Raw genomic sequence first — 57,671 nt, 5'->3', positions numbered from 1 at the left:
GTGTCCGGCTTCGATGTGGCGAGCCAGGAGGTGGTATTTGCGGTGCCAGTCGGGGCTGTAGGGGAGCTGCCACTGGGGGTCGAGGGCGGCCAAGGCGGCTCCGCGGGCAGGGTCGAGACGGCCTTTGCGGGCGGCGGTGCGCTGGTCGGCGAGGAACTGGCCACCGGGCTGGTGAGCGGGGATGGCGAGGTGGCCGTGCTCGGCGTGGAAGGCCTCGACGGTGGCCATGTGACCCTGCCAGAGGGCCTCGTGCTCGTCCCAAACCATGCCGAGCGCCTCCAGCTCGGCGATCCACGCCGCATCGAGTGCGCCCGCGCGGCAGGCGGTGCGCTGGCCGGTGATGAAGGAGCCCAGCCGGTAGCCGTAGGCGTCCTCGTAGTCGGCCGGCACCCGCAGATGGCCGTGCTCGGCGTGGTAGCGCACGGCGGCCGCCAGACCGGCGCGGCGGGGGGCGGACAGGACGGCGCCGCTGGAGGGCCACACCAGCAGGTCGAGGGCGCGGGCGATCGCCGAAGGGTCGAGGGTGTGGTCGAAGCGGAAGCGGCGGGTGATGTAGGTGTGGGAGTCGCGGGCGGGGTGCTGGTTCTTGGCCCGTGGGGCGCGGGCGGCGATGGTCTGGTCGTGGTGGCGCAGGGCGGCGGTGACCAGCCAGAGAGCCTCGTAGGGGGTGCCGAGGAGGTCGGTGGGGTCCGCGCCGGGCGGGATGTAGGCGGGGATGACGAGGCTGGCCGTCTTCGTCTTGAGGGTGGGGGGTTTGCGCAGGGCGCGCCCCAGGGCTTGGACGATGCGACGGACGCTGGCGGTGCGGTCGGCGAAGACGACTCCGTCGACGGCCGGCAGGTCGACGCCTTCGCCGAGGATCTTGGCGTTGGCCAATACTCCCCGCTCGGCGTCGGTGAAGCGGGCGATGATGTCGGCGCGCCGGTGGGGGCTGTGGGTGCCGTCGATGGACTGCACGACGGTCTCGCCCGCCCAGTCGGGGCGCAGTTCGTCGGGGAGGGTGCGCAGGGTGTGGGCGAACTGGCGGGCGAAGTCGGCGGCGTCGGCGATCTGCTGGAAGTAGACGAACACGTGCCGCAGGTCCTGCTCGCGCATGGCCTTGATGATGGCCAGGTGCAGAGCGGTGGTGCGGCGCGCGGTGGGCCCGGCCTCGGAGTCGGTGAGGGCGGTGCGCAGTTCGGTGTCGGTGACGGTGGGCACGACGAGCTGGTAGTCGGCCAGGACGCCGTCGTCAATGGCGTCGGCGTGGGAATAGGTGTGCAGGCGGGGGCCGAAGACCCTCGGCTGATCCATCGTCGCCAGCAGGGACGGGTCGTCCCAGGCCGGTGCGGTGGCGGCGGTGCGCTTGGGCTGCGCCCTGGTGGTGGGCGGTTCGGTCAGGCGGGGGGCTTCCCATACATACGGGGTGGCGGTGAGGTAGAGGCGGCGCTCGGCAGGGATGCGCTCGTTGTCGTGCAGCGCGGTCCAGTTCTTCTCCCAGGTCCCGGCCGTGGCGTGTGCTTCGTCCACGATCAGCAGGCCGAAGACGGGGGCAGGAAAGATTGCGGAGTGCTGGGCTTCTTCGATCTTGGACAGCGAGTCGTAGGTGAAGAACACGGTCGCTTTGGGGTGGCGGCCCAGCCAGTAGGCCAGGTACTCCCCCGCGTTGGCCGAGTCGACCTTGGCGTCGGCGAGGAGCGGGTGGGACTCGGCGCGCAGCGAGGAGACGGTGATCATCGGCTCACGGCGGCCGTCCGCTCGGGCGGCCGCAGCCCACTGCGCGACCAGGTCCAGGCTGGGCACCGCCACCGCCAGGTGGCGCACGCCGAGTTCCTCGGCGACGCGCAGTGCGAAGAGAGTCTTGCCGGTGCCGCAGGCCGAGACGGCATGTCCGCGGGTGCGCGGGCGGCGCAGGTGGCGAACCGTACTGACGAGGCCCTTTTGCTGGTCCGTGCGCAGGACCAGACGTCCGGTGTGTTCTGTGGCAGGAGGGCTGGCGGTCATCGCACGGTTCCTCGGCATACGTGAGGGGCTGGCTCGCGTTCATTCTCGCGTACAGCGGGGATTCGTTGCAGCAGGTCTCTGTCGACTGGAGCCCAGGGCCTTGGTGTCATGAGCGCCAGCCGACGAGTGGCCGGTACGTGCACCGTGTCCTGTTGTGCGGTCATTCAGCCGCTTCGGTCAGGTGCGTGAGGGTGGAGCCGTCGATGTGCTTGGCGATGTGCAGGCGCTGGGTGATGCGGCGGCGCAGTTCGGGGACGTGGCTGATGAGTCCGACGGTGCGGTTGTAGGCGCGCAGGGAGTCCAGGACGTCGAGGACTTGGTGGAGGGTGTCTTCGTCGAGGGTGCCGAAGCCTTCGTCGATGAAGAGGGTGTCCAGTGCCTGGCCGCCTGCTTCGGCGGTGACGATGTCGGCCAGACCCAGGGCGAGGGCCAGGGAGACGTAGAAGGATTCGCCGCCGGAGAGGGTGTCGGTGTGGCGTTTGTGTCCGCTCCAGGCGTCGAGGACCTTGAGGTCCAGGCCTGATTTGGCGCCTCGGGCTGCTCTGTCGTCGGAGTGGACGAGGGTGAAACGGTGGTGGGACATGCATGACAGGCGGGTGTTGGCGGCGTCGACGACGTCTTCGAGACGGGCTGCCAGGACGTAGGACTCCAGTTGCATGCGGAGCTGGTTGCTGGGTGAGCCGCCGCTGATGAGGCCGTGGAGGTGATCGACGGTGCGGTAGGCGTCCTCGAGGGGTTCCAGGCGCTGGATCTGGGTGTCCAGCTGAGCGGTGAGGGTGGCCAGGGTGGTTGTCCGGTCGGCGGCCTGGGTGGCGAGGGCTGCCGTGCGGGTGTGGGTTGTGGTGGCGGTGTTCAGTTCGGTGACGGCGTGCTCGAGGTCGGCGGGTGGCTGGGTGATGGCTGCCTGCAGTTCGGGTTCGGCGAGCCGGACGGTCAGTACGAGGCGCTGTTCACGCCAGTGGGTGATCTCTTTGTCGATCGCGGTGAGTTCGTCGTCGGGCAGGCGGGCGGCCGAGGCTTCGGCCGGGGAGGTGAAGCCTGCCGCGTGTGCTGCCTGCTCTGCGAGAGCGGTGGCGCTGTGGCGGTCTGTGGCGGTTGTTGTCACGGTGGCCGCGCACGCGGCGGCGGTCTCGAGTCGGCCGGCGTGCTGGGTGAGGTGGGTGATGCGGTCGGCGAGTGTGGCGTGTCCGTTGAGGGTGGTTGCCAGGCGGTGGGTGAGCTCTTCGCGCTGGGTGTGCAGGCTGTCGTAGGTGGCATCGGCGGCGCCCAGGCGTGCCGTTGCGGTGTTGCGGGTGTGTTCGGTGTCGGCCTGTTCTTTTTCCAGGAGGGTGAGTTGTTCGCCGGCTGGTCCGGCGTCGGCTGCCTGGGAGAGGGCGTCGGCGAGGTGTTGTTCGAGGTCAGTGCGGTGGGCGGTGAGGTCGGTGAGGAGGGTGTTGCCGCCGGCTTCACCGCGTGCTGTGGCGGCCTGTTCGTTCAGCTGGGCCAGGGCTTCTTTGGCGTTGTTCTGCGTCTTCTGAGCGTGGTTGTGGGCGGCTTCGGCGGCCTGTTCGTCGGCGGCGGTGGGCTGACCGGGCTGGGCGGTGGCGGGTGTGGGGTGGGTGGGGGAACCGCATACGGGGCAGTCTTCGCCGTCGACGAGCCGGCCGGCGAGCTCGGCGACGATGCCGTCCGTGCGGCGGCGCCGGATGTCGACGTACGTTTTCGCGGCTTGCTCTGAGTCCTTCTCGGCCTGGCTGAGGACCTTGTGGGCGGCGTTGATCTGCTGGTCGAGAGCGTCACGGCGCCTGGCGGCTTCCAGCTGCTTTTCGGCGAGGTTGAGGGTGGGGGTGAGTTCGCGACTGGTTTCCTGCGCGCTGCGACTGGTTTCCAGGCGCGTGGCAAGGTCAGCGCGGCGTTGCGGAAGGGTGTTGAGCCATTGCTGGGCGTCGGTGAGGGTTTCGGTGAGCTGCTGGCGCTCGCGGTCGAGTGCGGCCAGATCTGCCGTGTGGCGCTGGAGGGTGGCCTCGTCGGGCAGCAGTGCCTGGACGGCACCGGTTTCGGCGTGCAGCTGCTGGCCGGCGTGAGTGAGGCCGGCCGTGTCGAGGGATGCGTGTTCGGGCGGCAGCAGGGCGCGGGCGCGGCTGTCGTCGTCCAGGGCACGGGTGTGCTCGCGGTCGGCGGTGTGTGCGGTCTCCAGGACGGATTGCAGTTGTTGGGCTTTCACGGCGCGGTCGCGGCGTTCGGCGAGGTGGTCGTGGTGGGTGGTCTGCTCGTGGAGCAGGCCGAGGTCGTGTGCGGTGGTGCGGTGGGCCTGCTGGAGACGGTGGAGGTCGCGGACGGCCTGTTCCGCCCGGCGGGCTTCGGTCAGCTGCTGCTCGGCGGTCTCGGTGGCAGCGCCGGCGGCGTCTTGGCGGGTGAGGGCCTGGCGGTGCAGGGCGGTGGCCCAGGCGCGGGCGGGTGCGGTGAGGGTGGCGGGGTCGTCGGCCCGGGGGGCGTCCTGGGCCGGTTCGAGGTCGTCGCCGGATGCCTGCTGGATGCGTTCGGCCAGGCGCAGGACGTCGGCGCGGGCCTCGTCGCGCGTCTTGGCGGTGAGGGTTTTGCGGTTGGCGAGGAATTCTTCGATGAGGCCGAAACGGCGGGTGCCGAAGAGGGTGCCGAGCAGGACCCGGCGTTCGGATGCGTCGGCGCGCAGGAACTTGGTGAACTCGTTCTGTGGGAGCAGGACGACCTGGCAGAACTGCTGGCGGGTCAGGCGCAGGAGGGACTTGATCTCTTCTCCGGCTTCCTTGTGGGACTTGATGATGCCTTCCCACTGGCCGTGTCCGTGTTCGTCGAGGACCCACTGGTGCAGGTAGGTTTCGGCTTTCTGGTCGACGAGCTCTGCGCTGTTGCGCAGGTGGGGTCGCTTCTGGGCGGGAATTCTGCGGATCTGCAGACGCTTGCCGGCGAGGGTTACTTCCAGGGTCACTTCGGTGAGCAGATCCGCGGGAGCGTGATCGCTGCGCAGCCGCATGTTGCGTTCGTGGGGCGGCAGGCCATAGAGGGCAAAGCAGATGGCGGCGAACAGGGTGCTCTTGCCGGCGCCGGTGTCGCCGTGCAGAAGGAACAGGCCGTCGGCGGACAGGGCGTCGAAGTCGACGGTGTGGCGGCGGGCGAAGGGGCCGAAGGCCTGCAGGTGTAGGGAGTGCAGACGCATGTCAGACGGTTTCCTTCTCCTGGGCGTGCACGCGCATGTCGTCGACGGCCTCTTGCAGGAGGTCTGCCTCTGCGGTGGTGGGTGGGGTGCCGCGCACGGCGGTGATGAAGTCGTGGGCGATGTCGAGGTCGCCGCGGCCGCGTACCCGTTCGCGGTAGGTGGGGCTGTCGGTGGCCTGTGCCGGGATGCCGGCGGGCACGTGCCGCATGTCCAGCGTCTTGGAGAAGCGCTGTCTGAGGCGTGCCATCGCCTCGTACGGCAGGGCGGTGTCGGTGAGGGTGACCTGCAGCCAGGCTTCGCTGAGCGGTTCGTGTGCGGGGTCGGTCAGCAGGTCTTCGATGCGGCCGGTCAGCCGGGCCAGCGGCAGGTGGAGGTCGGCCGGGATGTCGTGGTGTGTGATCGTGGGGGCGCCGTCGGCCGGCAGGTCGGTGAGGGTGAGGGACTTGGTGTGGTTGGTCTCGGAGAAGGAGTAGGCCAGCGGGGAGCCGCTGTAGTGGATGCGGTCGTTGACGCGCTGCGGGCGGTGGAGATGGCCCAGGGCGGTGTAGTCGATGCCGTCGAAGAGGTCGGCGCCGGCGTGGGCGACGCCGCCGACGCTGATGTCGCGTTCGCTTTTGCTGCTGGTGGCGCCGGTGATGAAGGCGTGGGCTAGGACGACGGAGCGGGTGCCCGGGCGGGTGGCGAGGTCGGCTCGGATGCGGTCCAGTGCCGAGGTGAGCACGGCCTGGTGGGAGGCTGTCTCGGCGTCCAGCTGGGTGCGTACCAGGGCGGGCTCGAGGTAGGGCACTCCGTAGACGGCGACGGGGCCGTGTTCGTCGTCGAGGAGGACGGGGCGGGCGGCGTCGGCGGGGTTGGTGCGCAGGTGGACGCCGGCTTTGGCGTACAGGCCGGAGCCGGTGCCGAGGCGGTGGGCCGAGTCGTGGTTGCCGCTGATCATGACGGTGGGGATGCCGAGGTCGGCGAGCTGGTGCAGAGCCCGGTCGAACAGGCGTACCGCGTCCAGGCTCGGGATGGCACGGTCGTAGATGTCGCCCGCGATCAGGAGGGCGTCCACCTTGTGGGTGCGGGCGGTGGCGCAGATGTGGTCCAGGACCGTGCGCTGGCAGTCGATCAGATCTTCCCCGTGGAACCGGCGGCCAAGATGCCAGTCCGAGGTGTGCAGGAACCTCATGGGCACAGACCGTAACCAGTGCGGTGGGAGCTACGGATGGTTTTCCCGATAAACGGTCTTGTTTCAGGGGCTTGGGGACACGCGAGGGAAAGGTTTCTTCGTCTGCGCTGCCGGGTGGCGGAGCCGGACGCGGCTCGCGGGGTGATTGTCAGTGGCAGGAGGCAAGATAAGCAGTGGGGGAAGGAGGATGTGATGTCGTTATCGCGTTCTGCCAGGACCGAGCACACTGTGGCGCCCGGGGGCTGCCGGTGGTGCGGAATCGAAGCCCGCGCTCACGCGCGGCAATGGACTGCGGAGGCCGGATGGCACGCCTGGGCGGCGCCGACCAATGAGCAGCGCAAGGAGCGCATGCTGCAGCGGCGGGCGCAGCAGCAGGTCAGCAGGCGAGGGCCTGCACCTCGGTGAAGATGTCCCGTAGCTGCTGTGGGACCTCTTCGGGGGTGGTGAGCATGGACACCAGTGCGTAGAGCATGTCGGCCTTGCCGTTGGGGCTGCTCTCCTCGGCCTGCTGTTTGATCATGTAGAGGATGCGCTCGCTGAACTTGCCGCCCCGGTGCTCGGTGAAGTCGTCGGCGCTCCAGGGGCGGCCCTTGGGGCGGGGCCAGTGGGCGTTGGCGGCGGCCGCCCACTGGAGGTCGCTGAAGAGCTCCTCCAGCTCGTTGTAGCCGTCGCTCTCTCCGACGTAGGAGACCTGCTTGGTGAGGTCGAGGCCGGCTTTGATGAGTTTCTCGGTCTTGAAGTGCTTGTTGGCGCGGCTGTCGGCGTCGACCATCAGCATGACGGTGCGGTGGTGCTTGACGAGGTAGCCCGCGAGGTGGAGTGCTCCTTCGTTGTTGTCGCAGGCCCACAGGGCGATGCCGGCCGCCTGCAGGGGCAGCCCCTGCGAGAGGCGGAAGAGCAGGGGCACGCACTGCTGCTCGGTGGGGCCTTCGACTGCCAGGAAGCAGCGTTCGTGCAGCAGGACGGAGTTGCGCAGTCCCACCGCGGCGGCGATCTGTCCGAGGTGGAAGTCGATGCCGTCGTGGGTGTCGTCGTCGAGGCGCTCGACGAGGGTGCGGCCGCTGTCGCTGAGTTTGAGGTGGATGACGTCGGCGATGTCGACGCCGTCGATGAGGTTCATCGAGTGGGTGGCGACGATGACGCTGACGTGGGGCAGGGCGCACTGCTTGCGGATGATGTCCATGACGGTGCGCTGGTGGCGGTAGTCGAGGTGAGTGTCGGGCTCGTCGTAGACGACGATGGTCTGCGTGGGCTGCGGCTCGCCCTGCTCCCCCGCCGCGGCGAGTTCACTGCTTTCGAGGAGGCTGCTGGTCCACTCCCACACGGCGAGGGCGATGCGCCGGGTGCTGCCCTGGCCCGAGCGGGTCAGGTCCACGGGCTCGCCGTCGGCCTTTGAGACCTCCAGCGGCGCCCTTTTGAAGCCGCCCTTGAAGGAGACCTCGGGCTTGACCTCCACGCCGACGAACTCGTGGCAGTGCTGGCGGATGTGCCGGCACAGGGAGTCCGCTTCCTTCTCCAGCCGCTGCGTGATCTCCTTCTCGATCTCCCGGACCTGCCCCTGGAGGGTCTCGTCCTCCAGGTGGGTCTCGTAGCAGCTACTCAAAGCGGTGCGCACCGCGTCGTCCGGGCTCTCGTCCTTGCCGCCGAACGCCAGCAGCCGCGGCAGCCGGGTCTCGAGGTCTTTGGGCAGCGGCTGCCACTGGTCGGTCTGCGGGACGGTCGCGGCGTGTGCGGTGAGCGCGGCCAGCAGGTCGTCCTTCAGCGTGCCCGACGGGACGAGGCCGAACTCGGTGACGAGTTCGGTCAGGTCCTTCTTCATCAGCCGGCCCAGGCCCTGCAGGCGGCTGTCAGCGGGCTGTGATCCGAAGAACTCCCAGCACGCCGCCTCACCGGCCCGTGAGCGGCGCCGGATACGGAGCTCGGCCGGTAAGAGGGCTGCTGCTGTCTGCTCGGCGGTGTCCAGGCGGAAGACGCCCTCCACCCATGTCTCCGCGCAGCGCTGTCCCTTGACGCCCTCGTCCTGCTGGTAGGTGCGGTCCTCGTCCGTCAGACGGTGTTCGCCCAGGAGGAAGGCCAGCGCGGCCAGGACCGCGCTCTTGCCGCCGTCGTTGCGGCCGGCCAGGATCGTCGGGCTGCTGACCGGGATGTCCTGCACGTGGGTCAGCGAGCGGAACCCGCACGCGGAGAAGCGGATGAGGTGCACGGTCGAGCTGCTCCGTATCTCCCCCGCTCCGCCGGGCGACGGACAGGGGTGTGGCGTGCGGGCGTTACGCGTGCGGATGAGGCGCTTGAGGCCCCGGCGCAGGCAGTCATCCTAGAGGCACGTACAGCAACCGTGCCCCGTATTGCGCCAGTTAGCGTCTGGGCGAGGAGAGGCTGAGCCTCTCCTCCTGAGCGCGGAACGCCGCATCCCGCAGGAGCCGGGAGCTGCACCGGCACAGTCTCAGGGAACGTGTTTGACCAGCGTGAACCCAGAATGCTCGGTTCCACACCTCGGGCAGGCAGCAAGGGCGGCCGGGCCTCCTGCTGGGCAGGAGGCAGACATGGGCTTGCGCCGGGAACGCAAAAGAGCCCGGATCGTGTAGATCCGGGCCTCTTCGGCAGTAGCGGGGACAGGATTTGAACCTGCGACCTCTGGGTTATGAGCCCAGCGAGCTACCGAGCTGCTCCACCCCGCGTCGGTGATCCCCACCGTACGCCATCCCAGCAGGCGCCGAAGACCACCTTCCGGCGCAGGGCTCTACGCGGCGAAGCCGACGTTGGTGACGTACTCGTACTGGCCCCACTGCGAGCCGAGGTCGACGATCGTGTCCTGCCACGCGGCGTCGAGGCTCTGGTGGTCGCCGGCCGCCCAGGAGCCGACGATTCGGTCCCAGCGGCGCACGTTCATCGTCCGGTACTCCACCACGCGCTGCAGCGGCTGCGGCACCTGGGACTGGTTGAGCGGGTGGATCTCCACTCGCGTACCACGTCCGTCGCGGTTGAGGCGCCTGAGGAGATGGCGGGCGACGTTGTGACGGCGCACCGCCCGGTACACCTGGTCGATACGTTTCAGGTTGGCCTTGGAGGGGCGGCGTTCGCCCTCAAGCCAGGCCTTCAGCGTCCGGTGGGTCACTGTGAGTCCGGCGTCCTGCGCTGTTTTCAGGGTCTGGGTCGACTTCGTCAGATAGTGCAGGCGCGCCGTCCATCCACGCTTGGCGGTCACAGGAGTGGCGATGCCGCCCGCGAGTTCGTCGAGCTTGCGAGCGACGGCGTCGCTGCCCTTGATGCCCTGGGCGCCGAACCTCCCGAAGTCGATGTTCTTCTCCGGCACTACTCCCCCTCTCCTGTGTGCTCACCGGCGTCAGTTCCGGCGGTGTACGTGTCCTTGACCTTGACCTCGGTAACACTGCGACCTTCGGCGAAGACACGGTGCCAGTCACCGATGACGTGGAGTTCGTCGGTGCCCATCGCCCGGACGACGGCCAGGCCTTCGTCATGGGCCTTGAGCGCCTTGAGCCACAGATTGGCGAAGGCCTGGCTGCGGATGAGGTGCATCCAGTCCGGGCGGTAGAGCTCCCGGTTGTAGTTCGACTCCCCCATCGTGGAGACAAACTTCGAGTACATCGCCTTCACGTACTCCAGCGTCACCGTATCGCCCTGCTCGATCGCCGTGTCGCGGGCGTCCTTCAACGCGATGCGGAACTTTTCCAGCAGGTTCTCCGTGGCCCCGGAGGTGTACGACTCGTGGATCTGAGGAGGCGCGCACAGCTGGCGCTTCGGGCCGGACAGGCGCAGCAGGAGGCGCAGCGTCGGCTCGGTGACCCACAGGGGGCCGGGCTCGTCCCTCTGGCCGATCGGGTTGGGCAGCACCGCCTCGTGCTCCCACTCGGGCGGGGTGATCAGGTGGACTCCGGAGCGGCGGCGGTCGTGGGCCAGGCCGGTGGAGTGCTCGAGCTGGCCTAGGGGGAGGTGCGTCTTGAGGGCGGAGAGGTAGGCGCCGTTGACGTCGAGCGCGGTCACCTCATGCTGGCCGGGCGGGAGTTCGTGACGGGTCCACTTGGGGCGGGCCTCCCAGATCTGGTCGGCGCCGCGCGCGGTCTGCTTCTTGAGGATGTCGGGGATCCAGGGGTGCGCGATCACGTCGTAGCGGGCGCCCTTGCGGGTCTCGTCCAGCAGTCGCATCGCGTCCGGGATCGCCCGCTTCAACAGCGCCGCCGTGGCTGCGTCGACGTCGCCCCGGTGCTCGGCGAGCGCGCCCTGCACCGCATCGCGGATCAGGTCGACCGGGCCGGACGGCTCCTGGAACGCGTGGCGGGCCGGGCCCTTGGAACGCTCCGTCGCACGCGCCGGACGTGTCGTGCGCGGCGGCACTTTCGGGGTTTGCGCAGTGGGCTGTTCGGCTGGCGGGGCAGGCGCGGTGGCGGGGGCTCCGGTGGCGATGGGCTGGCAGTCGGCCGGGGCTAGGTGCTGAGCGAACCCCGCCACGCGTTGTCCGGCCGGACGGCCGCACAGCACGCACGGCTCGGGTACGACGAGCAGTTCTACGTCGTCCCCGTCCTCGTCCTGCGCGGGATCCGGCGAAGACGAGGGGGTGACGGTCGCGGCCGTGTCTGACGTAAGGGGCTGCTCCGCAGCCGGCGCCGCCTCGGCCTCGGTGGCGAGCTTGGTGTTCAGCCCGTCCAGCAGGTACGCGTATTTCGTGCGGATCTCGCCGGCCGGGTCCCGGCCGCTCTCCCATCCGCTGAGGGTTGACGGGCTCACGCCGAGCGCGCGTGCCACCTGCGCCTTGGACAACCGAGCCCACTCCCGCAGCTCGCGGCGCACCTGACAGGGCGGGAGTTCGGCCTCCGGGCCGACAGCATCGAGCAGCGAGTCGATCGCATCGAAGTCGCTCACCGGCTCGTCCCCTTCGCTTCGGTCCGGACAGAACGGCGCCTGTCGGCGGGCAGCACCTCGCACGCTCTGGTCGGACCCGCCAGCAAGTCCAGCGCGCCGATGCCGTAGTGCTCGGCCAGGAGGTCGACGTCGCGCAGGCTCCACGAGATGGCGCCCGACTGCCGGCGCGACACCTGCGTCTGCGTCAGCCCCAGCACCCCCGCAACCGACCGCTGCGAGCCACCCGTCACCTGCATCAACGCGGCCATTGTCAGCCGCAGCGACTCCTCCAAGCTCAATCCCATGCCGCCATCTTACCTGGATCTATGCAACTCTCGCATGTGAATCAGCCTTTTACTATCAGCGATGTAGGAAAGCTTTCATCGTCACGCAGGAGCTGAAGATCCTGGGCAAGCGGGTATCAGTGATCCGGGCCGCCCTGATCACGCGGGATCCGTCGGGCCGCGCGCCGGGCTTCCCGTTTCGCCTGGCGCGCCGCTTCCACCGCACGATCGGACAGGCACCGCGGGCACACGAGGTCCACGACACGGCGGCGCAGAGCCCGGCGCAGCCGGAGCCCGGGCGGTGGCGGCCACCCACGGCAGTGGCGGCGCACCGTACGCACTCCGGTGCCCAAGAGCGCCCCGACCACGGAGGTGTTGTCGGCGTAGTTGGCCAGGAGGAACGCCATCTGCGCCCGGTGGCCGGCCGGGAACCGGGCCGCGAACTCGGTCCGCTCTTCCGGCTGGAGGAGCGCGTCGTGGCGTTCGCAGCGCGGCGTCGTCTTGTTGTTCCGGGTGATGCCCGGGGAGCTGATGTTCATAGCTCAAGAAGCCTGCCGGGGGCCGTCTGTGGACAGCGGGCGACCATTGAGGGCTTCTCGGATGTGCCGTCACCGGTAGGGTCGGCGCCCGTCACACTCAATGCTGCACCGTCCCGGATCATTGCGATCTGTACCGCCGCTCCTCCGTGGGCTCCTTCCAGACGGAGGCACCGAACGCCCATACCCCGCCCCGTGTATCACTGCGGTGGCTGGGGACTGGCCGATGCTCCTTCCGGGTGCTCGTTGATCCAGGACAGGCCGCCGATGTCGAGGCGGTGCCGGGTGCGGGTGACGGCCACATAGGCCAGGCATGCCTCTTTGTCGTCGATCCGGCGGGCAGTCCCTTGCCCCGTGTCGCGCGGCGGGCCGTCGGAGGGCGGGGTGAAGTCGTCGGCGATCTTCACCTGTGCCCATTCCCGGCCTTTGGCCTTGTGCGCGGTGGAGACGGTTACCTCGGACTGGTCTTCGGGGGCGAGATGGGCGACTGTCTGTAAGCACTTCTTTGGGCTCCACTGCACGGACTGAAAGTGGCTCCAGGACGTAAGAAGTTGATCTGGCTCCACTCGGTGGTTTACAAGTGGACGGTCGAACCCACCATGTGGGCGGTGTCCGGCGCCGGCAACGGTGCTACGAGCGCATGCCGGAATGCTTTCTCGCCTTCGCCAGGGCTGCTGTCGCTCTCGTCTGCTTCCGCCAGCTCGCAGGAACGTTGTGCGGCCATAATCACGGCATGTCGCTTCAGGGAACCGATGCGTACCAGGACAACAACATCCCCGCCTTGGTCCAGCGGGCCGTGCAGGCAGCGCGCCATCACGGTTTCGCGTTCTCCTGCAGGCCCGAACAAGGACGTCTGCTACAGGTGTTGGCTGCAGGGGCTTCACGCCGCATAGGCGAGACCGGGACTGGATGCGGTGTCGGCCTGGCCTGGCTGGCCTCCGGCGCGGTCAACGGAGCCCGGCTCATCAGCGTCGAACGTGATCTGGAACGGGCCCGCATTGCGGCGGGTGTCTTCCAAGACTGCGATCACGTTGACGTCCTCCACGGCGACTGGCGACGCATTGCAGATCACGGCCCATACGACCTGCTCGTGCTCGACGGTGGAGGGCAGGCCAAAGGCGACGGCACCGCTGATCCCGCCCGCCTGCTCACCGCCGGCGGAACAGTAGTGATCGATGACTTCACCCCCGCCACCACATGGCCACCCCACTTCAATGGCGCACCCGACCGGTCCCGCCTGCACTGGCTGGAACACCCCGAACTCCGGGCCACGGAACTTCGCCTCGCGGCAGACCTCAGTGTGGTCGTCGGAACCCGTCTCCCCACCTGCTGACAGCACCGCAGCAGCCAAATACAACGCCCGGGGACTGTAAAACGTTCGGTGTAACTCCCGATCATGGAAGATGCATCGATGACCAGCAACAACGTGACTGAGCCCGAGGCCGTCGAGCCGTCTGAGGCGCCGGCGAAGTCTGTGGACAACCGACTGATTGACGAGCTGGTGGGCCGGGCTCAGGCCGAGGGCCTTCAGCTGACCGGCGAGGGCGGGCTGCTCCAGCAGCTGACCAAGCGGCTCCTGGAGTCCGCTCTCGAGGGTGAGATCACCGACCATCTCGGCTATGACAAACACGATCCGGCCGGGAAGAACGGCGGCAACTCACGGAACGGCACCCGGGCCAAGACCGTGTTGACCGATGTCGGCCCGGTGGAGATAGCCGTGCCCCGCGACCGGGAAGGCAGCTTCGAGCCGAAGATCGTCAAGAAGCGGCAGAAGCGTCTGTCCGGCGTGGACGAGATGGTCATCTCGCTCGCGGCGAAGGGCCTGACGACCGGTGAGGTCCAGGCCCACCTGGCCGAAGTCTATGGGGCCGAGGTGTCCCGGCAGACGATCTCAACGATCACCGACAAGGTTCTCGACGGGATGGCCGAATGGCAGAACCGGCCCCTCGACGCCGTCTATCCCGTGATCTTCATTGACGCCATCCACGTGAAGATCCGTGACGGGGCGGTTGCCAACAGGCCCATTTACGTGGCCCTGGCGGTCACTGTCGAGGGTCGGCGGGACATCCTCGGGCTGTGGGCGGGCGACGGCGGCGAGGGCGCCAAGCACTGGATGCACATCCTCACCGAGATCAAGAATCGCGGTGTGAACGACGTCCTCATGCTGGTCTGCGACGGGCTCAAGGGCCTGCCTGACGCGGTCGAGGCCGTCTGGCCCCGCACCACGGTCCAGACCTGCGTGGTGCACCTGCTGCGGAACTCATTCCGTTATGCCGCCCGCCAGGACTGGGACAAGATCGCCCGCGTCCTCAAGCCCGTCTACACCGCGGCGACCGAGGAGGCCGCACTCGAGCGGTTCGCCGAGTTCGCCGATGCCTGGGGCCGGAAGTATCCGGCGATCGTGCGGCTCTGGGAGAACGCGTGGGAGGAGTTCACCCCGTTCCTCCGCTTCGACACCGAGATCCGGCGCATCGTCTGCACCACCAACGCGATCGAGTCCGTCAACGCCAGGATCCGGCGGGCGGTCAAAGCCCGCGGACATTTCCCCACCGAGCAGGCCGCATTGAAGTGCGTCTACATGGCCATCACGTCCCTGGACCCCACCGGCAAGGGACAAGCCCGCTGGACCATGCGCTGGAAGACCGCACTCAACGCCTTCGACATCACCTTCGACGGCCGCCTCTCGGCAGCCCGTCAGTAACTCCAACAACCCCAGTTACACCGCTCGTTTGACAGACCCAACGCCCGCTAAAGGCTGGCGACGTCATCGAGTTCGCCGACAGGCAGGTCCGCGACGTGCCCTCTTTGGAGTGAATGCGCTGCTCCGTCCGCCCGGCGACGGCAGGGTGTGTGCGTCGATCACGGTCTTGTCGGAGGCCGTGAGTGTTGATCGCGGTCATGTCGGGAGGCCGGGTGAGTTTGTCGCGCGCTGAGCTGTTCGCCGCGATCCGGAGGGACAAGCGTCTCGATCCGGAGCTGTCACAGCGGACTCTCGCGGAGAAGTACGGGGTGCACCGGCGGACGGTGCGCCAGGCTCTGAACTCGGCGGTTCCGCCGCAGAGGAAGAAACCGGTGCCGCGGGCGTCTGTTTTGGACCCGGCGAAGGGCTGGGTCGACGCGATGCTGCGGGAGGACCTCACCGCGCCGCGCAAGCAGAAGCACACCGCCCGGCGGATCTGGCAGCGTCTCGCGCAGGAGTACGGCTTCGAGCAGGCGTCGTACTCCACGGTCTGCGACTACGTCGTGGTCCGGCGCAAGGAGATCGAAGCGGAAGCCCGGGAGGGGCACCGGCACATGGACGGGATGGTTCCGCAGGTGCATCTTCCCGGTGAGGAAGCGGAGGTCGACTTCGCGGATGTGTGGGTCCGGCTGGCGGGTGAGGTGGTCAAGTGCCACCTGTTCACGCTGCGGATGTCGTACTCGGGCAAGGCCGTCCACCGGGTCTATGCCTCGCAGGCACAGGAGTCCTTCATGGAGGGGCATGTCGAGGCGTTCAACGTCCTGGGCGGGGTGCCGGCCCGGCACATCCGTTACGACAACCTGAAGCCGGCGGTCAACCGGGTCTGCACCGGCCGCAGCCGGGTGGAGTCGGAGCGGTGGCTCACCTTCCGCGCGCACTACGGCTTCGACGCCTTCTACTGCATCCCGGGCCAGGAGGGCGCTCATGAGAAGGGCGGGGTCGAGCACGAGGGCGGACGGTTTCGGCGCACGCACCTGGTCCCGGTCCCGGACGTCGCCTCGCTGGAAGAGCTGAACGAGAAGATCACCGAGATCGACGCGGCCGAGGACGCCCGGATCCTGTCGGGCAGGCTGACCACGATCGGCTTCAACTTCATCACCGAGACCGATCAGTTGTTGCCCCTGCCGTTCGAGGAGTTCGAGTGCGGCATCACCCTGACTCCGAAGGCCGACCGCAGCAGCCGGATCACGGTCCGTCAGTGCCACTACTCGGTGCCCGCCCGTTTCATCGGGCAGAACGTGCGCGTGCTGCTGCGGGGCAATGAACTGCTGGTCTTCGAACGGCGGAAGATCGTGGCCCGTCACCCGCGCCTGACCCGGCGGGGCGAGTTCCGCGACGAACTCGATCACTACCTGGAGATCCTGCTGGCCAAGCCCGGCGCCATGGCCGGCTCGACCGCGCTGGCCACGGCCCGCCAGAACGGGTCGTTCACCGAAGCCCACGAGGCGTTCTGGGCCGCGGCCCGCACCGCGCACGGAGACGCGGCGGGGACCAGAGCGTTGATCGAGGTCCTGCTGCTGCACCGGCGCATGCCGGCCGACGCGGTCCAGCTGGGCATGGCGACCGCGATCCGGGCCGGCGCCACCACCGCGGACGTGGTGGCCATCGAGGCCCGCAAGGCCGCCGCGCAGGCGCCGGCCCCGCCCGAGGACCTGGACGACGCGGGCGACCCGCCTCCGTGGGCCGAGCCCAGCGGGGTCGTGTCACTGACCGCCCGCAGAGCCCAGCTGCCCGAGGACAAGCGCCCGCTGCCGACGGTGACGCACTACGACCAGCTCCTGACCCGCCAACCGAAAGGCACTGCATGAGCACGACCGCCGCACCCGCCCGCCAGCACGTTCCTGGACCCCGCCGGGATGCCGGACCGGAGGAGGCCGTGGACACGGTCATCGACGAGGCATGCCGCAGCCTGCATCTGCCCACCATCCGCGGCCGGGTCTCGGAGATGGCCGAGGAGGCGATGCGCCAGCGGTCCAGCTACAAGGACTTCCTGGCGGACCTGCTGGAAGCCGAGTGCGCCGAACGCGAGGAACGCCGCAAACAGCGGCTGGTCAGAGAAGCCAACTTCCCCCGGCCCAAGCGCCTGGAGGACTTCGACTTCACCGAGAACCCGAACGTCACGCCGGAACTGGTCGGCACCCTGGCGGACCCGGCCTGGGTCAAGGCCGGGCAGCCGCTCTGCCTGATCGGCGACTCCGGCACCGGCAAGTCCCACCTGCTCATCGGGATCGGCACCGCCATGGCCGAGGCCGGCCTCAAGGTCCGCTACACGACCACGGTCAACCTGGTCAACGAGCTCGCGGAAGCCGCCGACGAGAAGAAGCTGGCCCGCACCATCGCCCGCTACGGCCGCGTCGACCTGCTCTGTCTGGACGAGTTCGGCTATCTCGATCTGGACAAGGCCGGAGCGAAACTGCTGTTCCAGATCTTCACCGAGCGTGAAGAACGCAGGGCTATCGCCATCGCGTCGAACGCTCCGTTCTCCGAGTGGAAGCAGACCTTCACCGACCCCCGCCTCTGCACAGCGATCGTCGACCGCGTCACCTTCAACGCGCACATCGTGGAGACCGGCACCGACTCCTACCGCTTCGCACAGAGCCAGAAGAAGCAACGACGCCGCTGACAGCAACCGACAACTGCGGCCGGCCTCCCTCACGGGAGGCCGGCCGCAGCCTTGTTGGACCCGGCCGCCAAGTCCCAGTGCCGACCGGACCATCGCCCGTTCTCGTCCAGCCATCGCGGACACTGGGCGGTCCGCGACCTCAGCCGAGTCGGGTCGGCAGCCTCCACGCACCTGTCGGGGGCACGCTGACAGAGGTCTGACCGAGACCCCAAAAATACCGCGCCGACCCCCCGTCCCGGCCAGCGGAACCACCCGATCGAAGTGGGGCCAAATCACCTTGCTACAGCGGCGCGAACACCCTCCCCGCACGCCCCCACCAGCCTGCCCATGGAGCCAAAAGAACTCGGTGCAGTGGAGCCCAAAGAAGTGCTTACAGACAGACCCGGTGTCCGCCGGACAGCAGGTCCATGACCTGGGCCATGGCGCCGACGTTGGTACGGCACAGCACCGCGTCGGGCCGGGTGACGGGGCCGAGTTCGGTGGGCACGGTGTCGGCCCCGGTGAGACGGATGGGAGCGTCGGCCAGGTGCAGCCAGCGGTTGGCTTCTTCGGCGAGGCGGGGGCCGAAGCGGAAGGACCGGGACAGGGCGAGCTGGGTGCCGTCGAAGCCGGTCATGACGTCTTTGGCGCCGCGCCAGTGGTAGATGGCCTGGGCGGAGTCGCCGACCATGACCAGCTGGGCGTGGTCGCGTTGGGCGAGGAAGATCTGCTCGACGACGGGGTTGGTGTCCTGGGCTTCGTCGAGGAGCAGGAAGTCGGCGTCGATTTTCGGCTGGGTGAGGGCCCAGATTTTCAGGTAGTGGTCGTGATCGAAGCGGACGGCGCCGTCGTCGGGATGCTGCAGGTCCATCCAGGCTTTGCGGGCGAACGGGACGACGTGCGCGGCGAGTTGCGCGTGCAGGCTGGGCTCTTCCAGGCCGCGAAGGTGCGGGATGTGGTGGCTGGTGATCGTCGTGTCTGCGGTGTGGCAGAAACGGGCCACAGTGCGCAAAGTGACGTAGGAGAGGGTCTTTTGGGAGAGGTCGCGTTCGCCGATGCGGAGGGCTTTGGTGATGCCGAGGGCCTGCCCGGTCTGCCAGGCGGGACGGCGGGGGGCGCCCAGGCGGCGGGTGTAGCGGTGGCCGACGGCAGCGTAGGCCAGGGCGTGGGCTGTCTTGCACAGGACGCTCTTGGGGAAGCGCGCAGTGGCGTCCTGGGCGATGGCCCGGTTGTAGGCGAGGTAGCGGCCGCGGCGCTGGGTGGCGTGGGCGAGCTGGGCCAAGGTGGTGGTCTTGCCGGTGCCCGCACCGGCCTGCAGGGCCAAGTGTTCGCCGGTGCGGAAGGCGTCGGCCGCGGCGGCCTGTTCGTCGGTCGGTTTCAGCACGGCGCGGCTCCGGAAGTGCGGTTCAGGGCGTGCCCGACGGCCGCGATGAGATGGGCGGGCGTGGTGTGGGCGAGCAGTTGCTGCAGGGCCCGGTCGAGGCGGTCGGCCTCGTCGCTGGCGTGCTGGGCCAGGGCCCGGTGAAGGGCCAGTTCCACGAAGCGTTGGGGTGTCTGTGCTGCGCGGTCGGCCGCTGCCGCGAGGGCGGTGTGTGCGGCGGGCGGGAAGGCGACGTTGAGGAGGATCTTGCCGCTTCGGTCGGGGTAGTGCGTGGTGATGACGTCGATGGGCAGCCGTGTGCCGATCTGGCGGCGCAGTCGGGTGAGGGCCTTTCCCGGGGTTTTGGCGCGTACGACGGTCATGAGCCGGGTGGCGTCGGAGTTGGCGGCGAGCGGCATCGTGCGGCCGGCGTGATGGAGTTCGGCCGCGGTGAGGGATCGGGTCAGGGTGATTTCCAGGGCGTGGTGCGCCATCGTCATGCCTCGCCGCCGGGGCGGTGCGGGAGGCGGGTGCGGATGTGTGCTGCGTGCAGGAGGGGGTCGAAGACCTGCCATCCGGCCAGGGCAAGGTCGGCGGCGTTCGGAGCGGCGGCATGGGCGGGGCAGCGCTGGGTGCGCCAGCGCAGCTGCTCCCCGTACGGCAGGCGGCTGAGGTCGTAGAGGGCCATCAGCCCGGCGGGCAGGGTGAGTTGGCCGCGCTGCGGGCTGGCGGGCAGGAGTGCCCAGACCCCTTTGGGGGCGTCGGGGGCGAGGACGGGCAGCGGGCAGCGGCGGCGGTGCCGGGTCTGGGCCACACACTGGATGTCCTCGACCGGCCGGTCGGCGAGATAGCGGCCCAGCAGCAGCTGCGCGACGGGACGGGCGGGCCAGGCGCTGGCGGTCGCCGGCTCACGTTTGAGCGCGGGTGGTGTGGACAGGGCGAAGGCACCGGAGTCGATCAGGCGCCGGGAGCGGACGCCGAGTTGGCGGCGCATCTCCTCGACGTGGGTGGTCAGGCGGGCAGTCGGGGTGCGGCTCGGGCAGAGCACGGCGTGCGGGATGCGGCACCAGGCGCTGCCGTCGCCGTGCGGGTGGGCGATGCCGCAGCTCAGATGCCAGCGGCAGGAAGCGGGGACGTGAGCGACGGCGAGTTCGGCGGGGTGCAGGGCGATGGGGCGCCGATCGGTGCGCTGGTAGAAGTCAATGTGGTTGCCGCAGGTGCGGCAGCGGCCGCTCTGACCGGTGCGCAGCAGGCGGCTGGGGCTGGTGGCGGCCACCCGCAGCGGCCGTCGGGGCCGGGGGGCGGGCGGGCTGCCGTCCCAGTGGCAGGAGGCGGAGGCGGAGTTGGGGCACATGGCGGTGAAGCTTCCAGACGACGCGCCGCTGCACCGGGACAGCACCTCAGAGTGTCCTACGGATGGCGCAATCCGGGGGAACGCCCGCACGACTGAGCGAACGCGTGCTCGATGACGGGTCGCCTGTTCAGGTGATGTCGCGCCGGGGTGACGGAGGGGCCTGACGGGCGGTTCAGAGTTGCGGCGTGCCGGGTGGGGTGTGGTCTGCACAGAGGGAGCCGAGGAGCTCGTCGAGGGAGACGTCGAGGGCATGGGCGAGAGCATGCCAGGTGGTGACGCTGCCGGTGGTGTGGCCGTGTTCCAGGTCGATGAGGGTGCGCCGGGCCAGGCCGCTGCGGCGGGCGAGTTCGTCGAAGGTCCAGCCGCGCTCGCCCCTCAGCCTCGCCAGCGTCACGCGCAACGCGAGGAGGTCGGGATCGGGCGGCAAGATCGTCACTCCACCATCCGACGGTGCAGGACCCTGCCCTGTCAGTGCAGACCTCTGCACTATTTGCTAGGGAAGGGGTGACACTCGGCGGTGCTGGAGTAAGTGCTGCAGCGTGCCCTGTTCCCGCCCCGGACGACGCCTGGGGCACGCCCGTTCGACGGCACCGATCAGATCGGAGGAAAGCGAGCCCGATGAGGCTCTCCACGCACGAGACGGTGCAGCGCATCTGGACGGTGCGGCTGCACCCGCAGCCGGGCGGGCCACTGCTGAGCTGCCCTCAATGCACGCTGCACGGCTACCGACTACCGGCCGCCTCGGCCCGCTCCGTTGCCCTGACGCACCTGGCCCGTCACGCCCGACGGGACGTGCTGCCCAGGCATTTGCGGACCTGCCAGTGCCGGGCTCGAAGCTGCTCCTGGCACCCGCGCCACCGCGGCTGCGCCGGCCCCGTGCTCCTGGCGCTGACCTGCGACCGCAGCGGCCGCGTGTGGCGCCTCGCGGATGCATGCGCCGCCTGCGCGGCCGCCACCACCAACACCGCCGTCGTACCCGACACCCTGCTCGCCTCTACACGCGCGCGGCAGGCCGGTCCGGTAATCAGGCCCTCGCACGGACCGGGCGAGCGGCTGCGCGTGCGGGAAATGCTCACCTACCTCGGGGTGGCGCTGCCCTGCTACTCCTCCCCCGCCGCCCGGCTGCTGGCCCTGCAATGCGCCCTGCGCGCCGACGGCCGAGGCCGCGTCCGGCTCCCCAACGGTCTTCTGCGCAGCATGCGGCTGCACGGCCGTGCCGAACTCTGGAGCGAACTGGAGCATGCCGGGTGGCTCCGCTGTTCCCTCCCGCTGCGTCCTCACGTGGAAGCGCGTCTGCTCGATGCGGACATGCAGACCCAGACGTCCGGTCGCGGCGCCCGCGCGGCGCACTGGGCCTTGCGCCCTGTTCCGCTGGTCGCGCCGCGCGGGGTGTCTCCCGCGGTGCAGCTCACCGCTCTGGTCCTGGCAGCCCATACGTCCGACGGCGTCGGAAGTGCGGAACTCGACGTCCTTGCCCGGCTGGGCGGTCAGTCCCCGCAGCAGGTGGAGGATCTCCTCGACCAGTTGGTCCGCTGCCGTCTCCTGGCCGCCTGGCAGCACCTCAGGGAGCATGACGAGATCTCCTGGCGCCTCCCCGAACACAGCACACCGAGCAGCGCCCCACCAGGAAGGTGACCTCGCGGCGGGCCTGTTGTCCCGCTCCGCCCACACTGTCGGGACTGCCCTGCGTGGTAGCGCTCCCGGCGCCACTTTTCGGTGTTGGGAGGTGCGCCAGGAGGACGGGCCGGGGAAAGGACTGCCGGTTCAGGTCGGGTTGGGGAGGAGAAGGCCGTCGAGGTACAGCTGCAGGATGCGCGCGCTGAGCTGGTCGGTGGCCGACCAGCTGATGCCCGGCAGCGGGCGGCTGAGCTGGGTGACGGCCGTCATGAGCTCCTCCAGGGACACGTCCGTGCGTACCTGTCCCGTCTGCTGCGCACGGGTCAGCAGCAGCTGCGCGGCGTGCACCAGGCGGATCCTTCTGGCGCACCAGTTCCGGGCGCACACCGGCGAGTTCGGCGGACAGGCAGCACAGGGAGGCAAGCCGCTGGCGGGCCGCAGCCTGCACGAAACGGCCGAGCGCGGCGAACGGGTCGTCTTCCTCAGCCGCATCAGCGCCGGCCGTGGCAGCCCGCTCGAGTACGTCCGCCAGGAGGGCCTCTCGCCCGGAGAAGTGGCGGTAGAGGGTGGCGTTACCGACTCCTGCGCGGCGTGCGATCTCGTCCAGGGGTGCTTGCGGCCCCTGCTCCACGAACATCTCCTGGGCTGCGTCCAGGATCCTGGTCCGGTTGCGCACCGCGTCGGTCCGCAGCCCTCTGCATCGTCGGCCTTCGGTGTCCGCGTCCGACCCGCAGGCCCGCACGCTCGCCCCTCTCTCGGCACTCCGCGCTTTCTACGGTGCAGTATCTCCGCTGCGGGCCAAGTACCCTCTGGGCGGCCGAGGTTGCAAAGATCCGGGCGGTCCGCTTCGCAGACGCGACAGGCTGGTCCCGACTGCTGCCGCACACGTGGCACCAGTCCACCAGCTCATGGCTCGCGTGCTCATGAAGGTGCGAATCCGGTCGGACAATGGCTGTAACTGATCATGTATGTGCACGCTCGGACAGGGAGCGGTCATGATTCGTTCTTGCGGCCGAGCATGGCGGTGCGGGCGCTAGCGTCCCCCAGAGTTCGTACTTCTGCGGGAGGCTGGACGTCATAGTGGAAGCGGTCTCGGATCTTCTCACTCTCAGAACGGGCTACACGGCCAAGATCGATGCCGACCTGGAGCTCGTCGAGAAGGATCGCGAGCGCGTCCGTGCGGAGATCACCGCGCTGCAGGATCAACTGCACACCCTGGAGGGCAATCACGCGCTGCTGCTGAGCCTGCGGGAGGCCCTTTCGGATCACTCCGCCACCGCCTGCCCGGAGGCGGGCGCAGACGGTGCTGCCACGACCGCCGGCAGTCCTGCCGCTCCGCCCGTGTCCGACGGCGTGCCGCACACGGACGGCAGTGCCGCTGCTGGTTCTGGCCAGGCGGCCGTGGCAGCAGAAGAATCACCGGAGCCCGCGAAGAAGGCGCCGACGCTGCGGGATCTGGTGACCGGTGAGCTGAAACGACGTGGCGAGCCCTGCTCGTCGAACGATGTCGCCACCTCACTGGCCCGGGCGCACCCCCGCAGGAGGATCAAGGAGCCCGCGATGCGTCACGCGCTGGAGGCGCTGGTCGCGCAGGGGCGGGTACGGCGGGCCAAGCGCGGCTCGCGCGTCTTCTACCTCTCGGTCGGCACACCTTCCGCGGCCGGACCGGCTGGAAACGACGGCACGGGTACGGGCTAAAGTCCGGCCGCCCGGCGAAGCGTGCTGGCTGGTTCAGGCAGCCGCATCACGGAGCGGCGGTGCGGGCGGCAGGAAGACCGGCATCGTCTCGAAGCCGAGAGCCTCCAGGCCGGCTTGCTGGCGGGGCGTCATCTGGGCGCTGTCCCTGCGCCGTCGGGCCAGCCAGGCACCCAGGTGGACCTGGTCGCCGAGGATCTCTTCGGTGTGGTCCTTGGGCATGTCGAGGTGCCCGTAGCGCTGGTGGTACTGGCGTGCCGCGCGCAGGCCGCGGTTGAAGGCGCGCTCGCGGAGGCTGATGGGACGGGTCAGCAGCATGCTGTGGGGGTGGGCGTCAGGGCAGGCGCGCGCCAGGGCGGCCAGGAGGTGTTTTTGCTGGGAATCGAGCAGGTCGGAGTGGGTGATCTGCCGGTCCAGCCAACTGTCCCAGGCGGAGTCACGGCTGGCGTGGCGGTGGTAGGTGCACCGCCAGGTGCTGGTGGTCAGGCGGCGTCTGATCTGCGTGTAGGTGTACTGCCAGCGCAGGCTCCAGGGCGGGTTCCAAAACGGGTCGATGGCGTTGAGGGAGGCGATGCGGGCGGGGGCGAGCTGGCCGGTGTCGGCACGGCAGCGCATGGTCTCCAGCCAGGCGGCCAGGCGGCGGTCGCCGCCGTGGGCGTTCTTGCCCAGGGCGAGGGTGCCGTGGCGGGCGGCACAGGCGGTGATCCGGGCCAGGTGGTGTTCGAAACTTTCGGGGGGATGCGGCCAGGCCAGTCCCATGCTGGTGAGGGCGGCGATGCGCTCGGCGGGCAGGGCGCCTGCCGCGTACAGAGAGCGTTGCTGGCCGATCCACTGGCCCAGGGCCAGGCCGTCGCTGGTGACGTGTTCGCTGGGGACGTTCAGGTGACCGTGGCTGGTCCAGAAGGCCTGGGCGGCCTGCAAACCGTCGTTCCAGAAGGCGTTGTTGGGGGCTTTGTGGGTGCGCAGCTTCAGGGTGCGGGTGACCTCGTCGGCGCGGTGCGGGCGAGGTGCAAGGGGCTGTGGTCGCGCCTTTACTCGGGAGCCGAAGCGCTGGTACGCCCTGGTGTCGTAGACGGCAAGGCCGTTGAAGAAGCGCCAGAAGTCCGAGAACGAGGAGGAGTCCATGGCTTCCTGAGTGGACTGGCCGGGCGCGATGTAGACGGGGATGAAGATGGAGGCGCACTTGGCCTGGCCGGGAGGTTTACGCAGGGCCCGACCGATGCTCTGGGCGATGTTGCTCGGGCTGCGGCGCGGGTCGGCGATCAGGATTCCGTCGGTGTCGGGGGCATCGACGCCTTCGCTCAGTACACGGACGCTGGCGAGCACGGCGCAGTCATGGCTGGCGGCGGTGCTGCCCGGGGTGTGGGCGGAGAAGTGCTCGAACTCACGGAAGATCTGCTGGCGTCGCCAGGTCGGCTGGTTGCAGTACAGGGCGTTCGCCCAGGGGTTGCGGATGCCGGTGCGCTCCGCGAGCAGGTCGGCGGTTTCGGGCAGAGAGGCGACGAAGCCGCGGGCGGCGGCGATCCGGCCGTGGAAGGACAGCACCCGGCGCACGTCGTGTTCGGCCATGGACATCAGCAGGGCTGCCTGCATCGCGGCCAGACGGAGGCCGTCCTGGTGCGGGGTGGGCAGGGGTGCGTGGAGGATGTCGCGCAGCATGCTGTCGTGGACTTCCGGCACGATGAGCTGGTAGTCGGCGAGGATGCCGCGTGCGATGGCCTCGGCCAGGTCCAGGCGGTAGACGACGGGGCCGTAGATGGTGGGGTCGTCCATCGAGGCGAGCCGTTCGATCCGGGTGCGCGCCTTTGGATTTGATGTGGTGCGCCAGTTGCGGGGCGTGGCGGTCATGTAGAGGCGGTGCGCGGCCGGGATGGCGCGGTCGTCGTGGATGAGCGCCCATCGTTTGTCCCAGTCGCCGCTGGTGCGGTGGGCTTCGTCGGCCAGCGCGAAGACCCAGGGCGGCAGCCGCTGGTCACGGTGGGCCTCGGCAATGGTGGGCAGGGAGGCGTAGGTGGCGAAGACGGCGATGCGTCCTCCCTCGGCGACCCGGCGGGCCAGCACCCCGGCGTCTCCGGTGAGCAGCAGGTGGCCGCGCAGGCTGCGGTCGTGGACGCCGGGCAGTGAACACACGCCGATGAGCTGGTCGAAGCCACCGTCGGCCAGCCAGCGGGCCGCGGTCTGCGTCAGGAGTTCGAGGGTCGGGACGAGGACGAGAACGGGGCCCCGCGCGGCGAAGTGCTCGGCGACGCGCTTGCCGATGAGGGTCTTGCCGGTGCCGCAGGCGGCGATGATGGTCACGGCCGCGTGCCCCGTCCCGCTCAGGGCGTCAACGCCCGCGCCGACGGCTTCTCGTTGGTGGGGGCGCAGCTGAACACGGCCGGACATGTGACGCGCTGACTCCCTCGTCGCGGAACTCCGTGCCCGCGGGGGCACCTTCACCAGCCTGTTTGCAGTACAAGAGCGTGGCACTCTTCCTGCAGGTTCCGGTCGGCACTGATCGAATCTGCTCTTTCTTTTCTTCACATGTGCGTAAGAAGTCGACTCTGGGACCGGATGCGCGCCAGGTCGGACCGTTTCGTCGGCCTGAGCTGCCTGCCGAGGGGCGGCGGGAGTTAGATGAAGCCGCAGCCAGACATCCCGGAAGGAGGACGCCGCCATGGCGCAGAAGCGGGACGAATGGCTCGGGCGGCGCCGGATGCACCTGCGGCTGCGGTTTTTGCAGGGCGAGTCCACCGGCTCGTACGTGACGCGGCTGGCTGCCCGTAACAACCGCCCCCGGGAAGAGGTGCTGAGGAGTATGGGCACCGGCCCGGTGCCGGTCGATCCCCAGTACACCGAGATGTACGTCAGCCGCTACGCGCGCGAGCGGCTGGCCACGCTGGCCGGCCACACCGTGGCCGAGATGCAGGAGCGTCTGGTCGGCCTGCGTGACGAATTCCTCATGCCCAAGGACGCCAAGGACGACTGGGAGTGGCCCTGGGATGCGCGGGCCGGCTACATCGTGCAGGCCTGCTCCCTGTGTGCGGCGCGCCGCGGCACCCGCTCGCCTGCCTGGCTGATCCTGCCCGACCCCTGGCAGGTATGCCTGCGCCATCAGCGCTGGACGGACAACTCCCGCAGCACCAGGCACCCCTACGTCGATCTCAGCGAGCTCGCGGAGGTCGTCCGCGCGCAGCAGCGCCTGAACCGGATGCGCAAACGCCTGGGACCTGCCGGGCGGTGGGTGTTCGCGGACGCCTGTTCCGTCCTCGTCCGCTCCGGGTATCTCGAGGACCCGGCACAGACGGAGGAGTGGGCTGTTCTCGCGGCGAAGCTGGGCGAACAGCGGGTGCGGCCGCTGGCGCAATTCAGCCGATTGTCGCTGCTGACCCGGGATCTGGCCTGGCTCGAGGTGCGCCGCCTGAACGGCGTACTGGACAAGACCGAATACCAGGACTGGCTGCCGCGGACAGCGCTTCGGCACGGCTACCGGTTTATCGAGCCGCTGACCCTCTGGCACCACCAGCACCGGCCTCTCAAGCAGGGAATTCCACAGCTCTCCGGTGAGGAAGTGCCCTCACGCGCGGAGGCACAAAGGGTGACAGGTCACGCCCTGCCCTCCCCTTTGGCGCCGGTGGAGGAGCTGACATGCCTGCCGTGGGTACGCATGCCCAACTCGATGGACCGGCTGTTCCTGTAGTCGTCCGCGCCGCATACGTCTCCCCCGACGAGCGGGGCTGCCAGCCGTCAACTCCCAAAAAACTCCGCAAATTCGAACAGAATATCCAGTACCGATAAGTAGTCGTACCGGAAAGCGAATTGTGACTTTGTCATTTTTCGCTCGATCAATGAATAACTTTCCGTCAGAATAGTGAATATCCGGTTACCTCCTGGCCAAAGACGGCCCCAGACGACGGGACGTTCGGTGGCCGAAAGAATCCCTTTCCCAGTCTCCAGGCGGCGCTTCAACGGAGCCGAGCGCACTGCCCTGTACCTGGCCGCGGATGGCATCTGCCAGCGCTGCGATACGCCGCTCCAGCCCGGCTGGCACGGAGATCACATCGAGCCCTATTCCGTCGGCGGCCCCACCGACGTCGTCAACGGGCAGGCCCTCTGCCCCTGCTGCAACCTTCAGAAAGGCACGACCTACATGAGACTTCGCAGGTGGCAGGAAGACGGCCTCCGTAAATTCCTCGGCGCGCGGGGGGACTTCCTGGCGGTTGCGACCCCCGGGGCCGGCAAAACGACCTTTGCCCTCCAGGCGGCCAGGGCGATGATCGACAGGAGCGAAATCTCCAACATCATCGTCATCGTTCCGACCGCTCACCTGCGCGGGCAGTGGGCCAAGGCGGCCAACAGGGAGGGCATCAAGCTCGACTCCGATTTCGTCAACCGGAACCAGCAGGTCGCACGGGACTTCGACGGTGTCGTTGCCACTTATCAGTCAGTCGCCGCGAGCCCTCTGCTGTGGAAGAAGCTCGCCTGCGACCGTCGCAGGCCCACGCTCGTCATCCTGGATGAAGTCCACCACGCAGGAGACTCCGAGCACCTCGCCTGGGGTGCCGCGCTCGCCGAGGCATTCGGTGAGGCTTACCGCCGCCTGTCGCTGTCCGGAACGCCTTTCCGCAGTGACAGCAAGCCCATCCCCTTCCTCAACTACGACGCCGCCCGGCGTGTCGTGCCCGACGTCAACTACGACTACGGCATGGCCTTGCAGGACCAGGAGGTCGTCCGCCCGGTCGCCTTTCCCGCCATGGACGGTGAGGCCCGATGGCGGTTCGCCTCGCAACACCCCATGGCGCAGAAGCTGTCGGAGACGGATCCGACCACTCTGGCCGCAGCGCTGAAGGCCGCTCTCGATCCGACGCACGACTGGATCCCCTCGGTGCTGCTGCGGGCGCACGAGGAACTGGAGCTCATACGCATGGACAAACCGGACTGCGGCGGCCTGGTCGTCGCGACGGACCAGGCCTCGGCCCATGCCTACGCCGAGATTCTCCGTCGCCAGACGGGCGATCAGGTGGATGTTGCGGTATCGGATGATCCTGCTGCCTCCAAAGTCATCGAGCGCTACGGCGCCGGTGATTCCCGCTGGCTGGTTGCCGTGCAGATGGTGTCCGAAGGCGTCGACATCCCCCGCATCGGAGTGATCGTCTACGCCACCCGCATCCGTACAGAGATGTTCTTCCGCCAGGTCGTCGGCCGCTGTGTGCGCAAGCAGGGCGACGAAGACGACATGTGCGCCCGCGTCTTCATTCCCTCCATCACCCAGCTCCTCGGGTACGCGGCCGCGATCGAGCGCACGGTGGATGCTGTTCTCGCGGACGAGGAGAGCCGGGTCCGCCGTTCCACTGCGGAAGGCGAGGGGACGGACCGGGCGCTGCCCAGGACGCCGGAGGTGATCGGGTCGTCGACGGCCGCCCACGCTTTCACGATCAGCAGCGGCGACGCGTTCGAGGAAGCGGAACTGCTGCACGCGCGACGTCTTGGGCAACAGGCGGGTCTGCCGCCGGGGACCGAGCCATCGGCCATCGCACGGCTTCTGCGGCTCACCGGGACCTCGGCGAAACCCGGCGTGGCGCCGGAGCCCGAGGTCGAGCTGACGATGTCGCAACGCAAGAAGGAAGTCCGGGACCTGATCAAGCGCAAGGTCGGCCGGCTCAGCCGGATGACGCGCAAGCCTCACAGCCACCTCCATAACGAACTCAACCGGTCATTCAGCGAGCGATCGATCGATCAGGCCACCCTCGAGACCCTCAGCCAGCGGCTCGTCATCCTCGACCGGTGGATTGAGAACACGTGACCCCGCGCTCGCCGAAGGCCAATGCCGTCCTGGTGCAGGCTCTGGGCAGCGGCATCCGTTCCACGGGCAATGGCCTGACGGATCTTCCGGTGCTGCTTCGGCGGGTCGTGGAGGAAGAAGCGTGGCGGGCTTTCATCACCCCGTTGGGCAGGCTGGTTGAGCACGAGCGGTTCGTCGACTTCGTGGCGGCACCGCCCACCGAAGGCCTCGGGGCGACCATGGAACTGATCCGGAAGATCGTTGCCGATGATCCCGTCGCCTGCGATCTGCTCGATCAGGCCGTCGCGGGGCGGCAGGGCAGACGGAGAGACCTCTTGGATGACATACAAAAGGTTGCTGAGGCGGCCGCTCCGTCCGGGACCTCCAGAGCGGCCGGCCTTCGCCGGCTGCGCAAGAACCGCCCCGACCTGCATGCCGAAGTCCTCGCGGGACGCATGTCGACGCACGCCGCCATGATCAGGGCGGGCTTTCGCCAGCGGAAGCTAAGCATCCCCGTCAGCAGCACGGAGGACGCCGCGATGGCCCTGCGACGGCATCTGGAGCCCGACCAGCTCACGGAACTCGTAAGGCTCCTGACGGTCGACAACCGAGAGCAGCGCCTGGGGTAGAGCTGCAGCCGGCTCGGCCTGCTCCTGCTCCCACGCGCCGGCCTGCGAAGTCACGGGTTGCCGCACGATGCACCGACGGCACATGGCGGACACACACGTAGGCATCGTCCGGCTGAACAGGCACACGGAGCGCATCCGCACCAGGGGACATCGTCAAGACCGCAAGCCCACCTGAATCCTTTCGGGTGAACTCCAGCAGCTGGGTCCTACGGGAGTGGGCGGGACCCGGATCCTGTTGAACGTCTGCCGCGCAGCACAGCGGCCGCGGCACGAGAGGAGCAGCTCGTGGACTTACAGGTGCGCTACCGCGACGACTTGGGCCGCGAGTGCGTCAGTACGCCGCGGGCAGTGCACGGGCTTCCGGTGGAGGAGTGGCCGGTGCTGCACGAGCAGCGCGCTTACCGGGGGCGGAAGTCGAAGGTGCGGCAGTGGTGGTCGTCGACCACCAAGAAGGGCGTCAGCTGCAGGTCGCAGGAGCATGCGTACGCGGCCATGTTCCTCGACCGCGATCCGCGCATCGTCTGCCTGGCTGCGCCGTCGCTGCAGGTCGAGTGGCGGGAGGGTGAGCGTGCGGGAGTGGTGAACCCGGCGTTCATGGCACGCACCGCCGAGGGGCAGCAGATGTTGTATCTTCACTCCCCCGCCGGGAGGGAGCCGGACGATCAGGAATGGTCGGTGGCCCGGGCAGTTGCCGAGGAGGCGGGATGGCAGGTGGATGTCGCCCGCGCCCCGGGCGGCCAGCTGCGCCGCAATGTGTACATCGTCTCGCAGTTCCGTCACGACGAGTTCGCCGACGAGAGGTCCAAGACGGTCTTGCTGGAGACATTCGCCCGGCCCCTGCCCCTGGGCGAGGGCGCCGACGCTGTGGATCTTCCCCCGGGACAGGGCCGCGCGCGCAGCTGGCACTTGCTGTGGACGTACGACCTGACGACGCACTGGGATGAGCCCCTGACCCCCGACAGCCTGGTGTGGGCGGCCGGAGCGGCAGCATGAGCGCCGTGCTTGCCCTGCCGGTCGATGCCCCGGACGAGCCTGCAGGGACGCTGCGGCCGGGGATGACGGTCCGGTGGAAGGCCGACCGCTATCTGGTGGGCGCCCTGCAGGGCGCCACCGTGCACCTGGCGGCGATGGACGACGCCGGCCAGGACGCGCTGGTGCTGGTCTGCGTCCTGGTGTCCACCCCGGACTTCGCCGTGCTGAAGGCCGACGGGACGCCACAGGAGCCGGAAGCGGTGCCGGACCTGTCCGTGCTGGACCGCCTGGAGGAGGACCAGCTCAAGGAGGCGCGCCAATGGGAGAAGCACGTCCGTGAGGTGCTGACCGGCCGTCCTGTCGGCGCCCGGGACGGCGCCTTCACTCCGCGGCACGGCTATGATCCCGCGACCACCACCCGCACCGCCCGCTACGCCCTGAAGGCTACCGAACTGCAGGCGGCCGGTCTCACCGGGTCGGTCGCCACCGTGCAGCGCAAATGCCTGGCCTACGAAGCACACGGGCTGCTCGGTCTGGTCGACAAGCGGTGGCTGCGCACCGGCACCGTCTACGGAAACGTCGACGAGCGTGTGGTGAAGCTGATCCGCCAGGAGGACAAAGCCCAGGGCGGCGCGTCGGCGGGCACCTTCTCCCGGCTGTACAAACGAGTGCGCGCGGCGCTGCGCCGCGCGTACCCGGATGAGTACCGCGCCCTGATGCCGGCGCGCACCACCTTCTACGACCTGCTCAAGCGGCTGGGGATCTCGAAGGAGTCGCTGGAGGCCGCGCCCGGGCAGGGCGAGGATGCCACCGCCCCTCCCGAGCCTCCCTACCATCGGGCGCCGGTGTCGTTGTTGGGCGAACGCGTGGAGATCGACGGCACCGGGCTGGACGTCCTGGCGCTCGGCGACGACGGGCGTCCCGTGGCAGTGGAGTTGACCTATGCCTTCGACATCCTGTGCCGCAGCTTCATCGCCGGAATGATCGTTCCCAAGTCTTCGGGACGCAAGAAGGGGCCGGGCAGCCGACGCCGCGGCGGCCGCGGCACCAAGTCGCTGGATGCCGCGTTGCTGCTGGGCCAGGCGATGGCGCCGCTCGCCGTGCGCCCCGGCTGGTCGCCGCAGGCCCTGGCCGCCAACTCGGACCTGCCCTACGCGCAGATGCTGGCCGGCGATCCGCGGATGGCCGGCGCCGCGGCCCGGCCGGTCATCCGCCCGAAGACGGTGGTCGTCGACAACGCCAAGATCTTCAAGGCCCGGCACTTTAGAGACGTGTGCAGCATGCTGGGCATCGAGGTGGAGTCCGCCCGGGAGCGCACGCCCACCGACAAGGCGGTCATCGAACGTACCAATGCCTCGGTCAAGAGCATGTTCTCCCAGTTCGTCGCCGGCTACACCGGCAACACACTGGCCACACGCGGCAAGGACGTCGAAAAGGAACGCCTGTGGACGCTGAACAAGCTGCAGGACCTGTGGCACGAGTGGGTGGTCACCGAGTGGCAGCGGCGGCCGCACGAAGGACTGCGCTCCCCCTTCCTTCCCTCTCTGGTGCTCACGCCGAACCAGATGTATGCGGCGGCGGTGGCCGTGGAAGGCGGCGTGCCGCGGCCGGTCACACCGGATGAGAGCCGCAAGCTGCTCCTCCATGTGAAACGGACCGTCACCCGTGACGGCATCAAGATCGACAACCGTACGTATGTCAGCCACCGCATCCGGGAGTTCAAGAACCGCCACACCGGCATCAAGGGACAGGGCCAAAGCTGGTCGGTCCACTACAACCCCTACGAGCCCAGCCGGGTGTGGCTGTACGACCACACGGTCGAGAAGGACCCCACCCGCAGTCCGTGGGTGCCCTTCGACTTCAAGTACCAGCACCTGATCTACGACTCCTGGACCCAGTACCTGTGGGAGAAGGCCGCCGACCTCGTCGCCGGCCTCACCGGCAGGGAAGGCAGCGAGGAAGAAATCGCCCGGGCCGTGGACGATCTCCTGGCCCGCGCACGGCGCGGCCCCTCCCCCTCCGCCAAGCCGGTGGCCGCGTTCGTTCCGCAGCCCCTGGAGATCGCCGAAACACCGGTCAACCCGTACGCGGGGATCACCCGGGCCGAACCCGGCAGCGTCACGCCCGCACCGTCTCTCAACGTCGATGCCAAGGACCTCTTCCCCGGCAGACGCGCCGCGCTGCCGCCCGCTGCGCCCGAACCTGCCGCCCCGCCTGCGTCGCCGGTCCAGGCGCGGCCGCCGCGGCGTCGTCCCGCCCCTGCGGGAGGGCACAGCCTGGGCGGATCAGCCGGCGACATTTTCCGGGAACTGGCCCCGGATCCGTCCGAGCCGCCTGCGCCGTGGCCCGGCCAGGACTCGCCACCGCCCAGCCAAGACCCCCAGGAGACGTGATGGACACTGCGCGCACCGCCCCGAAATCAGCCGCCTCCGCAGCTCTCGCTGCACGGTGGGCGCCGATGGATCCCGAACTGCTCACGGTGCGGGAGGGGTTCATGGACTTCGTGCACCGCACTCTCAAACCCCCGGATTTGCAGGACTGCGCCCCCCAGGGCACGAAGGTCACCGACACCGATCCGCGGATGATCTACCACGGGGAGATGATCGCCGTCAGCACCCCCGACGTGACCCAGGGGCTGAAGGACGCGCGGCGCACCCTGCGCACCAACAGGTTCCGCCCCACCGGCAAACGCATGAGCATGATCATCGACGGATGTGCCGGCAAGACCACGCTGCTGCTCCAGATCGGACGCGCCTACCAGGGAGTGCTGGAGACCGAACGTCGGCCGGACAGTGAGTGGACCCCCGTCGTCTACATCAACGTCCCGCCACGCCATGAAAGCAACATGGACTGGTCCCTGCCCTTCGCGGACTTCTTCGGCATGGACCACACCATCAACATCGACAAGCGGACCTACCGCAGCACCGACATGACCGAACCGGTCGTGCACGCCATGTGGGAAAGCCGTACCTCCCTGATCCTCATCGACGGCGTCGACCGCATCCACGACAGCGACCTGGCCACCGCCTTCGACTACTTCGACTGCCTCCAGGGCCGCCTGCGCGTCTCCGTCGTCTACAGCGGTCGCGGCGCCACCGACATCGTCAACGAAGGCCTGCACAACCGCCGCCGCAGCGAACGCCCCCGCACCTCCGAGCAGTTCAACAGCAGTCTGCCCGTCATGCGGATCAACCCCATCCCCCTGCATGCAGGGCAGGAAGGGGGATGGCGGGGCGTGGTGCAGCGCTACGACGACAACCTCCGGCTCTACAACCACAGGCCCGGCGCGCTGCTGGACCTCGAGGAAGAACTCCACGCACGCACCGGCGGCTACATGGACACCCTCGACCAACTCATCTGCCAGACCGCCCAGGAAGCCATCGAATACGGAACAGAAGCCATTACCGAAGAAGCCCTCAACAACATGATCGTCGGCCGCCACGACCCCGGCAACGACTGGGATTAGGGAATCCCGGCGCCGGAAACGACCGCCGCAGCACGGCGGGAAGCCGCCGACCGGTTCTTCACTCCGCAGAAGGCTGCAGGCACAAGCCGCCCTCGGGAGAGGGGCCGGCCCCGACACAGAGAGGTGATCATCGTGCAGGAATCGGACGTCATCACCGTACCGACCGGCGACGGCCCCCAGCTGGCGCTGGCTGTTCAGCGTGGACAGCGATCCGTTGCGCATCTCCGCGGCACGTCTTGTCGCCTACGCTGACGTGCCGCGGCGACAGTCCACGGTCCGGTGCGCACGGCCGCAGGACAAGCCGCTCGTGGAGCGGGTCGGGAGCCTGCTGCGCAGCGGGCTGGCCGGCCTCGCCCCGCGAACCCGCCAGGATGCCGAGCAGCGCCTGGCAGATCTCGTCGCCACCGCGAACGGGGACCTCGCCGGGCGCCAGCGGTCCGGGGCGGGCTGACTCTGCCGAGCCGGCCTGCCGTACCGCTCGCTTGGAGGTCATGGTCCGTCAAAGGGCAGGCCGTGTGAGGGACGATGCCCGCATGGACAACGAAGGGAACCGGTCCGCTGCGGCCGGAGCTCAGATCCCCGCACGGCTGCGTGCCGTCGGACCGGGCTGGCATCCCCTTCTGGAACGCCTCCACGCGCAGCTCACCGTGGACATGCCCGGTTACCGGGTCACCGACGTGACGGAGAAGCTCGGCGGCTTGCGCATCCATGTCACCGCCGGCGAGCAGGCTGTGCCCGAGAAGGTAAGTACGTTGGTGGCGGCATCTGTCGCGGAGGCGGCTGCTACATGCGAATTCTGTGGGGCAGTCGGCCGACCGCGCTCACGCAACGACGCCCCCGGAGGATGGATCAAAACGGTCTGCGACACCTGCCACGCCGACTGGTCCGCCCACAAGATCCTGATCGTGCGGGGTGACGTACTGCGCCGCCCGGTTTAACGGCGTGGCCCCTCATGGCGTCATCCGACGGGTCCGTCCAGCCGTAACTCCACCGGCGTGATCCGACCGTGCCGGGCTGCCCAGGCCGCGCCGACCCAGTGGTGTTCGCGGGGAGCGAGGATCACCGCGATGACGCTGTGGAAGCCCAGTTCCGGGTCGCCGAGAAGTTGCCTGTAGGTGGCGGCGTCACGAGCGCTGGGGACGGGGCGGCTGGTGGGGTGGGTGTGCCACTCACCGACCCAGACACTGGCGTCGCTCGCGAACGCCTCGTCGGCCAGTGCCTGGGCGTGTGCCAGGTCGCGGAGGAAGTAGGTGGGTGTACGTACGGCGGCGGGACCGGGGGTTCCGGCGTGGTGGACGGTGACGGTGTTGTGGGTGTGGTGTCCCAGCAGGATGCCTCCGGTCTCGGTGGTGTGGTCAGCCGTACGCAGTTCGGTGGTGATGATCCGGGCGGCCGGGGCGGTGAGGTGCACGGTGGTGACGGGCTGCTGGGTCATGGTGCTTCGCAGGTGGGGCAGCCGGATCTCGGTGGTGTGGCGGGAAGCCAGCGCAGCTCGGCGGTGTGACCGAGGTTGAAGGGCGGGGCCCAGTCGGGCTGTCGGCGCAGGCCGAGCAGGGCGTGCTCTCCCGGCAGTCGCTGGTCGGGGTGCCCGGCGCGTTCGAGGACGGTGGCGACGGCGGTTTTGGCCGCGAGCTGGGCGACCAGGTGAAGGTCGGAGCCGACGGCGGTCATCGGCCGGTGGCGGGTGCCGGTGCCGTACCCGGCGTCCAGGGCGGGCTCGGGGTCAAGGCCGCCTGCCTCGGCGAGGCTCTGGCGCCGGCAGGTGAGGCAGCCGTGCCGGGGCCAGGGGTGCAACCGCAGAATCTCGCCGAGGGCACCGTCCTGCAGGACGCACGCGAGGACTGCGGTGAGGCCGGCGCGGCGGGCCAGGTGTCCGGTGACACGGCGCGGGGCCACCCCGTCTGCCGTGCACACGACGAGGTGAGTGTCCGCGAGGAGGGCCCGGACGTGGTCGGCGTGTTCGATGACGTCCAGGGGCAGGGGGGTGACCGCGGTGTCAGGGCGCAGGGAGGCGAGTTCCTCGGCGAGGGCGGTGACTTTGTGTCGGCCGATGTGTTTGCGGGCGCTGGTGTGCCGGACGAGGTTGTGCCAGTCGAGCCGGTCGGGGTCGATGAGGGTGAGATGGCCGACGCCGTAGCCGGCGAGTGCGTGCGCGGTGGCCGAGCCGATGCTCCCCGCTCCGATCAGCATGATCCGCGTGTTCTGCAGTTCCTTTACGGGCCAGTGACCGCTGAGTTGCCCAATCCCGGTGGTTTCGGGCTCGGCCGACGCCTCGAGGGGCTGGAAGCCCGCACGGGTGACGTGCCAGGCGACGAGGTCCGGCAGACCGCTTTCGGGAAAGGCGTCCTTCACTTCGGGGGCGTGGGTGATGGCCACGTAGCCGCCGTCGCCCGGCGTCTTGAAACCGCTGGGCACGGCGTCCTTGAACACGTCCAACTTCATGGACGTGCCACGCCGTACCCGCAGGAGGTACCAGAGCGCGTGGAGTTCACTCTTGGCCTGGTACCAGTAGCCGGTAGGACGGGAGTCGCAGCTGGCGAGCAGGCGGGGGACGGGCGGCGGCGGGTCGACAGAAATGATGGAGCCGCCGCCATCGGAGATGCCGCCCACCACAGCTAGGTCGTCCGGCTGGCTGATACGCAACGACAGTCGGCCCCACGCGCCCGAGGTGCGGAGTGTGGTCGCGGCGTCCTGTGGGATGAGGATCAGCACGCGGGACCGTCCTGCCCGCCGGTGTCCAGTTCAGGGTGGCCAGTGGTGTCCTCGGGTGGCAGGGGCTGGGCCAGGAAGTGGTCGAGGCTGTGGTCGGTGACGATGCCGCTGCCGGTCATCTGCTCGATCATCTGGTGTTTCATCAGTGCGTACTCGATCCGCCAGCCGGCGGCCTTCAGCAGCAGATCGACAACGGACTCGCGGCCCGTCCATACGTCGTCGCGCAGGAGGCACAGGCTGGCGTCGCCGTTGACGTGCCAGCGGTGCTGGGTCCATTCAAACGGTTCGGGCAGCGGATCGAGGGGGACGAGGCGGGGCGCCACCATGGGGTACGCCTGGCTGTACTCCAGGCGCAGAAGGAGTCCTTCGTCGCCGATCCAGGTGGTGAGGTGCTCGGGCTCGGGCCGGTCGAAAGGCCAGCGGGGCAGCCTGCCTTCCCAGGTTCCTGCTCCGGCGTCGTTCCAGACGAGGCCGGGGAACTGAGCGGTGATCTCGTCGTGGTCGCAGCGAAGCCGGCGTGCTTCGCACGCCCACCAGGTGATGGGCGTGCGGTCATTGGGCGTGTGTGCGGTGGTCATCCCTGGGGTGCGTCCTTGATGGGCCGCGGGGTGATGAGCGCGGGCGTCCCGGTGATCAGCGAGGCAGGCTTGGCCGGTGCAGCGGGTGCCGGGAAGTCGTCTCCGAAGATCTCCTGCCACAGTCGCAGAGCGTCGTCGGTGTCGCCCTCGGTCGCGGCCGCGCAGGCCCGCTCGGCGATGTCCGCCGCGTTGGTGAACGCGGCGGACAGCCCCGCACGGTCGAGGTCCGGCTGGATCTCACCGCACAGGCCGGCCGGGTCCCAGACACCCTCGTTGACGCGGACCGCAGCCGCGGTGAAGAACGTCCTGAGCGCCTGGGACCGGTTGCCGGTCCTGGGCATGCAATTGAGAGCGAGGACTTCCATGACGAGAGACTTGATGCGTCCCTCGACCGGGGCGTCGAGCCGCCACTGCTTGAGGACTCGGACCAGGGGCCGGAAGTGCGACCAGTCACGCTGGTGATCGGCGACCTGCTCGATGAGGTACTCCGGGTTGGCGGGCACCCAACGAGTGCTGAGCTTCTCGGGGATGAGCAGCGTGCCGTCGGGCTGGCGCAGCGCGGGCATCACGTCGACCGTGAAGGCATCGGGATCCTCGGGGTCGTCAAGGAAGCACTTGACCGCGTGGTTACGCAGGAGAGTATGCCGGACCTGGTTGGCGTGAGTGCCGTCGCTCTGGCTCAGCAGTTGGTTTACCCGGGTGCGGACGTGCTCGAGAGCATCCTCTGCGCTTGAGCCCTCGCTCCCCCACTCGGGCTGTTCAGCCTGGTCGTAGACGGCGATGATGTCGACGTCGTGGATGGGCTTGAGCTGCGTGCTGCGGCTCAAGGAGCCCGAGCCGAAGGTCTCCAGGACATCGGGCTCGCTCAGCAGCGCGGTCTTGAACAGGTCCCGGCGCTCACGAGCCAGTCCGGTCTTGCCGATGTCCTCGTTGACGGCCTTCTGCAGCGCGTCGAATGCCTCGTTGATTCCCATGGGGTGTGCCTCCTCGGGCGCGTCGTCCAGCCCGGGTGCACGCCGTGGCCGCTGGCTCCCGGGTGGGGGTGCGGCGGCCGCAAACAGGCATCGGTGGCTGCTCGTTCACCACAGTAAGACCCGCCACTGACAAACCCTCCTGCACCAGGACTAGCTGATTGTTCGCGGTGGCGTTCGCACATATCGGATCCGCGCGCTTTGTGCAGGTGGGAGGCACCTCGGGGCTGCGGCCTCACGCTGAGGAGCCCGCCAGGGCCGGGCCAGTGGCCCCGGGGCCCGATGCGGGCTCGTCCGACGACAGAAGGACGAGGCGGACGGCCGGGCAAAACACACCTTTCACATCTTCGGCGTCAGCGGGCACACAGCGGGACACTGCAGAGGAGACTTCGACCGGAGGATGGGGGGGACGTGTGAGGTGGCATGGGCAACTGAGGCGGCTGCTGTTCTCCCGGGAAGGCGCCGGCACGGTGCTGATGGCGGCCTCCACGGCCGTCGCGCTCGGTGTCGTACCGAGCATCCTGGAGCAGTGGACCAAGCGGCAGTGGGTGTTTGTCGTGGTCTTCGCCGGCGCTCTCGTCCTGATGCTGGCGGGGTGGGTGCTGCAGCGCCCCCGTGGACTCGGCGTAGTGGTCAGCCTGTACCCGGCGGACCGCACGCAGGCCTCGCGGGTCGTGGCGCTGAAGAACGCTTCCCGCACCGCGCACAGCGCGACGCTGGTCATCGATCGCGCGGTCCTGTGGCCCGGCGAGCGCTCTGTGCAAGGCCGTTCGGACGTCGCCGACTTCGTGGCCAGGCTCATCGACGCGCAGATTGAGGAGTTGCGAGCGGGCGGCAGAGCGGAGCCCGAGGTCGCGCTGTACGTGCTCGCTCATCTGCAGGACGGGTTCCTTCTGGGCCGGCGCCTGGCCGACGATGCACAGCTGTCGTTGGCCGTGATGCATCTGTCTCAGCAGGCCGGGCGCTCTGTGGTCCCCGGCGTCGAGCTCGGCAGCTCGCTGCGTGCTGCGCTCACTCCCCCACAGCGCGCGCAGGTCACCGGGCTTCTGGTGGCCCCGACGCGCGGCCGTCCGCAGCTCGTGGAGATCCCCGCCGCAGCCGGAGCGCAACGTCACCGGATCGCGCTGATCGTGCGTCTGGCATCGGCCGGCTCCATGGTTGATGACGCACGCCACGTGGCGGTGACCGGGCAGGATTCCTACGGGCCGGGACACCACACCGGCTACCGTCTCCCGCCCGCGGGCCCCGGCGGCACGGACGGTCCGTGCGGCGCCTATCTCGTCATCGACACCGGCAACGCCTACCTGCCCGACGATCCCGGTGTCTACGCCGCGGTGACGACGTATGTCTGGGAGTGCTGGCAGGCTGCGCGGCAGGAGTGGGCGCAGCGGCTCGGCGTCGCCACCGCGGTGGAGGGGCTGCTGTTCTTCCACGGCCCGCTGCCGATCGCTGTCGCGCTGGGCTGGCTGACGGCCCGTGACCGGATATCTCTGGTCCACCACGACCTGCGGCTGGCGCAGGGCGCGACTCCGCCGTAGGCAGCGGGATCGTAGTGGTTGTGGCGGGTCCTCATGCGTCGATGACGAACGCCTTCTCGTACACCTGCTGCGCGTTGACGTCCTCGTACACGGTGGTCGGGCGCAGCCGGTTCCACCGGTTGCCCAGCAGCAGGGACAGGCCCATGGGGCCGGCCTGGAAAAGGTGGATCGCGGGGTGGGCGCGGCAGGCACGGCGGAGGTGTTCCCGGATGCCGACGGCGAGTGCGTTGGCCGTTGCGGCGTCCGGGATGGAGTTGTCCTTCGCCCCGCCGGGCGGGCGCAGTACCAGCAGCCGGGAGACAGGGATCTGCTGCTCGGTCAGGAAGTCCAGCACATCCTGAGCAGGGTCGGTGGCGACCGCGATGGCGACGGCGAGGTCGGGCCCGAGATCGAGGACGTGCTCGTCGACGGCCGGCTGCAGCGGAGTCTCGTAAGGCTCGGCGGATGACCACAACTGGCCGCGCTGGACCACAGCCAGGTCGGCGCCGGTCACCATGCGGAAGGCCGCACCGACCACGAACGCGGGTGCCAGACGCAGGCTGCCGGTGACGGCAACCGCTGTGGTGCCGGGCGGCATCCGATACGGTGCGGCTTCGATGTCCTCCTGCAGCTGAGCCCAGGTTGCCGGGGCCAGCGGGCGCCGTTTCAGATAGGCCGAGGCGCCCTCGAAGCGCTCCGCCCAGTCCACCCCGTAGTCGGCGTCCTCGGCCATCGGGTCCGGCTTCAGGGTGGCGATGGACACCACCGCACGTGACGAACCCTCAGTAGCTGTTGTCGTTCCGATCTTGAGGGGTGTGAGTCGAACGGGAGTCTCGATCGGGTGGTTGGCGCCGGCTGCGGGCATGAAGGCAGGGCCTCTTGGTAGCTCGGGGTTGCGAAGCCAACCGAGATCCAGGAGACCCTGTTGCCGCAGTTGTACGTGCACACGCCGGTGGAGTTCAACTCGGCTGCACCGACGTGTGATTGTGTCGCCCACCGGTTCGGAAACGCAGCCGATCACCCGGAACGTGTTCGGCGGTATCCCTCGGACATGACGGACGCGGAGTGGACCGTGGCCCGGCCGCTGCTGCCCGTGCCGGGCTGGCTGCGCGGCCGGGGCGGACAGCCGGAGGCGTACTGCCACCGGGCAATACTCGACGCGATCCGCTACCTGGTCGACAACGGCATCAAGTGGCGGGCCATGCCCGCCGACTTCCCGCCGTGGGACCGGGTCTACGCGTTCTTCCGCCGCTGGCGCGACCACTGGCTGGTCAAGGAGTTCCACGACCGGCTGCGCGCAAGGATCCGCGAAAGGGACGGGCGCGACACGGAGCCGACGGCTGGCGTGATCGACTCGCAGTCCGTCAAGGCGGACGCCGTCGTCGGTGCGGACAGCCGCGGCTTCGACGGCGGAAAGCTGGTCAACGGGCGCAAGCGGCACGTCGTGGTCGACACGCTCGGCCTGCTGCTGGGCGTGATGGTCACCGCCGCGGACACCGGCGACCGCGCCGCCGCCCAGGTCCTGCTGCGGCAGGTCGCCGACGCCCACCACCGGCTGGAGCTGGTCTGGGCCGACGGCGGCTACACCGGCAGCCTCGTCGAGCGCTGCCTCACCGTGCTCGCCCTGGTCCTCGCGATCGTCAGACGCAGCGACGACATGCGCGGCTTCGTGGTCCTGCCCAAACGGTGGATCGTCGAGCGCCTCTTCGCCCACCTGATGCGCACCCGCCGCCTGGCACGCGACTACGAACGCCGCACCACCAGCGCCGAAGCGATGATCTACTGGTCGATGACCCTGCTCATGACCCGCCGCCTCGCCCGGCCACACCCGCAGCGAGCGTGAACCGTCCCGGCTGCCCCTCGGCCAGCCAGCCCCGCGCGACCAGTCGCTTCGCCTTCGACCGCAGCGCCTCCACCTTGGCCGGCACCACGTCAAGACCGAACAACACGGCCAACTCCTGGCAGGTCAGCGGACCTTGACGGAGCCGGTCCCGGTCCGCGAGCGCGGTGAGGATGCGCTGATAGTCCACCGACAGCACCGACCAGGCCAGCCCCTCACGCCACATCGGAACCTGCGACTTCCTCTTCGCTGCCTCCGGCACCTGCGGCGTCTTTCCGGTCTGCTCCCCGGCGGCTGGCGCGGTCCCCTCGGCCCGGGCGGGGTCCTGCCCGCTCTCGTCCACGGGGGCCAGCACCTCGCCGACCCGCGAGCAGGCGATGGCCCACTCCCTCCATTCCCGCTCGGCCACGGCCAACTCGGCCTGGACACGGTCGGCTTCCTCCCGCAGCTCGTCAACACGACGGCGAGCACCCAGCTCACGCTGTTCCAACAGCCCAACCACCGACGGCATCCACGACCTCCCGGGCAGCGACAACACGACAGGCCACAACTCCCACGGGATCGCCGACCCTACGCCTGACCAGCGGAAACGCAGTCCTCAAGTCCGGAAAGACAACAGCTTCTTAGTACGTACGCCCGCTCAGCCGTCCCGACCGCGTCGGTCTGCAGGGGTGCAGGGGAGCTGGAGGGAGTCCCGGCCGGTCTGCGGCTGAGCCGCCGAAGGCAGCTGCCCAACAGCTCTTTTGCCTGGTGGAACGTGCTGGGGTGCTCTGGGGCATACGTCCTCCTGGTCAGGGTCACGCCCCAGGCTGCGGCGCCAAGGCCAGCCAGTTGGAGGGCGCCTCCGAGAACGATGAGAACGGTCATGTAGCGGACTGTAGATCGCCCGCAGAGACTCGGCACCCGCGTAGGTAGCTGCAGTAACCGGGGGCCAGGAAACGCGTAGGAGCGTGGCGGCCGGACTGATCGCGGCCTGACCGCGGAGCGCCTGGCCCAGAACCTGGGCGAGGACCCCGAGAGCGAGATGCGCCGCCGCATCATCGACCAGGTCCTGGAAGCCTTTACGCGGATGAACAACGGCGCCTCCGTCGAAGAACCACCACCGGCCAAGCGGCAGACGAAGAAGAAGCGCGCCGCCGCCACCGAGTAGGCCGCATCACCCTCCTCGCCTCCGGCGTCGTCGACACCGGTCTCGCGCCTTCAGGGTGAGGGCGTGAGGCGGTGCCAGATGAAGATGCAGCTCTTGATTAGGTGTTTTTCTTCTTCTTGTCAACCGCCGTTGAGGATGCCGGCCGCGGCCATGACGACCATGCACAGAGTCAGGGTCGATGCGAACGCCGCCCCGGCGTTCCTGGTGATCGTATTTACGTCGGCATGCTGAAGGCGGGCGAGGAAGCCCGCGATCAGTGCCGCGCAACAGGAGATCAGGAAGGCGATCGTGATGAGGGTGATGGTGAGTGCGGCGCCGATGGTGGGCATAACCAGGTAGGTCACAGTTCCGCCTCTCTGCTGTCGGTCGGCCGCGCCGACCGACAGTCGGGTGGTTTGGCGGGTCCGTCGGCACGAGGGTTACCAGGCCAGGGTCGGCGGACCCGCACTTCTTTGAAGGTCGTATGCCATGGAGCATGCACGCCCTCATCGTGGTGGTGCCCAACCAGCCACGCGTTTGATCGTGCGTGGATGGAAGCCTTTCAGGTGGATGGCCATGGATATCTATTAGCGCCCTGACCTGTGCATAGTTCCAATGCACTTCCGTAGTGATGCTGCTTGTCCGGCCATGTATTCGATCTTCAAGTCACCTGCGTGGGTAACCTCGACGCCCTGACCTGCGCCTTTTGGGTGCACCCACATGCCCTAGATTCCTGAGGTATGTGAGCTATACGCTGATGGCACCTGATGGGAGGTCAAGTGCCGACCCTGAATGCACAGTTGAGTGGCGGATTCCGCGATGCGGTGAAGGCTGAATGCGACAGGATCAACCAGCGCAGGCCCAGGCCAGGCGCACCGAAGAGGCAGGCTCCGGAGGGAGGCTTCGGGCCATACAGCGCGGCCTTCACGCTGAACCGCACATGGCTTGCCCAGCTCGTACATGAGCGACATCCCGCTCTGGGTATGTCACTTGAAGATATCGAACTGATCTTCAAGCCGAACTGTCGGCTTCTTCCGGTGGATCTCGATCTGCGTCAGCGCTTCCTCCAAGCGGTGGAGGACGAACTGAGCCGGTGCGCCCAGATCGCAGGCAAAATCGCCCCGACCCTCGACTTCACCAGAACCTTTCTCGGAGCGGAGCCCAAGGTGTATCAGCTCAGCCCGTTCGACTCTGAGGACCTCGGATTCTTTCGGATCTCCACATGGAACCCGGCACGCCCGATGGTCGAGGACCGCAACGTGGCGCCGATCGAGATCGTGGACTGGGCGACCGAGCTGACCCGCCACGGGCAGCGCGAAGACTGGATCCGTGACCATAAGCTGTTCGACCGTTTGCTGGCCGAGGCTCAGGCCGAAGGCATGGGCAGCCCATGTCCTGCCCTGGTCAGTTACGAGGTGGACGATCGGGAACAAGACCCCCGCAGCGAGCAACTGCACCTGAAGGTGTCCCGCTCCGTCTACTCACGTCACGTAGCCCTGCGTAACTACATGCGCGCTGACAAGGCCGCCTACGAAGCAATCCGTAACAGGATCCTCCACGGCAAGTACACCAATGGCCGGCAAGAAGGGCTGCGCCGCATCATCAGGTCCGCCCCGAGGTCCAACATCGCCATCAACGTCACGGTCCAGAGCCGCACCGGCACGCTTATGGTCATCGGCCGTCCGACGGGACAGCGTGTCTGGGCGGACTTCCACCAGGCAGGTGCCCACGAAACCATGAACTGGCCCGCCCCTCAGGAAGACGTGGAATGGTGGTTCAAGCTCGCGAGGCGGGCCTTGAAGGAGGAGATCGGCCTTACAGACCGCTCCGACTACTACGATCACATCGTCTTCTCGTGGTTCGGGTTCTACGCCCTTGAGGCATCCGCATATTTCTTCGCTCACGTGCGGACCCGGCTCAGCGAACAGCAACTCGTCGACGCAGTCCGCGCGTCATCAGGACGCATCGAGGCCGACACTGTTACGTGGATCCCCGTCACCGCAGAATCGCGCGATTCCGTCATCGACACCTGGAAGGCTGGTCCTTGGGAAGAGGACGCCGAGCACGACTCCGCAGAACGCCGCTGGCTCCCGCACTCGGCTCTGTCGCTTACTGAACTCCTCCGGGTATCCGAACAGGGCATGATGGACCCCCCAGAAGCCGACTCCTGATTCAGCAGACGTTGAAGCAGCGCCAGCGCGCCGGACGGCGCCGGGTAAGGACGGCCATCATCCGCCGGACGATGGCTTCCGGGTCCACTGGCTCGTTCGGGGGCTCTTGCGGGTCAGGCGCCTGGTCATCATGGTGATGAGTGCCCAGTTCAGGTGTGCTTCGGAGTGCTGGGAAAGACGTTCGTAGTCGCGTGCGTTGCGGCGGGCGTTCATGCACCAGCCGGTTGGGTCGGCCGCGCGGCGAGGTGCCTGCCGTGGCAGGCCCTTTTCCGCACGGCCTCCCGCCGAACCGGACATGACGGTTTCCTGGTCATCCGGCTCTCCAGTGACTACGACGTGAAGGGCTTGGCCGCCTGCGCCCCGTGGATCCGATCGTGACAGGCATCGCAAGCCACGACCGTTTTACGGCGTCGATCGAGCATGACGCGCGTCCAGTCGGACGGCGGCCATCCGGCATGGGCGAGATCTGCAAGGGCGCGAATGTGATGCACCTGCACATCACCGTTGTGCCCGCAGATCTCGCATGTGTCCGCCAGGAGCCGGGTGACCAGCTCTTTGTGCGGATAGTCCACCCACGTCGGCCGCCGGTCGACCACCTTCGCCGCCCGCTGCCGATAGAGGGGTATTCCACCGAACCGCGCCACCAGCGGTTTCCTGTTCTCCCGCTCGATATGGGCCTCGAAGCAGACTCGAGGGCCATGATCCGTGTCGATTCTGGTTTTGTGCTTGGCAGCCATCTTCGACACGGATGAACGGTGCTTGGACGCAAGGGTCTTGAGCATGGATGTCTCCATAACCCATCGCAGTCGGTGCAGCCGGGAAACATCCCCGGCGAGCAGGTAGTACTGGACAATGCCCCGATAGACGGCCCCGAACGTGGCAACAATCGCGTGATCGCTGCTGTTGATGAGGGCATCTCGCTTTGCGGGTTTGCCGCGGGCAAGATAGGGGGCACTTTTGGACTTGATCGCGTCCAGAGGGACACGAAGAGCGATCTGACCGTTGACGCGTCGGTAACGGCCGGTCTTCTTCGTGTCGTTGTGCTGGGTCGCGATCTCGTAACCGAGGAACCTGGCCGCTTGGGTGCGACCGTGAGTGATCAGCGTTTTCTCCTGGGAAAGCTCCAGCTTGAGTTCTTCGCGCAGGAACATCGCCAGGCGTTGCTTGATCTGCTCAGCCTCGGCCTTCGGTCCGGTGAATCCGAGGAGGTGATCGTCTGCATAGCGGATGTAGCGCAGCCTCCGGTATCCCAGATCTTGTGGATCCGAGCTCGGCAGGCTGACCATCTGCTGCCGCAGCGTCCGGGCCTGAACCCGGTCACCGCGTCGGCGAGCCTTCGCCAGCAGATTTTGCAGCTCCAAATACGCCGGATTTCGGGCCCGACGCACCCCTCTGGTGTACTCCGGAATCAGTACTGTCTCTACGAACTCGTCCAACTTGTGCAGATAGATGTTGGACAGGATCGGGGAGGCCACCCCGCCTTGCGGCGCTCCGGAGAGCGTGGCGCCCCACTTCCAGTCCTCCAGGTATCCGGCTGTCAGCATGTTCCGCACCAGCCGCAGAAACCGCTGGTCATGGACCTTCTCGCCGAGAATCGCCAACAGGACCTGATGGTCCAGGCTGCCGAAGCAGTCAGCGATATCACCCTCGATGAACCAGGCTGTCCCGGTCCAGGTGTGAGCCACCTCCCGCAGCGCGGTATGGCACCCACGACGAGGCCGAAACCCATGAGACCGGCCGGAGAGCATCGGCTCGTAATACGCCTCCAGTAAGAGACGGACGACTTCGCCGACAAGCTTGTCCGACCACGTCGGCAGCCCCAGAGGACGCGTCTTCCCGCGTTCTTCTTGGGAATATGAACGCGCCGGACCGGACGGAAGCGGTAACGCTCGTGGCGCATCGCTTCAATAGTACGGTCAATTTTCCTCTGCGACATGCCGTCAGCGGTTTCCGTTGTGACCCCGGGCGTCATCGCGCCGTGGTTGGCGTAGATTCGCCCGTAGGCCAGCAGATACAACTGCGGGTTGAACAGTTGTCGATACAGTTCCTCGCACGGCAGGCCACGCCTGCCGCGTTCACGCAGGACACCCAGCACCGTTTCGGCACTCTGCATTTCGCATACCTCCCGAGTCTGAAGGTGTCCGAATCACCTGGCCCCCTTCGCCCTGCGGACGGCTTTCCCATCCTCCCTGGCCGGGCGTTGCTCCGGCGACTACTACGAGGCCTCCGTCGCCATAGGACTCGCGTCCCGTAGGCGATCCCACGTTCGTCTCTGTTTGTACGTTCTAGCGCGACGTAGGCGACCCACTCATCTCCTTGAATGTCCTCGCTGGACATCGCCCGCGCTCCGGAGGTGCACCGACCGCACAATAGAAGCCAGTGCAGAGCACGGCGTCGGTTTCAGCTGTCTTTCCGACGGATGGGAACTTGCATCTTCTGGAGATTGGGCTTCAAACAATTCAGTCTTCGCCATATCGCGCGGGCCACCCAGCACACCGCCCCTGACAACTGGGCCCGGTCACTGGTTTTCTGACATGCTTTTGTCCCCTTCGCCTTTCGGTTCCAGGTAAGTCATCGGGCCCAGAAACCTCCTTCCGAGTTCCTCCCGGCTGAGCCGGGGATACAAACAGAGCGCCTCGTGGCGCACAAGGTCCGCTCGATCACCCACCGTTTCGGCAGGGGCTCGAACCCCTTCGTCCGTTGCCGCTGCACCACCTCGACATCGATGCCCAGGACGGCGCCGTGGTTGAAGATTGAGGGGCCCCGAAGTTTCCGGACAGGCACCCAATAGGGTTGTCCTGGACAAGGAAACGAGGAAGAAGTGGCGCCACCCAGTAAGTACTCGCCGGAGTTCCGTGAGGAAGCCGTCCAGATCGCGTTGAGGTCGAGCAAGACGATCTCCGAAGTCGCCCGGGAGCTTGAGCTGAACTCGGAGACGCTACGCGGCTGGGTGAAGAAGCATCAGAAGCAGCAGGAACCGGCTCCCGACGCGGAACTGACGGTGAACGAGCGGGCACGCCTGAGGGAACTCGAACGACGTAACCGTGAGCTGGAGATGGAAAATTCTTTCCTGAAAAAAGCCGCAGCGTACTTCGCGAAGGATCCCCGGTAGCAGGCAAGTACGAGTTCATCGACGAGATGCGGCTCGACACCGAGGAGTACGCATACAGCGTCGAGTTCATGTGCGGTCGGCTCGGCGTATCCAGATCCGGCTACTACGACTGGAGATCCCGCCCGGAATCCGCGACAGTCCAGCGGCGCGAAGAATTGAAACTGCTCATCGAGAAGGTCTTCGACATGTCCGACAGCACCTACGGGCACCGGCGCGTCCAGGCCCAGCTGGACCGCTGGGGCGTCGCCGCGGGCGTGGAGCTGGTCCGCCGCCTCATGCGTGAACTGGACCTGGTGCCTTGCCAGCCACGCCCGAAGAGGTTCAACCTCACTCAGACTGCGGCTGGCTTGGTGCCAGACCTCGTCGGCCGCGACTTCACCGCGGCTGCGCCTGGTGAAAAGCTCGTCGGCGACATTACCTATATCGCGACCGGGGAAGGCTGGCTGTACCTCGCGACAGTCATCGACTGTTGCACGAAGGAAGTGATCGGCTACGCAATGGACGACCACTACCAAACTCCGTTGATATCCAGGGCGATCCGCAACGCGGCACGGAACAGGAAGCTCTCGGCCGGCGCGATATTTCACTCCGACCGGGGCAGCAACTACATGTCATCCGAGTTCGGGAGGACGCTCGACCGGTTCGGGCTCCGCAGATCATCTGGCCGCACCGGAATCTGTTTCGACAACGCCATGGCCGAATCATTTTTCGGCGCCCTGAAGAATGAGCGCGTATCAAGGGTGACTTACCTGACCCGCGAGGCCGCCCGGCAGGACATCACTCGCTACATCGAATTCTGGTACAATCGCAAGCGCCTCCACTCGGCGGTGGGTTACCGCCCTCCGCGCGAAGTCCACGCCGAGTACGAGAAGTTGCGAATCGCCGCATGAAATAGACGGTCAGAAGCCTGTCCGGAAACCGCGAGACCCCTCAGATGCTGTTCTGGTAACCGCCTTCGGCCCAGACCTTCGTCACGCTGGGATGAGCCGCCGCCAGGTCGTCGAGCAGGCGCTTGCCGCCGGTGGTGTCGTGCACGTTCGCGGCGGTGACCAGGACGGCCAGCACCAAACCGAGCGTGTCCGTGATCAGGTGCCGCTTACGTCCTTTGATCTTCTTGCCGGCGTCGATGCCCTGGCTGGTATCGGCGACGTTTGCCGAGGTCTTCACGCTCTGCGCGTCCACCACGGCCGCGGTCGGCTCCGCCCGGCGGCCATGGAATCGGCGGGTCTTGTCGCGTAACAGGTCGTGGACCTGCTGGGTGGTGCCGTCGGCTTCCCACTTCGCGTAGTAGTCATCGACGGTCTTGAACGGCGGGAAGTCGTGCGGCAGATACTCCCACGGGATGCCGGTGCGGTTGACGTAGAGGATCGCGTTGACGATCTCTCGCAGATCGTGCACCCGAGCCGCCGTTCCGGGCCCCGTCCGCCTTGCTCGCCAAGCGGTGAAGACCGGTTCGATCAAGGCCCAGCGGGCGTCGGACACGTCACTGCGGTAAGGACGACGAACACTCACGCTCCACCCAACGACCACCAGCGCCGCCAGTCGCAAACCCATCCCAGAAGACCAACTACCCAGATCAGATGCCCTCCGAGAGAGACCGGCGGGACCTGGAACCGATACGCCGCAGGCGACCACCTACGGTCACCATCCGGCTGGACTCCCCATCGACTCACCGACGGTTGAAGCTCAGATCATGTCTCGGACCGGCTGCGGGTAGCCGATCTCGGCGATGTCCTCGGCCAGGTCTGCGAGGGTGACCTCCGAGTGCAGCGCTGACACGAGCCTTTGGCTCAGCGGTCGCAAGGCATACACGTCGCGCACGGCTTCCAGGTCCACGGGAATCTCGTAGTAGTCCTCGGCGAAGCGCTGGAACGCTTCCGGCGAGCGGTCGACCAGGAGCTCGAACAGACCCGTTGCCCCGTCCGGGTCGGAACAACCGGCGGGGAAATCGATCACGCCGTGCCGCCACCGATCATCCGTCGCCTCCCGCCACAGGCAGGCCGTCACGACGGGAACGTCATCCTCGTCGGTGAACGCCGCCTCTTCGGCGAAGGGCTTGAAGACCTCCGGAACCTCGTCGATCACCCCCGGCCAAGGCTCTCCATCGTTGCCATAAGGGCTCATCGGTGCTTCGTGGTCGAAGCCGCGGACATAGGCCCCGGCCGCCGCGAACACGATGGAGTACTCGTCCCCCGACCCGTTGCGCATCGCCGCCATCTCCTCGCCGTCGGCCCAGCCGGCATTGAAGGAGTAGTACCGGCCTTCCCAGTCCGGGCTCAGGATCGCATCGAGCATCGCCAGTGAGCGGCACAGAGTCCGCAGGTCAGCAATGGAAGGGAGCTGGCGAGCTACGTCAAAGACAGTCACGTGCTCATCCAACCGGACGCCCCGGCCCCCCAGAAACTCCCCCACGAATGTCACGCTTAGTAGCAGTGCCGGAGTCAGGCGGGTCAACTCGCGACGGTTGAACACGCGAGCCCGCCAGTACCAGGCAAGCCGGGGGCCGCCTCCGGTTGCCCGCCGGTCGCGCAGCACGATCAAGGCTTCTAGCGTGGAACAAGGAGTGTTCCACCGTGGCCGCCTTTCTGGCCGATTGGGTGCTCAGCCGTAACGCGCCAGCCTTCAGGGAGGAGACGATGGGTGATGGGCACTGACTGGCAGTTGCGCGAATCCGGCCCAGCAGATGCCGCCAACACGGTGTTGCTGCTTCCCGGGGGCATGTGCAGCGCCGACTCGTTCGCGGAGGTGATGGCGCAACCCGTGCTTGGACGGCTGCGACTGGTGGCCGCGACCATGCCAGGACACGCAGGGGCGGCACCTCTGGAGGACTGCAGCATGGCGTCCTACGCACGGGTTTCGGCGGAGCTGGCGGCCGAGATTCGGGCGGACGTCGTGGTCGGGTTCAGCATGGGCGCGTGCGTCGCGGTGGAGATGGTCACCTCCGGCGCGTTCACCGGGCCGGTCGTGCTGTCGGGCGTCAGCCTCAGCTCCCCCGACGAACCGGCGTTCTTCCGCGCGCTCGTGGGGCTGGGCCGCGTACTCGGCGGCATCCCGGTGAGGCTGCTGGGCAAGGCGACCGGGGTGATGCTCAAGCGCATGCGAATGTCCACGGAGCGTCAGGCCGAACTGCGCACCGACTTCGACAGGAACGACCCAGCGGTCATGCGGTGGATCCTGCTGGAGTACACGCGGTGGCTGCGCCGGGACGAGCAGCGGGCCGTCCGGCTGTGCCAGGCCGGTGTGCCGACCTGGACCATCCACGCCGAGAAGGGCGACGGCGGGCTCACCGACGCCGAGCGCAGCACCTTGGAGACCTGCCCGAGCGCCCGTCTGGTGACGATCCCGGGCTCGGCGTTCTTCCTTCCGGTGGAGGCCCCCGAACCGCTGGCCGCCGCCATCGCCGAGGCCGTCGCCCACGCTACCCGCCCGTAGCCGACGGTGGTCCACCAGCCACAGAACGAGTCAGCCGTGACTCACCGTCTGCGTTGCATCAGGCGGCTCGCGAACACGCGACACCTCAAACATGCGAGCTCACCAGTCGACCGAGGACAGCTCGGCGCCGTAGACGCTATCGTCTGGCTCGGTAGCTTCAGTCGCTGTGGTCATTGCCGTTGATCATGGTCAGCAATCAGAACTTCTCCAGCCGAGCGGCGAGGCAGTCCTTGCACGGATGAACGTCTTCGTCGGGCGAGGGCAGATACATGTCCAAGCACCCGTGGCACTGCGCCAAGTGGTCGAAGGCTTCGCCGCACGCGAAGCACAAATGTTTGAGCTCGGCCGCGTGTAGGACACCTGCCCAGTCGACGACCAAAGCCAAGTTGCTGCACGTCGGGCACGTCTGGAGTGCAGCCTCCGCATCCGGGCTGAATACCTCTACGTAGTCGGCGGCCGCGAATGTGGCCTCATTCCACGCGGTGTGGCAGAAGCGGCACGACGGGGAGATTGGCCCATGGCCGACGACCAGGGGCCAATGATCCGCAGAACGGACACTCCACCGTGCGGTTCGAGACGTCCCTCAACTCGGCGTCCAGCCGCTTCGGCCGCGTGTCGATGAAGGTCTTGATCTGGCAGACCTTCATCCCGATTGACACCAGGCCCTCTTCGACCGCGGTGGCCTTCGCGCCCGGCAGCGCGGGAAGGAGTCTCGAGTCCGTAGTGCTGGAGGGCGTTTGCGCCACATGGAGAGGATGGCGAGGCTCTTGGCGGACTTGTCGTCGACCGTGACGCCGGCGATGTCCTTCAGCCGGGCGATGGCCCCGGTCGCGGTGCAGCTGCCGAAGTCGCCAGCCTCGAACCTACCTCGCTTGGCGGTGCCGGGGTCCTTGACGACAAGGCTCCAGTGTGAGCTTGCTCCGCTTTGACGGACACCATTGGTGTGGTGGTCAGGCTGCGAGTGCGGCCTCGTTTTCGGCGGGGCTGAGGTAGCCGAGGGTGCTGTGCAGACGGTGCAAGTTGTACCAGCTCTCGATAAATTCGAAGATCGCGGTGCGGGCGGTGGCCCGGCTGGGCTAGGCGGCGGTGCCGAGCAACTCGCGCTTGATGGTGGCGAAGAACGACTCGGCGAGCGCGTTGTCCCAGCACTGGCCGGTGCGACCGACCGACAGGCGGACCCCGAACTCCCTCGCCAGAGCGGCGAATTGCTGGCTGGTGTACTGCCAGCCGCGATCGGGGTGGAAGATCACCGGACGGGTGGGACGACGCTGCCGGCAGGCGTTCTTCAGGACACCGCAGCCGGGGATCGCCAGCAGATGCGGTGCTCGGGCGGTGACCAAACGACGGATCTGGCTCTCCAGCGAATTGATTCGTTCCGAGAGACGGCGGCAGTCCGTGACCAGTTCGGCGGCGATGGCCGCGAGCATCCCGTGATGCTGGATCAGGGCTTGGGCCAGGTGGTCCAGGCGGCACAGGCGGCACAGGCGGCACAGGCGGCGAGAGGCGACTGCCAGCTCGGGGTCGAGTTCGTGCAGGAACCAGCGCAGCTTGTTGCCGATCGCGGTGCCCTGAGCGACCAGGGTGCGCCGGTGGTCGACCAGCAGTTCGATGTCCCGGCTCGGCCCATCCAGGCACGCCCGGGCAGGTCGGGCTCGCGCAGAGCGACCCGGGCCACCGCCTCGGCGTCGATCGGGTCGGATTTCCCGCGCTCTCGGGCGGAACGTCATGCGCCGGCCATCAGACGGGTGTGCACCCGTACTACCGCGTGTCCGCGATTGAGCAGGTCGGCCTCGAACCGACGGGTCAAGTGGCGGCAGTCCTCGACTGCTACCAGCACCGGACCGAAGCCGTGCAGCCAAGCGAACGCCTTGAGATGGCCGACGGGTCTGGCGGCCACGGTCAGTTCCGCCAGCCGCTTTCCGAGCGGATCGACCGCCACCAGCATGTGTGTGTTCCTGTGTCCGTCTATTCCGACGACGATCAACGCGCCTCCCTGTGACGATGCCGGATGCTCAGGTGATCGTCCGGTGTCAGGGGCACGCCTCAATCGGGCCAGCGGCACGCTCCTATCAAGCCACACCGCACCGGACATCCTGCGACCGGCGGGCGGCACATCGCCGACAAGCCACCGCCTCGCGGGGCAGCGAAGAAACGAGCCAGCCCACCGGTCGACAGGATCCTGCCACCAGAGAGCGGCACATCAAGGACCAACCGCCAAGGACGACTTCGGCCTGTGGCCATCCACCGGTCGCCAACAGCCTGACATTGACGCGAAGAAAGCCGACGCACGCTTGAGGACTTCGACGTCCTCGCGCAGTCGGCGGCTCTCCCGCCGCAAGGCCTCCAACTCCTCGCGTTCACTGCTGGTCAGACCGTCGCCCTCGCCCGCGTCGACCTCAGCTTGGCCGACCCACAGCCCGCGGTCTCGGTCAGGTCGAAGTCCTTGGCGATCTGACCGACCCGAGCGGTCACCGCGCCGGCACAGCTCGACGATCTCGGCCTTGAACTCCGGCGTGAACGAACGGCAAGGGCGAGGCTTCTTCTTCCCCATGCTCTCCATGATGAACATCCTCCCGAGGCAGAACCCCTGATCTCGAATGTCCGTCAAAGCGAATCAAGCCCAATCACCACCACATGAACCCCCACACACCAAACCCCACCCCATGCTTGGTGGTTCGCGGTTGTTGGCTGCGGTGCTGCTGGCGGCCTCCACCTTGCGGGTGGGGTCACTCGCGGTGCAGCACCCCGAAGCTCTCCAACCGTTCCAACAGAACACGCGCCGCATCACGCCGGACGCCCGACGAGACACCCCCCACCACAACAGCCACCGCCACCCCACCCCCCGAAACCAGCACCCGGACCAACTGACACACCTCACCACACCCGAGCGACGTCCGGGTGTGGTGACCGTTCGCCGCACAGAGAGTGCCGCCCTTGCCGTCCGCGCCCCAGAAGATGCGAGCACGGCGGTCGGCTCGAAGGAGGTCGGTGTCGGCGAGAGGACGTGGCGGGGTGGCCGCAGGCACGGGTTCGAACCCACCGGCCGTCCAGCGGCGCAGCGAGACGGCGGTGACGCGGCGGCCCATCCGGTCCGGTTGGGCGTAAGCGTGCAGACTTTCCACCGGTGTGGTGAGCCCTTCGGGGAGCGTGGGTGAGAGGAGGCCATCGACGCCCGGACCCGGCGCGGTCACGGGAACGTCGTGGACGGGGAGCAGGTTGTCCAAGCTGCTCCCGCCGGTGAGCCGGTTGGGGTCGAGGTCGGCGAGCAGAGACTCCAGCTCGTAGCCGACATGGTGGTCGTCCCGGGGCACGCCGACGTTGACACTCGTCGCGGGAGCCGCCGTGGCGCTCTCGCCGACGTGGTAGTAGTCGGCCGGCCAGTACAGCAGGTCGCCGGGGCCGACATCGGCGGTGAACGACTCACCGCAGTGGTCGGCGTAGTCGACCTTGGTGGAGACGGGCTCGTCCCACGGCTTGCGTGGCCAGAACCGCATGCGCTTGCGGCCACGGAGACCGAACATGAACGTGGCGAAACGGTCCTTGTGCACACCCACGGGGCTGTGCTCGTAGGTGCCGTGGAACAACGTGGTGATGGCGCCCGTCAGAGGCAGGCCGACGATGTCCCACAGACCCGCGAAGAAGGCCCGCTCGCGAGACCACAGCGCGGTGTCGAAAGTGTGGAAACTATTGACCACGAGTGCGTGGCGACGTCCGTCGAGGCGAGCGGCTAGGCGGGCGTCGTACGCGTCGAAGGAGCCGTCCTCGGTAGCGGGCAGCAGATCGTCCGAGAGGTCCCGCTGGATCCGCTCGACCATGAACTGCACATGGGACGGCATACGCCCGTCCAAGTGCGCGGACCGGCTGCCGTGGACGGCGGCACGAAACACCTCCCCCGCAGCGAATGGCGCGGGGGAAAGGGGCAGGGACCGGAACAGCACGGGAGACCGGTCCCAGTACCGATCCACAAAGGTGTTCCAGGAGAATTCCGTCTCCTCCGCCACAGACACGCTCACGCCGAGTTCTCCTGTCCGTCCACATTCACGTCCACGTCCACGTCCACGGCGCGCAGCGTGTACAGCTTCTCCAGCAGCGCCAGGACCGATGCCTCACGCTCCGGTCCGGCCACGGCGCACAGTTGCCGGACGGTGGGGATGTCGCCCTGGCGCAGCCGGTCCAGGACGCGCTCGCCCAGGTTGCCGCGCAGATGGAAGGCATGACCGTCGATCGCCCACAGCCATGTCCTGCTGTCGTCGAGGGGCATGCGAACCACGGCGGAGGCCGGCCGCAAGCGGTCATCCGGGGAGAGACGGACGGGGCGTCGCGGGCCGGGGGCCGGTTCCAGTGCGGCGGCGCTGACCCGTCGTGCCCATACGGCACTCAGAGCATGGTTGAGGTGTGGCGTCGCGGTCGCCTCGCGCAACGCCTCTGCCGTCCGCCCAAGTTCGGGCACATCCGGTGGCGTCGGCACTTCGCCCGGAGGGACCGGGAGGTACGGGACCTGTCCCTGGCCGCGCTGTCTGTCCATCATTCCGGCCACGACGTCCTTGACCTCCGAGTTCAGCAGCCGGGGCTCGCGCGGAACCAGGAGGCGCATCGCGAAGGTCCGCGACCCGAAGTGCACGCGGTGTGGCATGCGTGCCGGCAGGTGCAGCAGGTCGCCGGTCCCGGCGGTGAGGACGGGCCCGGCCAGTGCATCCCGAGGGGTGGCGGTCACGGTGCCGTGCAGCACCCAGATCAGCGTCGAGTGCCGCGGCTCATGTGGGGGGCTGTCGCCCTCCGTGAACCGCTCGCCGAGGACGAGTTCCGTGACGACCGGCAGGACCGGATACCCGATCCGATCCCACAGGGGTGTGACCAGTGAGCGCACGTGTGCCCACAGGGCGTGGTCGAGTACGAGCGGTTGCTCCACCACGAGCAGCCGGCCCCGTCCGTCCATCCGATGATCGAGCCGCTCACCGTACCGCTCGACGGTGCTGTCCTGCGGGCCGGGCAGCAGGTCTCCCGGCGCCCGGATCCGGCCGCCGTCGACGAAGAAGCGGACGTCCGGCAGAGCCTGGAACCGCGTCCCGGCACGGAACGGCCCCGCCGCTTCCACCACCGTCGTGTAGGCGCGGTCGGCGTCGACAACGCCCTGGCCACCCGGAGCGGGTACGACCCCGGGCTCCCGCTCCCATGTTCGAGCGGCGAAGAGGTCCCACCGGGACTCACTCAGCCGCTCTGCGGCTGGTACCGGCTGCGCAAGCGGCTGGCGTAGCGGGCGAGCGGTTCCATCCTCAGACCGCGCCGGAGTTCGTCCACCCGGGCGGGTTGCTCGATGGGCCACGGCTCCAGTTTTCCTTCCTGCAGGCGGAACTTGGTCCCGTACAGCTGCGGCCGGGCGTCCCGGATGCGCAGCGCGTCGGTCACGTAGGCCACCTGCCGCCAGGGCAGATCGCCGTTGCGGGCGGCCTCCTCGATGAGCCGGAGGCACTCGTGCTGGAATTCCAGTGGTCCCTCGGCGTGCTGGACGAGCCGGCAGGCCGCGGCTGCCCCGGCCGGACCGACAAGCGCCCGCCCGGGCCAGCCGTGCCGTTTCACCACATCCTCCAGCCAGCGGGCGGCCGCACCCGTCAGGCTCTGCAGCCTCTCCCCGGTCTCCTTGTCGCTGAAGCCGGAGGTTGCCCAACGGGTGCGCAGGGCCGCGTCCACCCGGTCGATCGCCAGAAGACGGCGTCGTACGTCGAGAGCGAGAGCGGGGCGGGCGAGCGGTTCGGTGCGGATCCTGACAGTGTCCCGATCCCAGGTGTAAACGACCCGGCGCCGGGCCTCAGGCCAGTCGAATCCGACCTCTCCGGTGTTCCGGTCTGAGAGCCGGACCCGTGCTCCGTCTGACTGGAGGGCGCACGGCACCACACGGTCGTACACGTAATGCGTCGCATCACGCAGTGCCACACCGAGCCCGGCCAGATCGTGGCCCCGGCCGTCACGTACGGCGAGTGACGGTGGCATCTGCGCGGACGATCGCACC

Annotated in this window: 47 protein-coding genes, 1 tRNA gene and 6 pseudogenes (2 of these 54 only partly in view); 20 read left to right on the top strand and 34 right to left on the bottom strand. The window is 68.1% G+C overall.

The genetic code is table 11. From position 1 onward, the window contains the following. The 10 genes from OG241_RS50410 to OG241_RS50365 form a co-directional block, all read right to left on the bottom strand. A protein-coding gene (locus OG241_RS50410; protein WP_405825964.1) for a Helicase associated domain protein crosses the window boundary here: on the bottom strand, positions 1-1,983 show its 5' portion. Its footprint begins 420 nt before the window's first position; only the first 1,983 of its 2,403 coding nucleotides appear in the window; the start codon lies at positions 1,981-1,983; the stop codon falls past the left edge of the window. Positions 1,984-2,143: 160 nt separating this feature from the next. Continuing rightward, the gene (locus OG241_RS50405; RefSeq protein WP_405825963.1) at positions 2,144-5,158 is read right to left on the bottom strand and encodes an AAA family ATPase; all 3,015 of its coding nucleotides are present in this window, start codon (positions 5,156-5,158) and stop codon (positions 2,144-2,146) included. Position 5,159: 1 nt separating this feature from the next. After that, entirely contained in the window at positions 5,160-6,329 is a 1,170-nt protein-coding gene (locus tag OG241_RS50400; RefSeq protein ID WP_405825961.1) for an exonuclease SbcCD subunit D, read from the bottom strand. Between the two features lie 376 nt (positions 6,330-6,705). Continuing rightward, the gene (locus OG241_RS50395) at positions 6,706-8,532 is read right to left on the bottom strand and encodes an ATP-dependent nuclease (protein WP_405812595.1); all 1,827 of its coding nucleotides are present in this window, start codon (positions 8,530-8,532) and stop codon (positions 6,706-6,708) included. Positions 8,533-8,933: 401 nt separating this feature from the next. Then, positions 8,934-9,007 (bottom strand) — tRNA-Met (locus OG241_RS50390). 62 nt (positions 9,008-9,069) lie between these two features. Continuing rightward, complete coding sequence (locus tag OG241_RS50385) at positions 9,070-9,642, bottom strand: transcriptional regulator (RefSeq protein ID WP_405812597.1); 573 nt, start codon at positions 9,640-9,642, stop codon at positions 9,070-9,072. Next, positions 9,642-11,207, bottom strand: coding sequence for a helix-turn-helix domain-containing protein (locus OG241_RS50380; protein WP_405812599.1), 1,566 nt, complete (start codon positions 11,205-11,207; stop codon positions 9,642-9,644). Before OG241_RS50380 ends, OG241_RS50385 begins: the two co-directional genes overlap by 1 nt. Further along, on the bottom strand, positions 11,204-11,491 hold the full coding sequence (locus tag OG241_RS50375; RefSeq protein WP_405812601.1) for a helix-turn-helix domain-containing protein: 288 nt from the start codon (positions 11,489-11,491) through the stop codon (positions 11,204-11,206). The genes OG241_RS50380 and OG241_RS50375 overlap by 4 nt, the downstream gene beginning before the upstream one ends. A gap of 116 nt (positions 11,492-11,607) precedes the next feature. Beyond that, entirely contained in the window at positions 11,608-12,009 is a 402-nt protein-coding gene (locus OG241_RS50370) for a hypothetical protein (RefSeq protein WP_405812603.1), read from the bottom strand. Between the two features lie 197 nt (positions 12,010-12,206). After that, the gene (locus OG241_RS50365) at positions 12,207-12,527 is read right to left on the bottom strand and encodes a 3'-5' exonuclease (RefSeq protein ID WP_405812605.1); all 321 of its coding nucleotides are present in this window, start codon (positions 12,525-12,527) and stop codon (positions 12,207-12,209) included. Between the two features lie 212 nt (positions 12,528-12,739). Here OG241_RS50365 and OG241_RS50360 point away from each other — a divergent pair, with 212 nt between their 5' ends. The 4 genes from OG241_RS50360 to istB all read left to right on the top strand — a co-directional run bounded on the left by OG241_RS50360 (position 12,740) and on the right by istB (position 17,369). Further along, the gene (locus OG241_RS50360) at positions 12,740-13,339 is read left to right on the top strand and encodes an O-methyltransferase (protein WP_405825966.1); all 600 of its coding nucleotides are present in this window, start codon (positions 12,740-12,742) and stop codon (positions 13,337-13,339) included. Between the two features lie 78 nt (positions 13,340-13,417). After that, positions 13,418-14,707, top strand: coding sequence for an IS256 family transposase (locus tag OG241_RS50355; RefSeq protein ID WP_405812607.1), 1,290 nt, complete (start codon positions 13,418-13,420; stop codon positions 14,705-14,707). A gap of 197 nt (positions 14,708-14,904) precedes the next feature. Then, a complete protein-coding gene (istA, locus tag OG241_RS50350; protein WP_405825959.1) occupies positions 14,905-16,554 on the top strand; it encodes an IS21 family transposase in 1,650 nt (549 codons plus the stop codon). Continuing rightward, complete coding sequence (istB, locus tag OG241_RS50345) at positions 16,551-17,369, top strand: IS21-like element helper ATPase IstB (protein ID WP_405812609.1); 819 nt, start codon at positions 16,551-16,553, stop codon at positions 17,367-17,369. The genes istA and istB overlap by 4 nt, the downstream gene beginning before the upstream one ends. 373 nt (positions 17,370-17,742) lie before the next feature. Here the strand turns inward: istB and OG241_RS50340 are convergent. The 4 genes and pseudogenes from OG241_RS50340 to OG241_RS50325 all read right to left on the bottom strand — a co-directional run. Then, a pseudogene (locus tag OG241_RS50340) lies at positions 17,743-18,729 on the bottom strand (UvrD-helicase domain-containing protein); the annotation flags it as partial. Next, positions 18,726-19,208, bottom strand: coding sequence for a hypothetical protein (locus tag OG241_RS50335; RefSeq protein ID WP_405812611.1), 483 nt, complete (start codon positions 19,206-19,208; stop codon positions 18,726-18,728). The gene OG241_RS50335 and the pseudogene OG241_RS50340, both read right to left, overlap by 4 nt. Further along, positions 19,205-20,062, bottom strand: coding sequence for a DUF6083 domain-containing protein (locus tag OG241_RS50330; RefSeq protein WP_405812613.1), 858 nt, complete (start codon positions 20,060-20,062; stop codon positions 19,205-19,207). The genes OG241_RS50335 and OG241_RS50330 overlap by 4 nt, the downstream gene beginning before the upstream one ends. 172 nt (positions 20,063-20,234) lie before the next feature. Further along, complete coding sequence (locus tag OG241_RS50325; protein WP_334661510.1) at positions 20,235-20,498, bottom strand: helix-turn-helix transcriptional regulator; 264 nt, start codon at positions 20,496-20,498, stop codon at positions 20,235-20,237. Positions 20,499-20,680: 182 nt separating this feature from the next. Between OG241_RS50325 and OG241_RS50320 the strand changes: the two genes are divergently transcribed. Continuing rightward, positions 20,681-21,697 (top strand): hypothetical protein, encoded by a 1,017-nt coding sequence (locus OG241_RS50320; protein ID WP_405812616.1) that lies wholly within the window; start codon positions 20,681-20,683, stop codon positions 21,695-21,697. Positions 21,698-21,826: 129 nt separating this feature from the next. Here OG241_RS50320 and OG241_RS50315 read toward each other — a convergent pair whose 3' ends face one another. Further along, positions 21,827-22,027 carry a hypothetical protein gene (locus OG241_RS50315; protein WP_405812618.1) on the bottom strand — a complete coding sequence of 67 codons (201 nt, stop codon included), beginning with the start codon at positions 22,025-22,027 and terminating at the stop codon, positions 21,827-21,829. A 235-nt stretch (positions 22,028-22,262) separates the two neighbouring features. Then, positions 22,263-22,316 (bottom strand): annotated as a pseudogene (locus tag OG241_RS50310) (hypothetical protein); the annotation flags it as partial. A gap of 443 nt (positions 22,317-22,759) precedes the next feature. Here OG241_RS50310 and OG241_RS50305 point away from each other — a divergent pair. Continuing rightward, complete coding sequence (locus OG241_RS50305; RefSeq protein ID WP_405812619.1) at positions 22,760-23,377, top strand: hypothetical protein; 618 nt, start codon at positions 22,760-22,762, stop codon at positions 23,375-23,377. 33 nt (positions 23,378-23,410) lie between these two features. Here the strand turns inward: OG241_RS50305 and OG241_RS50300 are convergent, their stop codons facing one another. After that, entirely contained in the window at positions 23,411-25,759 is a 2,349-nt protein-coding gene (locus OG241_RS50300; protein ID WP_405812621.1) for a Helicase associated domain protein, read from the bottom strand. A gap of 271 nt (positions 25,760-26,030) precedes the next feature. Between OG241_RS50300 and OG241_RS50295 the strand changes: the two genes are divergently transcribed. The 8 genes from OG241_RS50295 (at position 26,031) to OG241_RS50260 (ending at position 35,140) form a co-directional block, all read left to right on the top strand. Continuing rightward, positions 26,031-27,053, top strand: a complete 1,023-nt coding sequence (locus OG241_RS50295) for a TniQ family protein (RefSeq protein WP_405812623.1) — start codon at positions 26,031-26,033, stop codon at positions 27,051-27,053. 225 nt (positions 27,054-27,278) lie between these two features. Next, a complete protein-coding gene (locus tag OG241_RS50290) occupies positions 27,279-29,156 on the top strand; it encodes a DEAD/DEAH box helicase family protein (RefSeq protein ID WP_405812624.1) in 1,878 nt (625 codons plus the stop codon). Continuing rightward, on the top strand, positions 29,153-29,764 hold the full coding sequence (locus OG241_RS50285; protein WP_405812626.1) for a hypothetical protein: 612 nt from the start codon (positions 29,153-29,155) through the stop codon (positions 29,762-29,764). The genes OG241_RS50290 and OG241_RS50285 overlap by 4 nt, the downstream gene beginning before the upstream one ends. A gap of 285 nt (positions 29,765-30,049) precedes the next feature. Then, on the top strand, positions 30,050-30,757 hold the full coding sequence (locus OG241_RS50280; protein ID WP_405812628.1) for a hypothetical protein: 708 nt from the start codon (positions 30,050-30,052) through the stop codon (positions 30,755-30,757). Then, positions 30,754-33,129 carry a Mu transposase C-terminal domain-containing protein gene (locus OG241_RS50275; RefSeq protein WP_405812630.1) on the top strand — a complete coding sequence of 792 codons (2,376 nt, stop codon included), beginning with the start codon at positions 30,754-30,756 and terminating at the stop codon, positions 33,127-33,129. The genes OG241_RS50280 and OG241_RS50275 overlap by 4 nt, the downstream gene beginning before the upstream one ends. Next, a complete protein-coding gene (locus tag OG241_RS50270) occupies positions 33,129-34,202 on the top strand; it encodes an ATP/GTP-binding protein (protein ID WP_405812632.1) in 1,074 nt (357 codons plus the stop codon). The genes OG241_RS50275 and OG241_RS50270 overlap by 1 nt, the downstream gene beginning before the upstream one ends. 253 nt (positions 34,203-34,455) lie before the next feature. Next, on the top strand, positions 34,456-34,653 hold the full coding sequence (locus OG241_RS50265; protein WP_405812634.1) for a hypothetical protein: 198 nt from the start codon (positions 34,456-34,458) through the stop codon (positions 34,651-34,653). Positions 34,654-34,735: 82 nt separating this feature from the next. Further along, the gene (locus OG241_RS50260; RefSeq protein ID WP_405812636.1) at positions 34,736-35,140 is read left to right on the top strand and encodes a hypothetical protein; all 405 of its coding nucleotides are present in this window, start codon (positions 34,736-34,738) and stop codon (positions 35,138-35,140) included. Between the two features lie 20 nt (positions 35,141-35,160). On the opposite strand, the gene OG241_RS50255 is transcribed toward OG241_RS50260, so the two are convergent. Genes OG241_RS50255 through OG241_RS50240 form a run of 4 tightly spaced genes read right to left on the bottom strand, consistent with a single transcriptional unit; the run spans position 35,161 to position 38,466 of the window. Next, positions 35,161-35,637 carry a Mov34/MPN/PAD-1 family protein gene (locus tag OG241_RS50255; RefSeq protein WP_405812638.1) on the bottom strand — a complete coding sequence of 159 codons (477 nt, stop codon included), beginning with the start codon at positions 35,635-35,637 and terminating at the stop codon, positions 35,161-35,163. After that, complete coding sequence (locus tag OG241_RS50250) at positions 35,634-36,914, bottom strand: HesA/MoeB/ThiF family protein (RefSeq protein ID WP_405812640.1); 1,281 nt, start codon at positions 36,912-36,914, stop codon at positions 35,634-35,636. The genes OG241_RS50255 and OG241_RS50250 overlap by 4 nt, the downstream gene beginning before the upstream one ends. Then, entirely contained in the window at positions 36,908-37,492 is a 585-nt protein-coding gene (locus tag OG241_RS50245) for a hypothetical protein (protein ID WP_405812642.1), read from the bottom strand. The genes OG241_RS50250 and OG241_RS50245 overlap by 7 nt, the downstream gene beginning before the upstream one ends. Beyond that, the gene (locus OG241_RS50240) at positions 37,489-38,466 is read right to left on the bottom strand and encodes a hypothetical protein (protein WP_405812644.1); all 978 of its coding nucleotides are present in this window, start codon (positions 38,464-38,466) and stop codon (positions 37,489-37,491) included. The genes OG241_RS50245 and OG241_RS50240 overlap by 4 nt, the downstream gene beginning before the upstream one ends. Positions 38,467-38,876: 410 nt before the next feature. Here OG241_RS50240 and OG241_RS50235 point away from each other — a divergent pair, with 410 nt between their 5' ends. Continuing rightward, positions 38,877-40,001, top strand: a complete 1,125-nt coding sequence (locus tag OG241_RS50235) for a hypothetical protein (RefSeq protein ID WP_405812646.1) — start codon at positions 38,877-38,879, stop codon at positions 39,999-40,001. Positions 40,002-40,032: 31 nt separating this feature from the next. Here OG241_RS50235 and OG241_RS50230 read toward each other — a convergent pair whose 3' ends face one another. Beyond that, the gene (locus OG241_RS50230) at positions 40,033-40,743 is read right to left on the bottom strand and encodes an SAVED domain-containing protein (protein ID WP_405812648.1); all 711 of its coding nucleotides are present in this window, start codon (positions 40,741-40,743) and stop codon (positions 40,033-40,035) included. Between the two features lie 288 nt (positions 40,744-41,031). Between OG241_RS50230 and OG241_RS50225 the strand changes: the two genes are divergently transcribed. Next, entirely contained in the window at positions 41,032-41,823 is a 792-nt protein-coding gene (locus tag OG241_RS50225; protein ID WP_405812650.1) for an IS5 family transposase, read from the top strand. Here the strand turns inward: OG241_RS50225 and OG241_RS50220 are convergent. Next, positions 41,780-42,331 (bottom strand): hypothetical protein, encoded by a 552-nt coding sequence (locus tag OG241_RS50220; protein ID WP_405812652.1) that lies wholly within the window; start codon positions 42,329-42,331, stop codon positions 41,780-41,782. The genes OG241_RS50225 and OG241_RS50220 overlap by 44 nt on opposite strands. A 513-nt stretch (positions 42,332-42,844) precedes the next feature. On the opposite strand from OG241_RS50220, the gene OG241_RS50215 reads away from it, so the two are divergent. Beyond that, entirely contained in the window at positions 42,845-42,970 is a 126-nt protein-coding gene (locus OG241_RS50215; RefSeq protein WP_405812654.1) for a hypothetical protein, read from the top strand. A gap of 119 nt (positions 42,971-43,089) precedes the next feature. Here OG241_RS50215 and OG241_RS50210 read toward each other — a convergent pair whose 3' ends face one another. Next, entirely contained in the window at positions 43,090-43,314 is a 225-nt protein-coding gene (locus OG241_RS50210) for a hypothetical protein (protein WP_405812656.1), read from the bottom strand. 414 nt (positions 43,315-43,728) lie between these two features. Between OG241_RS50210 and OG241_RS50205 the strand changes: the two genes are divergently transcribed. After that, positions 43,729-45,120 carry a hypothetical protein gene (locus OG241_RS50205; RefSeq protein WP_405812658.1) on the top strand — a complete coding sequence of 464 codons (1,392 nt, stop codon included), beginning with the start codon at positions 43,729-43,731 and terminating at the stop codon, positions 45,118-45,120. 66 nt (positions 45,121-45,186) lie between these two features. Here OG241_RS50205 and OG241_RS50200 read toward each other — a convergent pair. Next, a pseudogene (locus tag OG241_RS50200) lies at positions 45,187-45,339 on the bottom strand (IS5/IS1182 family transposase); the annotation flags it as partial. A 110-nt stretch (positions 45,340-45,449) separates the two neighbouring features. After that, positions 45,450-47,233: pseudogene (locus OG241_RS50195) on the bottom strand (reverse transcriptase domain-containing protein). Between the two features lie 708 nt (positions 47,234-47,941). Between OG241_RS50195 and OG241_RS50190 the strand changes: the two are divergent. Continuing rightward, positions 47,942-49,122, top strand: a protein-coding gene (locus OG241_RS50190; protein ID WP_405812709.1) for an IS3 family transposase whose coding sequence is annotated in 2 segments (ribosomal slippage) — positions 47,942-48,206 and positions 48,206-49,122 — 1,182 coding nt in all. Because the reading frame shifts where the segments join, the coding sequence is not laid out codon by codon here. A gap of 43 nt (positions 49,123-49,165) precedes the next feature. Here the strand turns inward: OG241_RS50190 and OG241_RS50185 are convergent. Further along, positions 49,166-49,786: pseudogene (locus OG241_RS50185) on the bottom strand (IS5 family transposase); the annotation flags it as partial. A gap of 132 nt (positions 49,787-49,918) precedes the next feature. After that, positions 49,919-50,599 carry a hypothetical protein gene (locus OG241_RS50180; RefSeq protein WP_405826878.1) on the bottom strand — a complete coding sequence of 227 codons (681 nt, stop codon included), beginning with the start codon at positions 50,597-50,599 and terminating at the stop codon, positions 49,919-49,921. Positions 50,600-50,875: 276 nt separating this feature from the next. On the opposite strand from OG241_RS50180, the gene OG241_RS50175 reads away from it, so the two are divergent. Beyond that, positions 50,876-51,664 carry an alpha/beta fold hydrolase gene (locus OG241_RS50175; protein ID WP_405825957.1) on the top strand — a complete coding sequence of 263 codons (789 nt, stop codon included), beginning with the start codon at positions 50,876-50,878 and terminating at the stop codon, positions 51,662-51,664. Positions 51,665-52,614: 950 nt separating this feature from the next. Here the strand turns inward: OG241_RS50175 and OG241_RS50170 are convergent. From OG241_RS50170 to OG241_RS50145, 6 genes and pseudogenes are all read right to left on the bottom strand, one after another. Then, positions 52,615-52,911 (bottom strand): annotated as a pseudogene (locus tag OG241_RS50170) (integrase core domain-containing protein); the annotation flags it as partial. A 476-nt stretch (positions 52,912-53,387) separates the two neighbouring features. Next, entirely contained in the window at positions 53,388-53,609 is a 222-nt protein-coding gene (locus OG241_RS50165; RefSeq protein WP_405825955.1) for a hypothetical protein, read from the bottom strand. A gap of 255 nt (positions 53,610-53,864) precedes the next feature. Next, entirely contained in the window at positions 53,865-54,233 is a 369-nt protein-coding gene (locus OG241_RS50160; RefSeq protein WP_405825953.1) for a transposase, read from the bottom strand. Between the two features lie 157 nt (positions 54,234-54,390). Further along, positions 54,391-55,677 carry a JmjC domain-containing protein gene (locus OG241_RS50155; RefSeq protein ID WP_405825951.1) on the bottom strand — a complete coding sequence of 429 codons (1,287 nt, stop codon included), beginning with the start codon at positions 55,675-55,677 and terminating at the stop codon, positions 54,391-54,393. After that, a complete protein-coding gene (locus OG241_RS50150) occupies positions 55,674-56,759 on the bottom strand; it encodes a hypothetical protein (RefSeq protein ID WP_405825949.1) in 1,086 nt (361 codons plus the stop codon). Before OG241_RS50150 ends, OG241_RS50155 begins: the two co-directional genes overlap by 4 nt. 113 nt (positions 56,760-56,872) lie before the next feature. Next, positions 56,873-57,671, bottom strand: the 3' end of a protein-coding gene (locus OG241_RS50145; protein ID WP_405825947.1) for a DUF4135 domain-containing protein. 1,556 nt of this gene lie beyond the right edge of the window; only the last 799 of its 2,355 coding nucleotides appear in the window; its start codon lies beyond the right edge, outside the window; it ends in the stop codon at positions 56,873-56,875.

Source organism: Streptomyces sp. NBC_01390, assembly GCF_045040105.1.
In the GTDB taxonomy this organism is placed as follows: Bacteria; Actinomycetota; Actinomycetes; order Streptomycetales; family Streptomycetaceae; genus Streptomyces.
This window is presented reverse-complemented; position numbering and strand designations above follow the sequence as displayed.

Coding starts and splice junctions, on each gene's coding strand:
- OG241_RS50405 (WP_405825963.1), bottom strand. CDS start 5,158: ATGCGTCTGCACTCCCTACACCTGCAGGCCTTCGGCCCCTTCGCCCGC.
- OG241_RS50400 (WP_405825961.1), bottom strand. CDS start 6,329: ATGAGGTTCCTGCACACCTCGGACTGGCATCTTGGCCGCCGGTTCCAC.
- OG241_RS50375 (WP_405812601.1), bottom strand. CDS start 11,491: ATGGGATTGAGCTTGGAGGAGTCGCTGCGGCTGACAATGGCCGCGTTG.
- OG241_RS50370 (WP_405812603.1), bottom strand. CDS start 12,009: ATGAACATCAGCTCCCCGGGCATCACCCGGAACAACAAGACGACGCCG.
- OG241_RS50360 (WP_405825966.1), top strand. CDS start 12,740: ATGTCGCTTCAGGGAACCGATGCGTACCAGGACAACAACATCCCCGCC.
- OG241_RS50355 (WP_405812607.1), top strand. CDS start 13,418: ATGACCAGCAACAACGTGACTGAGCCCGAGGCCGTCGAGCCGTCTGAG.
- istA (WP_405825959.1), top strand. CDS start 14,905: ATGTCGGGAGGCCGGGTGAGTTTGTCGCGCGCTGAGCTGTTCGCCGCG.
- istB (WP_405812609.1), top strand. CDS start 16,551: ATGAGCACGACCGCCGCACCCGCCCGCCAGCACGTTCCTGGACCCCGC.
- OG241_RS50335 (WP_405812611.1), bottom strand. CDS start 19,208: ATGACGATGGCGCACCACGCCCTGGAAATCACCCTGACCCGATCCCTC.
- OG241_RS50330 (WP_405812613.1), bottom strand. CDS start 20,062: ATGTGCCCCAACTCCGCCTCCGCCTCCTGCCACTGGGACGGCAGCCCG.
- OG241_RS50320 (WP_405812616.1), top strand. CDS start 20,681: ATGAGGCTCTCCACGCACGAGACGGTGCAGCGCATCTGGACGGTGCGG.
- OG241_RS50300 (WP_405812621.1), bottom strand. CDS start 25,759: ATGTCCGGCCGTGTTCAGCTGCGCCCCCACCAACGAGAAGCCGTCGGC.
- OG241_RS50295 (WP_405812623.1), top strand. CDS start 26,031: ATGGCGCAGAAGCGGGACGAATGGCTCGGGCGGCGCCGGATGCACCTG.
- OG241_RS50275 (WP_405812630.1), top strand. CDS start 30,754: ATGAGCGCCGTGCTTGCCCTGCCGGTCGATGCCCCGGACGAGCCTGCA.
- OG241_RS50270 (WP_405812632.1), top strand. CDS start 33,129: ATGGACACTGCGCGCACCGCCCCGAAATCAGCCGCCTCCGCAGCTCTC.
- OG241_RS50260 (WP_405812636.1), top strand. CDS start 34,736: ATGGACAACGAAGGGAACCGGTCCGCTGCGGCCGGAGCTCAGATCCCC.
- OG241_RS50255 (WP_405812638.1), bottom strand. CDS start 35,637: ATGACCCAGCAGCCCGTCACCACCGTGCACCTCACCGCCCCGGCCGCC.
- OG241_RS50245 (WP_405812642.1), bottom strand. CDS start 37,492: ATGACCACCGCACACACGCCCAATGACCGCACGCCCATCACCTGGTGG.
- OG241_RS50240 (WP_405812644.1), bottom strand. CDS start 38,466: ATGGGAATCAACGAGGCATTCGACGCGCTGCAGAAGGCCGTCAACGAG.
- OG241_RS50225 (WP_405812650.1), top strand. CDS start 41,032: ATGACGGACGCGGAGTGGACCGTGGCCCGGCCGCTGCTGCCCGTGCCG.
- OG241_RS50220 (WP_405812652.1), bottom strand. CDS start 42,331: ATGCCGTCGGTGGTTGGGCTGTTGGAACAGCGTGAGCTGGGTGCTCGC.
- OG241_RS50215 (WP_405812654.1), top strand. CDS start 42,845: ATGCGCCGCCGCATCATCGACCAGGTCCTGGAAGCCTTTACGCGGATG.
- OG241_RS50175 (WP_405825957.1), top strand. CDS start 50,876: ATGGGCACTGACTGGCAGTTGCGCGAATCCGGCCCAGCAGATGCCGCC.
- OG241_RS50165 (WP_405825955.1), bottom strand. CDS start 53,609: ATGCTGGTGGCGGTCGATCCGCTCGGAAAGCGGCTGGCGGAACTGACC.
- OG241_RS50160 (WP_405825953.1), bottom strand. CDS start 54,233: ATGTTCATCATGGAGAGCATGGGGAAGAAGAAGCCTCGCCCTTGCCGT.